Origin of the sequence: Streptomyces sp. NPDC057099 (genome assembly GCF_042671245.1) — a bacterium.
Classification (GTDB): domain Bacteria; phylum Actinomycetota; class Actinomycetes; order Streptomycetales; family Streptomycetaceae; genus Streptomyces; species Streptomyces purpurascens.
In genome coordinates this window covers 1-42,620 of sequence record NZ_JBHUTX010000013.1, presented here as the reverse complement: position 1 = coordinate 42,620, position 42,620 = coordinate 1, and the positions used below count along the sequence as shown (strand labels likewise).

Below are 42,620 nucleotides of genomic sequence, written 5' to 3'. Positions count from 1 at the left end.
AGGGCTTTCTTTGGTATTTTTGTGTGGGTGGTATTTTGGGGCCCTGGCAAATGGATTGGGGTGCATCGGGGGGTTTGGGCCCTTGGTTTACGGGGCGGGGCGGGGGCGGCGTGGATCGCCACCACCGCCCGAAAAGCACTACGCCAGCCCGGGGCCCCGTACCGGAATGGACGTGAACGTCGGCGCCGGAGCCGGGTCCTGGAAGAAGTCGTTGCCCTTGTCGTCCACGACGATGAACGCCGGGAAGTCCTCGACCTCGATCTTCCAGACGGCCTCCATGCCGAGCTCCTCGTACTCGACGACCTCGACCTTCTTGATGCAGTCCTGGGCGAGGCGGGCGGCCGGGCCGCCGATGGAGCCGAGGTAGAAGCCGCCGTGGCTGTCGCAGGCGTCGGTGACCTGCTTGCTGCGGTTGCCCTTGGCCAGCATCACCTTGGAGCCGCCCGCCGCCTGGAACTGCTCCACGTAGGAGTCCATACGGCCGGCCGTGGTCGGGCCGAAGGAGCCGGACGCGTACCCCTCCGGCGTCTTCGCGGGGCCCGCGTAGTACACCGGGTGGTCCTTCAGGTACTGCGGCATCTCCTCGCCCGCGTCCAGCCGCTCCTTGATCTTGGCGTGCGCGATGTCACGGGCCACGACCAGCGGACCGGTGAGCGAGAGGCGCGTCTTCACCGGGTACTTCGTGAGCTCGGCGAGGATCTCGTCCATCGGCTGGTTCAGGTCGATCTTGACGACGTCGCCCTCCGACTCGAGCTGCTCGTCCGTCGTCTCCGGCAGGAACCGCGCCGGGTCCTTCTCCAACTGCTCCAGAAAGACACCCTCGGCCGTGATCTTCGCGACGGCCTGGCGGTCGGCGGAGCAGGACACCGCGATGGCGACCGGGCAGGACGCCCCGTGCCGCGGGAGGCGCACCACGCGCACGTCGTGGCAGAAGTACTTGCCGCCGAACTGCGCCCCGATCCCGATCTTCTGCGTCAGCTCGAAGACCTTCTGCTCCAGGTCCTCGTCCCGGAAGCCGTGCCCGAGGTCCGAACCCTCCGACGGGATCTCGTCCAGGTAGTGCGCGGAGGCGTACTTCGCCGTCTTCAGCGCGTACTCGGCGGACGTACCGCCGACCACGATCGCCAGGTGGTACGGCGGGCAGGCGGCCGTACCGAGCGAGCGGATCTTCTCCTCCAGGAACTTCATCATGGAGGCCTCGTTCAGAACGGCCTTCGTCTCCTGGTACAGGAACGACTTGTTGGCAGAGCCGCCGCCCTTGGCCATGAAGAGGAACTTGTAGGCGCCGCCGTCGGTCGCGTACAGCTCGATCTGCGCCGGGAGGTTGGAGCCCGTGTTCTTCTCGTCCCACATGGTCAGCGGGGCCATCTGCGAGTACCGCAGGTTCAGGTTCTGGTACGCGTCGTAGATACCGCGCGAGAGGGCCGCCTCGTCGCCGCCCTCCGTGAGCACGTTCTGTCCGCGCTTGCCCATGACGATCGCCGTGCCGGTGTCCTGGCACATGGGGAGGACGCCCGCGGCCGCGATGTTCGCGTTCTTCAGCAGGTCCAGCGCCACGAACTTGTCGTTGCCGGACGCCTCGGGGTCGTCGATGATGCGGCGCAGCTGCGTGAGGTGGGCCGGGCGCAGGTAGTGCTGGATGTCGTGGATGGCCTCCTCGGCGAGCTTGCGCAGCGCCTCCGGCTCCACCTTGAGGAAGGTCCGCCCGTCCGGTCCCTCGACCGTGGAGACACCCTCGGAGGTCACCAGCCGGTACGGCGTGGTGTCCTCTCCCTGGGGGAGCAGATCGGTGTACGCGAACTCAGGCATCTCGCCCATTCCTCACTCGACAGACGCGACCCGCCTCCTTTGGCGAGCGTCCACCAGCGTAGGACCTGCCTCTGACGGCGAGCTTGTGAGGTAAGGCTCAGTTCGCCACAGACGGGTCATCGCGCGGGGGTGTCGCGATCTATCGTGTTTGGGTACGCTGCTGTCGTGGACCTTCAGAAGCAGGACCTTCAGACGCAGGGGGCGCCCGCCGGCTCCGAGTTCCGCGCCTCCGACGCCGAGCGTGACCGCATCGCCGAGATCCTGCACGACGCCCTCGCCGAGGGCCGTCTCACCGCGGACGAGCATGCCGAGCGGGTCGACGGGGTGCTGCGCGCCAAGACGGTCGGCGAGCTGGACGTGTTCATACGGGACCTGCCCGCCGCCCACCGCCAGGGCCGGGCGCCGTCCCCCGCCCCGTACCGCCCGACCGCCGGCGCCATTCCGATGGACCCGGACGACAACGTGGTCGCGGTCTTCAGCGGAGCCGTCCGCAAGGGGCGTTGGCGCGCGGGCCGCCGTATCCACGCGTACGCGATCTTCGGCAGTGTCGAGATAGACCTCAGCGAGGCCCTCTTCGACCATCAGCAGGTCGTGATCAAGTCGTTCGCGGTCTTCGGCAGCGTCGACATCCGCGTCCCGGAGAACGTGTCGCTGCGCGGCATGGGCGGTGGCGTGCTCGGCAGCTTCGAGGTGGACACCCTCGACTCGGACGACCCGGAGGCCCCCGTCGTCTACGTGGACGGCTGGGCCGTCCTGGGCAGCGTCGAGGCGAGGCCCCGGCGCGGCAAGTTCGTCGCGGACATCCTGGACCGGGTGCAGCGCAAGGTCGACAAGAGTTTGCGCAAGCACCTGGATCATTGACAGTCGCGAATCCGCCCCGGGTTCGGAGCAAAACGGTGCACCGGTGACGCGGCCCCACGGACCTTGCGAACGGGGCGAATCCAGCGCTTCGGAACTCAGTGCATAGGCGCGCGTACAGCGGGTAGGCCTTGCTGCATCGTCTCTCGCTCGCGAAGCCGTCGTCAGGAGTAGACCGTGCTGCAACCGCCGCATTCGTCCCTGCAGGTAGCTGCCGTTCCGGCCCCGCGGGTGCCAGCGCGAGACAGGGATCAAGACGCCCCGTGGCACACCGAGGCGGTGTGCCGGCGGGATGAAGCGGGCCTGTTCTTCGCACCCTCCAAGGAGCCCACCGCGGCCCGGCTCTCCCGTGAGGAGGCGGCGAAGCGGGTCTGCGCCCGCTGTCCGGTGATGGTCGAATGCCGCGAACACGCCCTGCTCCAGCCCGAACCGTACGGCGTCTGGGGCGGCCTGACCGCCGCGGAACGCCGCGTGGTCCTGGCCCGGCGTCGCCGCCGTGACCTGGAGCTGAAGAAGGCGGCCCGTTCGTCGGACCGCATAGCCGCGGCAGGCTGAGCGACAGAGGAAGAGGGCGCCCCCACCGCACCGGGGGCGCCCTCTTCTTCGGCGTTTCCTCGACCCTCGACTTCCGGGCCTGGGGCTACTTCCCCTTGTCGAAGTCGATCGCGCTGTACGCCCGCAGCTTGCTCAGGCGGTGCTCAGAATCGATTCTGCGGACCGTGCCCGACCGCGACCGCATCACGATCGAGTCGGTCGTGGCGGTCTCGGCGCGGTAGCGAACCCCCCGCAGCAGCTCCCCGTCCGTGATCCCGGTCGCCACGAAGAACACGTTCTCGCCGGTGACCAGGTCCTCCGTGGTCAGCACCCGGTCGAGGTCGTGCCCGGCGTCGAGCGCCCGCTGCCGCTCCTCGTCGTCCTTGGGCCACAGCTTGCCCTGGATGGTGCCGCCCAGGCACTTCACGGCACAGGCCGAGATGATGCCCTCCGGCGTACCGCCGATGCCGAGCAGCAGGTCGACGCCCGTGCCCTCGCGCAGCGCCAGGATCGAGCCGGCCACGTCACCGTCGGAGATCAGCCTGATCCGCGCACCGGCCTCACGGATCTCCTTGATGATGCCCTCGTGCCGCGGCCGGTCCAGGATCACCACCGTCACGTCCTCGGGCGCGGACCGCTTGGCCTTGGCGACCCGGCGGATGTTCACCGCCACCGGCGCGTTGATGTCGACGAAGTCGGCCGCCTCGGGCCCGGTGACGAGCTTGTCCATGTAGAAGACCGCCGACGGGTCGAACATGGAGCCGCGCTCGGCCGCGGCCAGCACCGCGATCGCGTTCGTCATGCCCTTCGCGGTCAGCGTGGTGCCGTCGATCGGGTCCACGGCGATGTCGCACTCGGGCCCGGTCCCGTCCCCGACGCGTTCCCCGTTGAACAGCATGGGGGCCTCGTCCTTCTCCCCCTCGCCGATGACGACGACGCCGTTCATCGAGACGGTGGAGACGAGGGTCCGCATGGCGCGCACCGCGGCGCCGTCGGCGCCGTTCTTGTCACCGCGTCCCACCCAACGGCCCGCGGCCATGGCCGCTGCCTCGGTCACCCGGACCAGTTCCAGGGCGAGGTTGCGGTCGGGGGCCTCGGAGGGCACATCCAGTTCGGACGGCAAGTGATGATGCTCGGTCATCGGAGCGCACCTTTCTGTACGACGACGGCCGGATGAGGGCTTTGTCGCCCGACTCTATCGCCGAGGCGGCAAAATGAGCAGGGGCCCCCACGGATGAGCGCTCCGGAGACCTGCGACGATAGGGGGCGTGGCAGGCACGAACGGCAAGCAGAAGACGGCGCGGGACATGATCCTCTCCATGGGTGTCATCGTCCTCGTGGCGGGCTTCGTGTATCTCTTCATCCCGCACGACGACAGTCCGCCCGAAACCAAGGTGGTCGACTACCGGGTCGAACTGCTGACGGCACGCCGCGCCGCCCCGTACCCCGTGGCCGCGCCCGAGGGCCTGACCGACTCATGGAAGGCCACCTCCGTCCGCTATCAGGGCGACGAGTTCGACACCTGGCACCTCGGCTTCCACGATCCCGAGGGGGAGTACGTGGCGGTCGAGCAGTCCACTCAGCGGCGTCCCGTCTTCCTCGACGAGGCGACCCAGGGTGCGCAGGAGACCGGGAAGACCGAGAAGATCGCCGGCCGGACGTGGACCCGCTACGAGGGCGGCCGCTACGACGCGCTGGTCCTCGAGGACACCAAGGGCTCGACGACGGTCGTGACGGGCACCGCGTCGTTCGCGCGGCTGTCGAAGATGGCGGAGTCGCTGAAGACGGAGTGAGCCGCGCACTCGCGCAGGCATGACGAAGGCCCCCGGCGTGCTGCCGGGGGCCTTGTCCGTGTCCGGGATCTGTGTCCGGGAGGGGCTCAGACCGTGGTGACGACCTGGTCGAACTCCAGACGCGGGGAGCGCGGGTGCCAGGCGTCCGGGCCCGGGCGGCCGATGTTGACGATCATCAGCGGGGTGTGGTCGTCGTCCAGGAACTCCTTGCGCACGCCCTCGAAGTCGAAGCCGGTCATCGGGCCGGCGGCGAGACCGGCGGCGCGGACGCCGACGATGAAGTACGCGGCCTGCAGCGCGGCGTTCAGGCCGGCGGCGTTCTCACGGACCGGGCGCTCGGTGAAGAAGACGTCCTTGATCTGCGGCGCGGCCGGGAACAGGTGCGGCAGCTCCTCGTGGAACTCGTTGTCCGCGGAGAGGATCGCGACCAGCGGGGCGCTCGCCGTCTTGGCGCGGTTGCCCTCGGCCAGGTGCGGCACGAGGCGCTCGCGGGCCTCGGGGGAGCGGACCAGGGTGATGCGCAGCGGGGTCTGATTGAAGGCCGTCGGACCGTACTTGACCAGGTCGTAGATCGCCTGCACCTGCTCATCGGTCACCGGCTCGTCGGTGAAGGCGTTGGCGGTGCGGGCCTCACGGAACAGCAGGTCCTGGGCGGTGGGGTCAAGAACGAGGGACATGGATGCACTTTCTCGCGACGGTCGGTCCGGAAGATCGGCTGACATCCTCGACCGTACGCGAGTGAAGTTCAACGTTCAACTAACCTGAGGGTGTCGTGTGTCACGCCACACCGACCGGCCCGGTCCCGGTCGGTCTACTCGGTGTCCTCGTCCGCCGCGGCCTCCTCGGCCAGCGCCGCGTCCAGCCGCGCCCGCGCCCCGTCCAGCCAGCGCCGGCACACCTTGGCCAGCTCCTCGCCGCGCTCCCAGAGCGCCAGGGACTCCTCCAGCGTCGTGCCGCCCGCCTCCAGGCGCCGGACGACCTCGATCAGTTCGTCCCGCGCCTGCTCGTACCCGAGCGCCTCGGACGTGCCCGGCGTCTCATCAACCTCGCTGGTCATCCACCCACCCTATGTGTCCACTCGTACGGAGAACTCACCCTCGGAGACCCGGGCGCGCAGCGCCTCGCCGGCCTCCACCTCGCCGGGATCGCGGACGGCGTGCCCGTCCGTCTTCTGCAGCACGGCGTACCCGCGCTTCAGGGTCGCGGCGGGGGAGAGGGCCACCACGCGTGCGTGCGTGTGCGTCAGCTCCGAGTCGGCCCGGTCCAGCTGGTGCCGCAGACAGCGCCTGCCCCGGTCGAGCAGGTTCGCCACGTGGTCGGCGCGCTCGTCGATCATCCGGTGCGGGTCCTCTATCGACGGCCGCGCGAGGGCATGGGCGAGCCCGCGCTCCTCCCGCTCGACCAGCGCCGCCACGCACCGCCGCGCCCGGTCCCGCAGCAGCCGCACGCGCTCGTACTCCTCGCCGACGTCCGGTACGACCTTCTTGGCGGCGTCGGTCGGGGTGGAGGCGCGCAGGTCGGCGACGTGGTCGAGGAGCGGGTTGTCGGGCTCGTGCCCGATCGCGGACACCACGGGCGTACGGCACTGGGAGACCGTCCGGATCAGCTGCTCGTCGGAGAACGGCAGCAGGTCCTCCACACTGCCGCCGCCCCGCGCGACGATGATCACGTCGACGTCCTCGGCCGCGTCGAGCTCCTTCACGGCCTGCACGACCTGCGGCACGGCGTGCACGCCCTGCACGGCGACGTTGCGCACCTCGAAGCGGACGGCGGGCCAGCGGTGCCGGGCGTTCTCCAGGACGTCGCGCTCGGCGGCCGAGGCCCGTCCGCAGACCAGCCCCACGAGCTGCGGCAGGAACGGCAGCGGCTTCTTCCGCTCCGGCGCGAACAGCCCCTCCCGCGCGAGGGCCTTCTTCAGCTGCTCCAGCCGCGCGAGCAGCTCACCGACGCCGACGGGCCTTATCTCGGCGGCCCGCAGCGACAGCTGCCCCCGCGGGGCGTACCACTCCGGCTTCGCTAGGACGACGACCCGGGCGCCCTCGCTCACCACGTCCGCGACGGCGTCGAACACCTGCCGGTAGCAGGTGACGCCGACGGAGATGTCGTGCGACGGGTCGCGCAACGTCAGGAACACCACACCGGCGCCCGGCCGCCGCGACAACTGAGTGATCTGCCCCTCGACCCACACCGCCCCGAGCCGGTCGATCCATCCCCCGATGAGCCGCGACACCTCACCGACGGGCAGCGGGGATTCCGCGGACGTGTTCACAGCCATGCCGCGAGGGTAGTGGGCACCGGTGACAACAAGGCCCAGCCGCTCGGTGAGGTGTCCTCATGCTCCCGGAAGCCGAGACCGCGCCGCAGAGTGTGTTCCTCGCGTCCCGTCAGTCTTCCCGGGGACTCCACACCGACGCGATCTTCGACCCGCCGAACGCGGCCTTACGATGGGACGCATGTCTGCTTCGCCTGGCCGCCGTGTCCTGCTCGCCGCCCCCCGTGGCTACTGCGCGGGTGTGGACCGCGCCGTCATCGCCGTCGAGAAAGCGCTGGAGCAGTACGGGGCTCCGGTCTACGTCCGGCATGAGATCGTCCACAACAAGTACGTCGTGCAGACCCTGGAGAAGAAGGGCGCGATCTTCGTCGAGCAGACGGAGGAAGTGCCCCCGGGGAACATCGTCATGTTCTCCGCACACGGCGTTGCCCCTGTCGTCCACGAGGAGGCCGAGCGCGGCCGCCTCGCCACCATCGACGCCACCTGCCCCCTCGTCACCAAGGTCCACAAGGAAGCCGTCCGGTTCGCCAAGGATGACTACGACATCCTCCTGATCGGCCACGAGGGCCACGAGGAGGTCATCGGCACCTCCGGCGAGGCCCCCGAGCACATCCAGCTGGTCGACGGGCCGGGCGATGTCGCGAAGGTCGAGGTCCGCGACCCGTCCAAGGTCGTCTGGCTCTCCCAGACCACGCTGTCCGTCGACGAGACCATGGAGACCGTCGACGCGCTGCAGGAGAAGTTCCCGCAGCTCATCTCCCCGCCCAGCGACGACATCTGCTACGCCACGCAGAACCGTCAGCTCGCGGTGAAGCAGATGGGCGCCGAGTCGGAGCTGGTGATCGTGGTCGGCTCCCGCAACTCCTCCAACTCCGTGCGGCTCGTGGAGGTCGCCAAGAACGCGGGTGCGCGTGAGGCGTACCTCGTGGACTTCGCCGACGAGATCGACGAGGCCTGGCTGGAGGGCGTCTCCACGGTCGGCGTCACCTCGGGTGCCTCCGTCCCGGAGGTCCTGGTCGAGCAGGTCCTGGAGTGGCTCTCGCAGCGCGGCTTCGAAGACGTGGAGCTGGTCAAGGCGGCCGAGGAGTCCATCACGTTCTCCCTGCCCAAGGAGCTGCGCCGCGACCTGCGCGAGGAGGCGGCGACGCTGGCCGCCGAGCGCGGTGGGGCCGGCACCGGGACCGCCACCGGTGAAAATTCCGGGGAGTGATCGCGGAGCGGCTGGGGAGCGCTCGGGGAGTGCTCGGGGAGTCGCTGCGTGAGGAACGCCATCCGGCCGGTGACTGTCAGTCCTACGTCGTAACGTAGGGCCATGCAGATCTTCGGTGTGGACATCGGCGGTTCCGGGATCAAGGGCGCCCCGGTGGACCTGGACAAGGGTGACCTGGGGCAGGAGCGCCACAAGGTCCTCACCCCGCACCCGGCCACGCCCGACGGGGTGGCCGACGGCGTCAAGGAGGTCGTCGACCACTTCGGCTGGACGGGCCCGATCGGGGTCACCTTCCCGGGCGTGGTCACCGACGGAGCCGTGATCCGTACGGCGGCCAACGTCGACGACAGCTGGATCGACACCGACGCCCGCGCGCTGCTCGGCGAGCGGCTGGGCGGCCTGCCGGTGACAGTGGTGAACGACGCGGACGCGGCGGGCGTCGCCGAGATGCACTTCGGCGCCGGCCGCGGCCGCCAGGGCACGGTGATCGTGCTCACGCTCGGCACGGGTATCGGCAGCGCGGTCTTCGTCGACGGCGTCCTCGTCCCCAACACCGAGCTGGGCCATCTGGAGCTGGACGGGCACGACGCGGAGAAGCGGGCTTCCAGCAAGGCCCGGGAGGACCACGACATGACGTGGGAGCACTGGGCGGCGCACCGTGTGCGCAAGTACCTCGCCCACGTCGAGATGCTGTTCTCGCCGGAGCTGTTCATCATCGGCGGCGGCGTCAGCCGCAAGTCCCACAAGTTCCTGCCCCACATCGAGGGCATCAAGGCGGAGATCGTCCCGGCGCAGCTGCAGAACAACGCGGGGATCGTGGGGGCCGCGATGCGGGCGGCCGGGCACTAGGGCCTCCGGCGGGTGTCGGAGCCGGAGGGGCAGACGTCTTCCGGCGGCCGCGCGTCCTGGGGGCGGGTTTCCCGCCGCCGGGTGGCACATGGACGGTTGTCCGGCCGACCCGTGCCACACCGGCGGGCGCCGCACGGGTGGGCGCCAGTCCTACAGGTGTCCGCCGTCGGGTGCCTCGGTCCTCGGTAGTCGCCATCTCGGCACATGTCCGACCGTCGGGCGTCGTCCTGGCAGGTGTCCCGTCGGCAGTCGCCACCCTGGCGGGTGTCCCACCGGCGGGCGCCCCACGGACACGCACCACCCGGCAGGCGTCACACCGGCGGACGGGCCCCGGCTGCTGCTGCCGCCCGGCGCCTGTGCACCAGCCGGATTCGCCGGACGAGGACGATGAGCCCGGCGACGAGCGTCCCCCCGTACAGCCACCCGGCCTGCGTGGCGAGCGCCGTCACCAGCCCCATGAGCCTGCCGCCGGTCCCGCCGTCGCCGTCGGCCATCGGCAGCAGCCCCACGGCGAACGCGATCGGCACGACGACGGGCGCGATCATCAGATCCCCCCGCCGCACCCACAGGGCGGTCAGGACACACACCGGCAGGAACAGCACGCCGTAGGCCGTCAGAGACGCCCCGAACAGCACGGCACACAGCCCGCCGAGCAGGAACATCACCGCTCCGGAGAACAGTCCGCTGCCCAGCCCGGTCAGCCGGGGATTCGGCAGCCGTCCCGCAATGGGTGCGGACGCTGCCGACGCGGGCCCGGGCCGCCGTACCGCCGCCTCACTCCGCGCACCTCCCGCTCCACGTTTCGCCTGGGGTGGCAGTGACGATCCCGGCCGGTCACGTCGCGGTCCGTACCGGGCAGGTCGCGTCCTGTATTGCTCCACTGCACCAACGTAGGTCGTTTAATGTGCCGAATCGCCCCTCAGACACGCCGTGGGCCGGTGCCTGGCCAAGCGTTCGACGGGTCGCCGGGCCGCTTGCGGGTACGCCGTAGACTGGTGGATCGGCCGGTCCCCTGGCCCCCTGGCCCTCTCCACTCACGGGAAGTCGCAACGTGTCGCTCACGATCGGAATCGTCGGTCTGCCGAATGTCGGCAAGTCGACCCTGTTCAACGCCCTGACCAAGAACGACGTGCTGGCGGCCAACTACCCGTTCGCCACCATCGAGCCGAACGTGGGCGTCGTCGGCGTCCCCGACCCGCGGCTCGGCAAGCTCGCCGAGATCTTCAAGTCGGAGAAGGTCCTCCCGGCCACGGTCGACTTCGTCGACATCGCGGGCATCGTGCGCGGCGCGTCCGAGGGTGAGGGCCTGGGCAACAAGTTCCTGGCGAACATCCGTGAGTCGGACGCGATCTGCCAGGTCATCCGTGCCTTCGCTGACGAGAACGTCGTGCACGTGGACGGCAAGGTCTCGCCCAAGGACGACATCGAGACGATCAACACCGAGCTGATCCTGGCGGACCTCCAGACCATCGAGAAGGTCCTCCCGCGCCTCCAGAAGGAGTCGCGCATCAAGAAGGACATCGCCCCGAAGGTCAAGGCCGTCGAGGAGGCCAAGGAGATCCTGGAGAAGGGCGACACCCTCTTCGCGCACGGGATCGTCCAGGGCAGCGAGCGCAACGAGCTCCTGCACGACCTGCACCTGCTCACCACCAAGCCGTTCCTCTACGTCTTCAACGTCGACGAGGACGAACTGGTCGACGAGGACTTCAAGAACGAGCAGCGTGCCCTGGTCGCCCCCGCCGAGGCGATCTTCCTCAACGCCAAGCTGGAGGCGGACCTCGCCGAGCTCGACGAGGACGAGGCCCTCGAACTCCTCCAGTCCGTCGGCCAGGAAGAGCCCGGCCTCGCCACCCTCGCCCACGTCGGCTTCAACACCCTCGGCCTCCAGACCTACCTCACGGCCGGCCCCAAGGAATCCCGCGCCTGGACCATCAAGAAGGGCGCCACGGCCCCCGAGGCGGCCGGCGTCATCCACACCGACTTCCAGAAGGGCTTCATCAAGGCGGAGGTCATCTCCTTCGACGACCTGGTGGAGACGGGCTCGGTCGCGGAGGCCCGCGCGAAGGGCAAGGCGCGCATGGAGGGCAAGGAGTATGTGATGCAGGACGGGGATGTGGTGGAGTTCCGCTTCAACGTGTGAGCGGATGAAAGCAACACCACGTTGCTGACCGGGCAAACATGCAGGTCAAATGGGGTCCGTCTCCTCGGAGTCGGGCCCCTTGGTCGTTACCGGCCCGGAGCGCACCGGCTTTGTCGCGACGCTCGCGCAGCCGGTGCCGCCGGTCAGTGAACCGGTGCATGTCGCTCGTACACCGTCACCCTTCGGCCGCGGACCTGCTCTTCGGCCACCGGCGTGAAGTACTTCTTCAGCACGGCGGTCTTGGTCTTGTCCCGCTCGGCCGTCACCGGTCTCGCCACCTGGGCCATGTCCGTCACCAGCAGTATCCGTCGCTGGGTCAGCATTACCGCACGTATGCGACCTGGGCTCGCCTCCATGCCTTTCAGCGTCCCTGACGCCTCCGGGCTCACCTCGAGAGCGATGTCTCGCAGACCGGCGAAGGCGCTCGGAGAGACGGACTTGGTGTCGCGACGTGCCGAGGGGACGAAGAGCACCGCGCTCCCGGTGTTTTTCAGCCGCCGTACGTCCGACGCTATGGCCAGGACGTCGTCCACCCTGCTTGCGGGAGATCGCTTGGTGAGTGACTGCGGCAGCAGCGCCACCATCGCCGCGGTGACCACCGCGGGGAGAATCCACTTGGACGCTGTGGGGCGTCGGAGCCGTACCGCCTCTATGGCTGCGCCGACGACCGAGCCGATCAGGAGCGCCAGGCCCAGCAGGCTGTAGAGGATGTACCGGTCCAGGAACAGCGGCTGGATCATGGACAGAGCGACGAGCCCGATGTGCGGGACCGCCAGCAGAGGTAACCCGACGGCCGCCACCGACAGTTGGCCCGCTCGCGGCCGGTCCAGCAGGGCACCGAGGCCGCCGATAGCCATCAGGATCGCAGGACCGATCATCATGTGCCAGGACAGCGGCGGGATCCAGGACACCTGTGCGGACTGACCTCGGCTGAAGACGATCAACGGCAGCACACACGCTGTGGCGGCCACGGAGGCTGTCGTCCAGCGTGTCCGGATCTCGCTCCCGGCGCGGGTCCAGAGCAGGGTTGCCAGGTGTGCCGCGAGGATCATGAGCGAGAGCCAGTTCAGTAGCCCCATCAGCAGGATGGTGCTGCCGTAGACGGCCCAGTACAGCGTGCGGACACGTCTCTGGAGCAAGTTCACAAGCAGCAGTGTGGAGATCCCGCAACCGGCTGCCACCAGTGCGTACGACCGGCCTTCCTGCAGGTAGAACTGCACAGCCGGAAGCAGCCCGAGCGCCATCCCGCCCGCCAGGCCCACCCACACGCCGGCCAGTCGGTGTCCGATCACGGCCACGCATGCCGCCGCGATTCCCGTGGCCAGCACCGAGGGCAGTCGCAGGGTTGTGATGCTGGGCCCGAAGCATTCGAACAGCGCGTGCATGAGCAGGTAGTAGGACCCGTGCACGACGTCGACGTTCCCCAGCATCCGACAGATCTCAGCGGTGGAACGTTCGGCTACCTGCCAGGTCGCAGCCTCGTCCCGCCACACACTGTCCTGCCGTGACAGGCCCCACAGGCCGAGGGCGAAGGTCCACAGCATCGGGACCAGCCAGACGAGAACATCGCGACGTAGAGGGTCGGTTCCAGGTGCCGTGTCTGTTGTGAGGGCTTCTGGGTGGCGAGGCGATAAGCGTGACTTGCGGTCTATCGACATCAAGGAGGGCTTTCGGGGCGGGAGTTGAGCAGGGCGGGGTGGCAGCAGTCACCCGATGATCACGAATCGAACGCACTGTAGTGCCCCTGTGTGTGTCGTGGATGTTGAACCGGCCGCCCCGGCTGCCCGCCATGACCCGCTCTGGGGCAGGTGTCGCGTTCACGCCATAGTCTCAATTTCATTCCACATCTTTCACGCCACCTTCACCGTCGAAGTCGTTGTTTTCAGTCAACTCACCGGCGCCTAACGATCATCTCCTTGCGTCGGGGCCCTTCGCGCTTCAGAGTCTTGACTCGTTCACAACAAATCCATGTCGAGAGGTGATTCAGATGAACAAGAAAAACGTGGTCAAGGCTGCTGTTGCGTCCGCTGCCCTGCTTTTCGCGGCGGCCACTCCGGCGCTTGCTACGACCGTCGATGTCGCCGGCGGTAAGTGGAGTTACGACCAGGGCGCCAACACGGCGTGGTCGAACTTCAAGCACCCGTCGAACGATCACGCTTCCTCGGTGAAGATTGGCCGCCAGCTCTTCGGCAGTGGCTGCACCGACGCGGGGAGCTGGTCCCTGGCCTCGGGGACGAAGAACGGTGGCGGCATCTCGTACTACTACGACCCGAGCTGCTGATTCACCAGGTCGGCAGTCGAGTCCTGTATGCGGGGGCGGAACCGCTCTCGGGTATCTAGATCGACGCAGCTGTGGGGGCGAGTGTTGCTTGCCCCCACAGCTCCATTTCTTACGGATTGCTTCTTCCCGGACGTGCTCCAGAGCGCCCTCAACCTAGGTATCAGATGCTGCATCGAGGCATAAGATTCGTCCACGCCGCCACCTTGGCCTTCTCCGCAGTGCTGGCTTTCCTGTTCGTGCGCGGGCTGGACGAGACCGGAGTGCTGGGAAACTCGGCTCTGGTCGACGTCATCGACACCGACGGTTCGACGAGCGGAGCTCAAGTCGTCCGAGCTGTCGAGTCGTTCTCGAAAGAGCATGGAGTCGGGGTGGCTCGTGAGGTGACCGATCTGAGGAACCCGGACGGAATCCGGCATCTGTATCTGGCTCCGGGTGGATCCAGCGTCATGACAAAATCCTGGCTGGACGAAGGGTATCCGGCGTTCAGCAGGAACTATGAAACACGTGTACATCCGATTTCCGAGGTCGGGCAACTGGATCCCCGAGGCACCTACTACGTGTTCGGGTCATCAGCCGCTGCCGATTCCTTGCAGGCCTTCTTCGCTGACCTCGGCCTGACGGTGAGTGTCACGCATCCCTTGTCGTATGCCGAGCTGAGCGAACGATACTCGGACGATCCCCTGTTTCAGGCACTTGGTGTGGTTGCACTTGCCGCGCTGACGATGACAGGCGCGAGCGTGCTGCTCAATGCCAAAGCGTACGGAGTTCTCCGGATGCAGGGAATGTCCTTCATCGGCATCCTCCTCCGGGATCTGCGACAACTGGTGGTCTTCTGGCTCGCAGCCGTCGGCACCGTCGCTGCGGTGGCCCTCGCCTTCCTCGGCTTCTACAACGGCCTCGCCTGGCTGGGGCTGTTCGCTTCGGTGGCCGCGGCGGTGGCCGCCCTGCTGCTGGTCCTGGTGCTCTCGGTCCACGCGGCCATGCTGGCCCTGACGTTCAAGACCGACGTCCTGCCTGCTCTCAGGGGCGAGCTGCCTTCGCGCGCGGCCTCCATCAGCGTCTATCTCGTACGCATCCCCGCACTGCTGCTCGCTCTCAGTATCGCCACGAGCGTGACTCTTGCCGGCCGGGATGTACTGATGCGCCTGGAGAACCGGGACGCCTACGGCGCGGTGGGCGATGCGGTCTCGGTACGTCTCAGTGGTGCCTTCGCCATGCGCATGGATCAACTGAACGACCACGTGGGCCCGTGGCTGCGGCAGGCCGATGAGCGCGGTGAGGTTGTCCTCGCCGGGCGCAGAGATCTCCAGGTTTCCGCACCGGGCAGAGGTCTTCCGTCCGGTGAAATCCTCATCGTCAACGACACCTATCTCGAGAAGCAACCGATTATTGACCCCGCGGGACGGCGTCACGCCTCTGAAGCCCGCAGCGGCAGGGTTCCGGACTCGCGCGCGGTGCGGGTCATCATTCCCGAATCCCTTGCCTCTCATGCATCGACCATCACGAAGGCGGCATCCGGGATCATCGATCCGGGCCTCGACCGGAACGTTGCGCTTGAGACGCTCAGCAGCAGGGCGGGGCAGAGTGTTTTCGGGTACAACACCGGCGCCTATTCCTACAACTCGGCACACAGTCCTGATGAGGACAGGTCCATGGTGCGGGATCCGGTTCTCGTTGTCGTCCCCAACGGTTCACGCATCCTCAGGGACGATGCCTATACCGCATTCGCCACTCAGGCGGGAGTGGTGTTCCCCGACCCGGACGACGTGCTCAAGGGTGTCAAGGCGAACAGGCTGGACAACTACGTCAATTCCGTGAGCCCCGTCGGACAGAAAACAGCTCTGGACCTCAGGAACGCGGTCAACGAACTTCGATTGCAGATATTCAACCTGATCATTGCCGTGGCAGTCCTTCTTATTGCCGGTGTCGGCGTCTGCATCATCTACTCCCGCAAGAACGCGCAGAACATATTCGTGCGACACATCAGCGGTTGGAGATATGTTGCCACGCGCCGGTTCATTCTCGCCGTTGAGGCGGCCATCGCGGTCATCTTTGCCACGAGGATTCCGTTCGAGGCCTGGCAGCAGAAACAGGAACTGAAAGAGTTCGCTGCCGCGGGTGTGCCCGCCCCCTTCCAGCCCACTCACCTGACCACCCTGGATCTCGGTGTCATCACCGGACTCGTTGTTTTCGAGTTCGGGGCTGTCCTCCTCGCTCTGGCGTTCTTCCATCGCCGGATCGTGAAAGAAGGGGCGACCGCCACGTGAGCCTCTCGAGCGTCGGAACCCCTTCATCCAGCCGGAGTGCGTTGTGATCGATATAGAGAACCTTTCCAAGACCTTCGGTGCCCGTGTCTTGTGGCAGGACGTCAACTTCACTGTCGGCTCAGGCGAAATGCTCGCCCTCGTCGGCCCGAGCGGATCTGGTAAGTCGACCCTCCTCAATTGTCTCGGGTTGCTGGACAAGCCGACCGCCGGGGCGATCCGATACCAGGGGAAGGATCTGACTGGTTTCGGAAAGAGCGAGATCCGTCGGTTCCGGCGCGACACCCTCGGCTACCTGTTCCAGCACTACGCCCTGATCGAGAACGCGACCGTCGACGAGAATTTGGAGGTGGCCGTCAAGCCTCGGCGCTCAGCGCAGGGCAACGGCGGCTCGGCCCTCGCTGAGGCCCTCGACCGCGTGGGGCTGGCGGGGCGGGGAAAGGAGAAGGTTCTCCACCTCAGTGGTGGAGAGCAGCAGCGCGTGGCCTTGGCCCGCCTCATGGTGCAGCGGCCGGCCGTGGTGCTGGCGGACGAGCCCACCGGCGCCCTCGACGACGCCAACTCCACCGCCGTCATCGACATCCTCCGCGACATGAGCGAGGGCGGATGTGCCGTGGTCCTCGCCACCCACGACGCCGCCGTCCGGGACCGATGTGACGCCGTGTTTGCTGTCCATGAGTCCTCGCTCGTCGAAGCCTCACCACGCGAGTCGATCAGTCCTCTGATCCGCTCATGAGCGGCCGGAGCCACCGCCCTCGACGGTGCTGAGAGCCGCGTCGTACTGCTCCTCCGTCACCGGCTCCAGCCAGTTCGTGCCGTCGCCGTTCGTGTCGCCGGTGACGATGGCGATGTGGGCCAGGAGGTTGGTGTCGGTGGCGCCGTGCCAGTGTTCCTCGTTCGGGGGGCACTTGACGGTTTCGCCGGCGCTGACGCGGATGATGTGGCCGTCTCGGGTGCCGACGAGGCCGATGCCGTCGGTGATGTGCAGGACCTGGCCGAGGGCGTGGGAGTGCCAGTGGGTGCGGGCGCCGGGGGTGAAGCGGACCAGGGCGGCGGCGAGGCGGGCCGGTTCGGTGGGGGTCTCGATCATGTTGAGGTAGACGTCGCCGGTGAAGCGCTCGGCCGGGGCCTTGAGGGTGGGGGTGTGGGTGATGTGTTCCATGGTTCGCTCCTGTCGTCAGGCGTTTCGTCAGGCGTTTCGTCAGAGGGCTCGTCAGGCGTCTCGCGCGTCGGTGATCTGCTTGAGACGGGTGATCGCGGTCATGGCGTTGGGCCAGCCCGCGTAGAAGGCCAGGTGGGTGATCGCCTCGGACAGCTCCTCGGCACTCAGGCCGTTGTCCAGGGCCACGCCGAGGTGGTAGCCGAGCTGCTCGCCGCGGTACAGGGCGGCCAGCACGCTCACGGTCACCAGGCTGCGGTCGCGCGGGGACAGCCCGGGGCGTTCCCAGACGTCGGCGAACAGGACCTCGTCGGTGATCTCGACGAGCTTGGGCGCGATCCCGGCCAGCTCCTGGGGTGCGGACTGCTTCGGCATGGAAGTTCTCTCCTCGATTGCGACAGACTTGTGCGGGTTCGACCGCTGTCGCTATCGAGGAAAACGCGGCCCGGTGTGATGGGGAAGGGACTGCCGTTACAGGTACTGACAGGGCCCCCCACCCGCGGGACGCCCGGCCTAGCCTGGAAGGCGTGAGTACCGAGAGCGACGCCCGCGAGTTCCTGGCCTCCCGCCGCGCCAAGATCACGCCGCAGCAGGCGGGGCTGCCCGCCTACGGGGGTAATCGGCGGGTGCCGGGCCTGCGTCGCGAAGAGGTCGCGCTGCTCGCCGGCGTCAGCATCGACTACTACGTCCGCCTCGAACGCGGTCACCTCGCGGGCGCCTCCGAGGAGGTCCTCGATGCCGTGGCGAACGCTCTCCAGCTCGACGACGCCGAGCGCGCCCATCTGTTCGACCTGGCCCGTGCCGTCGCCAAGCGCCCGGCCCGTCGGTCCAGGCGCGTCCGTGGGCCCCTGCCGGACAGTGTCCTGCGCGTCCTGGCGTCGATGACCGACTCCCCGGCCTTCATCCGCAACGGTCGGCTGGACATCCTCGCGACCAACCACCTCGGCCGGGCCCTGTACTCCCCGCTGTTCCCCGACCGCACCGCACGGACGGTCAACATCGCCCGGTTCCAGTTCCTCGACGCCCGTGGCCGCGACTTCTTTCCCGACTGGGAGGAGTCCATGAACACCACGGTGTCCCTGCTGCGGACCGAGGCCGGACGCGCCCCTCACGACACAGCGCTGACCGGCCTGATCGGCGAGCTCGTCACCCGTAGCGAGGAGTTCCGCACCGCCTGGGCCAGGCACAACGTGCGCCTGCACCACACCGGCCGCAAGTCCTTCCGCCACCCCGAGGTCGGTGTCCTGACCCTCGACTTCGACGCCATGGAGCTGCCCGCCCAGCCCGGCCTCACCCTCACCGCCTACAGCGCCGCAGCCGGTTCCGCCGACCACGACGCCCTCCAGCTGCTCGCCGCGTGGGCCGCCACCGAGGAGGCGCCGGTCACCGGTGATCCCGCCGCCGCCCCCGATCAGGGGCGGCAGGGCTGAGCATGCCGGACCGCGCGCGGCGCCGGCCGGTCAGCGCGGCTTGGTCGCTCGGACGATCGCCGAGTGCATGCCGTCGGCCACCGCGTGGGTCGGGGTGATCTCCACGTCGGTGAAACCGGCGGCCTCCAGGCCCTGCCGGTACTCGGCGAAGGACAGCGCGCCGGCGATACAGCCGGCGTAGTCACCGCGCTCGGCACGCTGGGCGGGGGCGAGGGCGTCGTCGGCGACGACATCGGAGACGCCGATCCGGCCGCCGGGCCTCAGCACCCGGAACGTCTCGGCGAACACGGCCTGCTTGTCGGTGGACAGGTTGATCACGCAGTTGGAGATGACCACGTCGATCGTGTGCGCGGGCAGCGGGACGGCCTCGATGGTGCCCTTGAGGAACTCGACGTTCGTCGCGCCCGCCTTCTCGGCGTTGGCCAGGGCGAGTTCGAGCATCTCGTCGGTCATGTCCAGTCCGTACGCCTTGCCGGTCGGGCCGACGCGGCGGGCCGAGAGCAGGACGTCGATGCCGCCGCCGGAGCCGAGGTCGAGCACGCGTTCGCCGGTGCGGAGTTCGGCGACGGCGGTGGGGTTGCCGCAGCCGAGGGAGGCGGCGACCGCCGCGGCGGGCAGGGCGTCGCGCTCGGCGGTGGCGTAGAGGGTGGAGCCGAAGTTCTCGTCGACCTCGATGGGCTCGGGGCCGCAGCAGGCGGTGCCGCCCGTGGTGACCGACACGGCTGCCTCGGCGTATCGGCGGCGGACGATTTCGCGCAGGTCGGTGGAGTGCTCGCTCATGACAGTTGCCTCCGAACGGGCTGTATTGACGTTCATTGATGCAAGCTTGCGCCTTGAATCGAAAAACGTCAACATAGAGGCATGTCGAAACAAGAGCTCGAGGTGATCGGGCAGGACGCCGCCTGCTGCGAGGGCCTGGCCACCGCGCCCCTGGACGAGGAACGTGCCCGGGTACTGGCCAAGGTGTTCAAGGCGCTGGGCGACCCGGTGCGGCTGCGGCTGCTGTCGATGATCGCCTCGCGCGGGGAGGGCGGCGAGGTCTGCGTCTGCGAGCTGACCCCGGCCTTCGACCTGTCCCAGCCGACGATCTCCCACCACCTCAAGCTGCTCCGCCAGGCCGGTCTCATCGACTGCGAGCGGCGCGGAACGTGGGTGTACTACTGGGTGCTGCCCGGCGTCCTGGACCGGATCGCCGCGTTTCTGAGCGCGCCGGAGTCCGCTGGAGCTGTCGCGTGAGCATGTCGCGGACCGCCGGAACCGCTGCCGCACCCCCGCCCCTCCTCCGCCGCCTCGCCGCCGAAGCGCTCGGGACCGGGCTCCTGGTCGCCGTCGTCGTCGGGTCGGGGATCCAGGCCGCCCAGTTGTCGCACGACGCCGGCGTGCAGCTGCTCGCCAACTCCCTCGCCACCGTCCTCGGCCTGGCCGTGCTGATCACGCTGCTCGGGCCCGTCTCCGGCGCGCACTTCAACCCCGCCGTCACCCTCGCCGTCACTCTCGCCGACAGGTTCACCGGCCGCCGCGACGGCACCGGCCCGACCTGGCGGGAAGCCGCCGCGTACGTGCCCGCGCAGGTCGCCGGGGCGATCGGCGGCGCGGTCCTGGCCGACGCCATGTTCGGGAAGCCGCTGGTGAGGTTCTCCGCCCAGGACCGCTTCGCCGGGCATCTGTGGCTGGGCGAGGCCGTCGCCACGGCCGGGCTGATCCTGCTCGTTCTCGGCCTGGGGCGCATCGGCCGCACAGCCCTGGCCCCGGCCGCCGTGGCCTCGTACATCGGGGCCGCCTACTGGTTCACGTCCTCCACGGGCTTCGCCAACCCCGCGGTGACCGTCGGCCGTGCCTTCACCGACACCTTCGCCGGTATCGCCCCCGCCTCCGTCGCCCCGTTCATCGCTGCCCAGTTGCTCGGTGCCGCGCTCGGGCTGGGCGTCGTCGCGGTCGTCTACGGACGTTCCTCTGCCGCGACGCACGTGGTCGTCGTCCCGCACGGTGAGCCCGAAGTCGCCCCCACCTGACCGACCTTCCCCGTCTGCAAGGACACCGCCTGAAAGGACACCGCATGAGCGCTGCCGCCCCGCGCCCCTCCGTACTGTTCGTCTGCGTCCACAACGCCGGCCGCTCCCAGATGGCCGCCGCCTTCCTCGCCCGACTCGCCGGGGACCGGGTCGAGGTGCGTTCGGCGGGATCGGCGCCCGCCGCGACGGTGAACCCGGCCGTGGTGGAGGCGATGCGCGAGGCCGGTATCGACCTCTCCGCGGAGACCCCGAAGGTCCTCACCCCCGAGGCGGTCCAGGCGTCCGACGTGGTCGTCACCATGGGCTGCGGGGACACCTGCCCCGTCTTCCCCGGCAAGCGGTACCTGGACTGGCGGCTCGACGACCCGGCGGGCCAGGGCGTCGACGCCGTCCGGCCGATCCGGGACGCCATCGAGCAGCGCGTGCGCGGTCTGCTCGCCGAACTCGGCGTCCCGGACGGGTCAAGGAACTGACGGACCTTTACGCACGGGGCTCAGAACTGGAGCGCCCAGGCGTCGATCCGCCCGGTGTCCAGGCGGGCGTTGTCGCTCACCCGGAGGGTCCACGTGCCGTTGGCGGTCTCGGCCGAGGCGTTCACGGAGTACGTGGTGTCGATGTTGTCCGCACTGCCGCCGGTGCCGTACGACTTCAGGGTGTACGCCGTGCCGTCGGGGGCGATCAGCTGGACCTGGAGGTCACCGATGTAGGTGTGGACGATGTGGACCTCGACGGCCAGGGCCGAGGGTGCGTTGCCGGTGACGCCGGAGACGGTCACCGGGGACTCGGCGGTGGCGTTGTCGGCGATGGCCTGGTCGGCGGTGTTCTCGAAGCGCGGGCCGGGCGGGGTGGTCGTGCCGCCGCCCACGTAGAGGAGCCGGTTGGGGGAACCGCTGCCGGGGCTGGTGACGACGCCGGTGGTGGCGGCGGCCGTCAGCGCGGCGGAGACCTGCGCGGGAGTGGCCGTGGGGTTGGCGGCCAGGTGGAGGGCGGCGGCTCCGGCGACGTGCGGGCTCGCCATCGACGTACCGGAGATGGTGTTGGTCGCCGAGTCGCCGGAGTTCCACGACGAGGTGATGGACGAGCCGGGCGCGAACAGGTCCAGCACCGTCCCGTAGTTGGAGTAGCTCGCCTTCGCGTCGCTCGACGTCGTGGCGCCGACCGTGACGGCCTCGGTGACACGCGCCGGAGACCGGGTGGAGGCGTTGGTGGACTCGTTGCCCGCCGCGACCACGAAGGTGACGCCGGAGGTGATGGCATTGCGTACGGCGGTGTCGATGGCCGTGTCGGCGGGGCCGCCGAGGGACATGTTCGCGACGGCCGGCTTGACCGCGTTCCGCGCGACCCAGTCGATGCCCGCGACGACCTGGGCGGTGGTGCCCTGGCCCGAGTTGTTCAGCACGCGGACCCCGACGACCTTGGCCTGCTTGGCGACGCCGTAGGCGCTCCCGGCGACCGTGCCGGCGACGTGCGTACCGTGACCGTGGCCGTCCTGGGCGGTGTTGTCGTTGTCGACGGCGTCGTAGCCGTAGGAGGCGCGCCCGCCGAAGTCGCTGTGGGTGATGCGGACGCCGGTGTCGATGACGTACGCCGTGACGCCCTGGCCCGCCGAATCCGGGTAGGTGTAGGAGCTGTTCAGCGGCAGGTTCTTCTGGTCGATGCGGTCCAGGCCCCAGGAGGGCGGGCTGGGCTGCGTCCCGGTGACGCCGTAGATCCTGTCCTGGACGACGGAGGCGACGGCCGGGTCGGCGGCGAGACGTTTCGCCTCGGACGCGGACGCCTCGACGGCGTAGCCGTTCAGGGCCTTGGTGTACGTCCGCTCGATGTCGGCGCCGTACTTGTGCGCCAGGGCGCGGCCTTCGGCGGAACCGGCCTTCGCGGTCCTCAGGGTGACGATGTAGCTGTCGGCGACGGCGTTCGCGGCGCCCTCGTACTGGACGCGTCCCCCGTCTGCGACCGGGGCCGCGCCGGCGGGGAGGGCGGAGACGAGGCTCGCGACGAGCGCCGCGGTGGCCGTCGCGCCGAGCGCGGCCAGTCTTCGCCGGGTGGATCCGTGCGGGGTGCGGGGAGTACGCATCACTGCCATCTGAGGGATCCTCCTCATCGGTGGTGCGCTGTGGGGTGTCGTGCACGCCCGTCGGAGCCACCCGGAAGCCTGGAGTCATGGTCATGTCAGACAAAGGGTGACTCCTGTGCGTCAGCCGAAAGATTGAGGCCTCCACAGGAATTGCACAAGGGCCCTGCACGCACGCACGTACAGGGCCCCGGCCCCCGCCCCTCGGGCCCCCGGCCCGTCAGCCCGCCGGGCGGGCCTGCTTCAGCACCTCGGCCGGCAGGGCATCGCCGGCTCCGATGACCTCGATGCCGAGCAGCCGTCCCGACGCGTCCACGTCGAGGAACACCTCGGCGTCCGCCCCGATCCCGGCGACGGGGATCTGCCGGGCGGCGGCGCCGTCGGCGATGTGCGCGACGAGTGACACATAGGCGGTGTCGTTCTCGCGGTCGTACTCGATGTGCATGGTTCGCCTCTCGGGAACGGGCTCAGTTGCGGCCGACGGACACGACGTTCCCGGCCTTGTTGACGACGACCCAGACCTTGCCGGTGGTGTACTTCCACGTGCCGGGCGACTTGCCCTTGGTCTTCTTGCCGGTCTTCACCGTACGCGCGACCATCTCCTGGCTGATGCCGCGCTGGGCCATGCGCTGGGCCGCGTGCCGGGAGATGCTCTTGACGCCCTGGGTGAGCAGCAGCCGCCCGGCGACGATCGCGATCGGGATGAACCACGCCGGGTCCGCCACCACCGGGAAGGCCGTGCCGGGGCCGGGCCGCACGGTCTGGATCAGGGCGCCGCCCTCGACGCGGTACTCGGTGGGCACGGCCTCGCCGCGCGCGTCCTTCGCCCAGGGCGCGTCGAACGTACCGAGGTACTCCTCGCCGCGGCTGACCAGGATGGAGCCGTCCTCGAGGACCTCGGTGACCGCGTCCGCGGGCAGGCCGAGCGGGAAGCGGAACTCGGTCGGGGCGTCCGCGTCCTTGAGCGTGACGAGGGTGCGCACACCGTCGTGGTTGGGCTGCACGGCCAGGTCGATGTCCTCGCCCGCGCCCGGGTAGACGACGGTGCCGTTGGCGCCCGTGGCGGCCTGGGAGTCGGCGCTGCCGGGCAGGGTGAGACGCAGTACGTCGGTGCCGTAGGCGAACTCCACGGCCCCGTCGGCGGTGGCGGGCGCGGTGATCCGGGCCGCGGACGTCTCCGTGGTCACCTCCGCGCGGGTCGCGCCGCCGCCGAGCGGCGTTCCGGGAACGAGGTCGGAGGTCCCCGTGACGCGCTCGACCGTCTCGGCCGCCTGTACGGCCAGGGACGACCGGGCCTCGGCGCCACCGGTCTCCGCGTGCGCGCCCGCGGCGGTCAGCAGCACCGCGCCGGCGGTGCAGCCCGCCACCAGGATGCGGGCGTGGAGGCGTCGGCGTCGGGCGGGGCGGTCCTGGGTGTGGTGCATGTGCGTCCTTGCTCAAGGCCCGTTCCACGGGCGGGTGCTGATCGGCGACCTGACGGATCGTGACAGCGGTACACCCGCCGGGGACATCCGCCCGAGGGCGGGAACCGACCCCGCCGACCGGCGGGGGCCGGGCCCGTGGCCGTGTGCCGTCGTGCCGTCGTGTGTCAGGTGGCACACGACGGCGGTGCAACGTCTCGCGGGGGAGGACCGTCGTAACGAGCGTTGAGAGCGACGGGTGGGGGAAGCGGACGTGATACGGGTCGCGGTGGTGGACGACGAGCCTCTGGTGCGTGCCGGGCTGCGGGTGATCCTCGGTTCGACGGAGGACATCACCGTGGTCGCCGACTGCGGGGGAGCGGGCGCCGTGGAGGCCGTGCGGACCGGGCGGGTGGACGTCCTGCTGCTCGACATCCGGATGCCGGTCCTCGATGGGCCGTCCGTGCTGCGCCAGGTCGTCGGCCTGCCGAAGGCCCCGGCGGTGGCGATGCTGACCACCTTCGACGCCCGTGAGCACGTGGACGAGGTGCTGCGGCTGGGGGCGGCAGGGTTCCTGATGAAGAACACCGCTCCGGAGCAACTGATCGAGGCGGTGAGGGCGTTGGCCGCCGGTCGCCGGGTGCTGGCGCCCGAGGCGGTGGGGCAGGTGATCGACGGGTACCTGCTGTCCGGCCGTGACGAGGAGGCCGTATGGCAGGTGCGCGCCCTCACCGGCCGGGAACGCGAGGTGCTCGCGCTGGTGGGAGCGGGGCTCAGCAACCGTGCCATCGCGGGCCGGCTGCACCTGGCGCACGGCACGGTCAAGGACCATGTGAGCGCCGTACTGGCGAAACTGGGAGGTCTCAACCGGGTTCAGGCGGCCGTGGTCGCCGACCGGGCGGACCTGGTCGAGGCCGGGGCGGAGCGGGGGTGAGGGGGCCGGGGCCGTCCGGGGCGCTGTCGAGCCGCGCTCCGACGGCACGGACAGGCACAGGGGACAGCGGTTCGCCGGCCACCCGCCCTGGTGCCGGTGCCGTACGACGCCTCGCGTCCCGCGCCCTCCCCGTGCTGGTCGCCCTCGTCGACGGGCTGGTGGTCAACGGCCTGACCGCCGGTCACGGGACGTGGCTGGCCCTCGTCGCCGCCGGTGCGTTGCTGCTGCGGCGACGGGCCCCCGAGGTGGCCGTGCTCGCCGGACTGCCGGGGCTGTACCTCGGGCACATCGCCTTCGCCCCGGTGATCGCGCTGTACTGCGTCGCCGTCCGGCGCGGCCCTCTCCTCGTCCCCGTGACGGGCGCGGCGGCGGTCGCGGTGGCATGGTTGGTGCCCCACCCGGCGGCCGGCGTCTCCTCCCTCGTGCTCGACCGGGAGACCGCGCTGCTGGCCCTGGACTGCTGCGGACTGGCGGCCGGCATCGTCGTACTCGGCCGGTCGGTACGGTCACGGCAGGAGCACCTGCGGGAGGCGACGGCCCGGCGGGCCTGGGAGAACCAGGTCCTGACCGAGCGGGTGCTGGCCACCGAACGCAACCGGCTGGCCCGGGAGATGCACGACGTGGTCGCTCACAAGGTGAGCCTGATCAGTCTGCAGGCCGGCGCGCTGCAGGTGGGCCGGCCCGGGGACGCGGACGTGCGGACCACGGCCCGGTCGATCCACGAACTGTCCGCGCAGACCCTCACCGAACTGCGGCATCTGGTGGGGGTGTTGCGCACGGCGGGAGGCACGGAAGCACAGGCCGTCCCCGGGGCCGGACCGGCCGACATCACGGGCCTGGTCCGCGACAGCGGCCTCCCGGCGGACCTCGACGTGCCGACACCTCCGCCCGCGGTGCCCGAAGCGGTCGAACGCGCCGCGTACCGCACGGTCCAGGAGGCCCTGACCAACATCCGCAAGCACGCTCCGGGCGCCCGTGCGCGCATCCGCGTCCACTACGCGGCCGGACTGCACGTCGAGGTGCACAACACGCCCCCTGCCCGGGCCACTTCCCACCCGGCCCTCCCCGGAGGCGGCCACGGCCTGGTCGGCCTGCGGGAACGCGCGCACCTCCTGTCCGGAGAGTTCCACGCGGGCCCGACCCCGGACGGCGGCTTCACCGTACGGGCGATGTTCCCCGTGGGGTGGGCGACGTCCGACGGTCCCGAGAAGCCCAGGCCACTGACAGGATCGGCGCAGGCCGAACCGACGACCTGAACTGACCAGTCGTCAGTCTCCCTGCCGCACCCGCCTACGATGCGCCCAGCCGTACGTCAGACCCCCGCGCACCACCCCGCCTCAGCCAGGAGCACCGTCCCCGTGTCGATACCCCCGCCCCCCGGGACCCCGCAGCCCCAGGACCCGTACGGCCGGCCACCTGCCGACCGGCCCCAGGCGCAGCGTCCGTACGGCACCCCGGTCTCCGTCAACGCGCTCGCCGTGGCCGCTCTCGTGCTCGGCGTGCTCTGCTTCCTGCCCGTCGCGGGGCTCGTCCTGGGGCTGGTCGCGCTGTGGCAGATCCGGCGGTCCGGGCAGAGCGGACGGGGCATGGCGATCGCCGGGGTGGTGCTGTCGTCCGTCGGAGCCGTGCTGTGGGGGGTGGTGCTGGCCACGGGCGTCGCGTCCGAGGTCTGGGCGAGGTTCCAGGACGGTGCGCGGGGCAACGAGAGCCTGTCGCTGCGCACCGGCGACTGCTTCGACGCGCCCGACGGTCTGGAGGGCGACACCTACGACGTCGACCGGGTCCCCTGCCAAGACGGCCACGACGGTGAGGTGTTCGGGGTCGTCACACTGCCGGGCGGCGCCTTCCCGGGCGACGGCAAGGTCACCGACATCGCCGACGAGAGGTGCTACGCGCTCCAGGACCGGTACGCCATGGACTCCTGGGCGATGCCGGCCGACGTCGACGTGTACTACCTCATGCCGTCCCGGGAGACCTGGCGCTACGGCGACCGCGCGATCATCTGCGTCTTCGGCGGCACCGACGCGAAGGCCGAACTGACCGGCTCCCTGCGCGGCGACCCCACCACGCTCGACACCGACCAGGTCGTCTACCTGTCCGCGGCCAACGCCGTCGACGCGGCGCTGTACGAGGAGCCGGAAGAGCCCCCGGAGGACGACCTCGCCGGATCCCGGGCCTGGGCCGGGCAGGTGCACGACGTGCTCGGCGAACAGATCGAGGCCCTGCGCGGCCATTCCTGGCCCTCGGCCGCCCAACGGCCCGTCGCCGACCTGGTCGAGGACATGGAGGAATCCCGCGAGCAGTGGTCGAAGGCGAGCGAGGCCGGTGACGTGGACACCTACTTCACGCACTACCAGAAGGCGCACGCGTACGTCGACGGCCCGGCGACCGTCACGGCGCGCAAGGCTCTCGGGCTGGCCACCACCCCGCCCTCGTTCGACGACAGCGAGAGTGGGAACTCCGAACTCGAGGTGTGACGGCGGCTATAGCGGGGAGAAAGTGCCTGCGTAAAGCCCTCAGGGCCACTATGTCATCACATCGAGTGATTCTCTGGCCTTTGCTTGCACCGCACAACCTACGGTTGCCACGCTGTTGCTGTCTGTACAACCTGATGGGAGCGGCCAGTGACATTCGGTGAGCAGCCGGCGTATCTGCGCGTCGCGGGTGATCTCCGCCAGAAGATCGTCGACGGTCAGCTGCCACCGCACACCCGGCTCCCCTCCCAGGCCAGAATCCGCCAGGAGTACGGAGTCTCGGACACCGTGGCCCTGGAGGCCCGCAAGGTGCTCATGGCGGAAGGCCTGGTCGAGGGCCGCTCCGGCTCGGGGACGTATGTGCGCGAGCGGCCCGTCCCCCGGCGTGTCTCCCGCTCCGGATACCGCCCGCCCGGCGGGGCCACGCCGTTCCGCCAGGAGCAGGCCGACGGGGAGGGGCGCGGCACCTGGGAGTCGAGCAGCGAGCAGTCCGAGGCGAGTGTCGCGGTCGCCGAGCGGCTGGACATCGAGCCGGGCGACCGGGTGATGTGCACGAAGTACCTCTTCCGCGAGGGCGGCGAGGCGATGATGCTCTCCACGTCCTGGGAGCCGCTCGCCGTGACGGGCCGTACGCCCGTGATGCTGCCGGAGGAGGGGCCGCTCGGCGGCATGGGCGTCGTCGAGCGCATGCGCGCGATCGAGGTGATCGTGGACAACGTCACCGAGGAGGTCGGCGCCCGTCCCGGGCTCGCCGAGGAACTGCTCGTCCTGGGTGGCGTCCCCGGCCATGTGGTCGTCGTCGTCCAGCGCACGTTCTACGCCTCCGGCCGCCCGGTCGAGACGGCCGACGTGGTGATTCCGGCCGATCGGTACCGGGTCGCCTACCACCTTCCGGTCAAGTAGCGAACGCTCCCATCCGTCCCGGGGCGCGCTCCCTGCGCGCCCCGCTCACACGATCACCGAGGCGGCCGTCGTCGAACGGGACGGTCCGCATTCCCGTGCCGGTCGTCGTCTTCGCAGGTCGACAATGGTGTCTGCGGTATGCCTCCGGCCGGATGCGTCGAGGCACTCTGACGGCGCGTTCACCGGCGCGCGCCCCCTGCGTTCTGGCTGGTTGCGTACCTCTTTGTGAAAACCCGTATTCGCTGCGTGAAGGTTAGGCGTACGCTCGGGCATATGCGCATTGCGGTTTCCTTAGCGGGTGGGGCGCGGCACAGGCCGCGGGTGGGAAGTGGAGGGGCGCGATGAACGACAGCACGATCACTCTTCCCTGGCTCGTGATACGAGAAGACGACAACGGCAACCGCTACCGGGTGGGCCGGTACGCGACCAGGTCCGAGGCCCAGAAGATCGCGGACAGCCTCGACGGCCGCGGTCACAAACAGCTCTACTGGGTCGAGCGGCTGGGGCAGAACGGGGCGGGCGCGTGACGCGCGACTGACCTCATCCCCCGGAGTGTCTGCGCCCGGAGTCGGTGTCCGGATCGGCGTCCGGCCATGCTCCCGTAGGCTCCCCGCATGAGTGAGCGGATCGTCGTCGTAGGTGCCGCGCTGGTCGACGAGGGGCGGTTGTTGGCGGCCCGGCGCAGTGCGCCCGTCGAGCTGGCCGGGCGCTGGGAGTTGCCCGGCGGCAAGGTCGAGCCGGGGGAGACGGCCGACGCCGCGCTCGTACGGGAACTGCGCGAGGAACTCGGCGTCGACGCCGAGGCCGGCGGGCGCGTCCCGGGGGAGTGGCCCCTGAAGTCGCCCTACGTCCTGCACGTGTGGACCGCACGGCTGCGCCCCGGCTCCGCCGCCCCCGAGCCTCTCGAGGACCACGACGAACTGCGCTGGCTCGGCCCCGGCGAGATCTGGGACGTGCACTGGCTCGACCAGGACGTCCCGGCCGTACGGCAGACCCTCGCGCACCTCGGAGCCGCGGAAGGCCTCACCTCTTCCGGTCCCGGCGCGGAGGAAGTGCCCGGCGCCTGAGGCCGTCCGGGGGCGTACGGTGTCGGGCAATTGCTGTACGGGCGCCCCCTGTGCCTTTCGTGCCACTGTGCGCTGCCCGCGCGGTACTCCGCCCCGGATATCGGGTATGTGCTCATTAACCCCATGAAACCGGACATGGGTGGGCTTCCTGTCAGGGGAGTGATCGGCGTGATCGACGCCGAAGGTGACTGCGCCGAGTGGACCTTTCCCGCCGAACCGGGCGCCGTACGCACCGCCCGCCAGGTCGTCCGCGGCCAACTCCGCGCGTGGAACCTCGACAGCCTGGCCGACCTCGCGGCGTTGCTGGTCAGCGAGTTGGTCACCAACGCCCTGCGCCATGCCACGGGTCCCATCGGGCTTCGCCTGGTCCGCCCGTCCGACCTGGACGGCGTCCTGCGGGTCGAGGTCTCCGACCCCCTCCCGGACCCACCCCGCGAGCGCGCCGCCCGGCCCGAGGACGAGAGCGGCCGCGGGCTGCAACTGGTCGCCTCCTCCTGCCGCCGATGGGGCACCCGGCCCGGCGCCGCGGGCAAGACGGTGTGGTTCGAACTCGCTGTGCCGGGGTGAAAAATCGGTGTACGTACGCCCTGTCACTGTCGAGCGATTGGTTCAGGCCAGTGGCGGTTGTCGAAAGACGTGATTCGACGACGTGTCCCCTGGTTAGAAGACTGGAAGTGTTGTCACGGTCCGGACCGAAAACCATCGGGACCGTGCTGTGATCGTGAACACCGTGTTGTGCGGCACCGTAGTGCTGGATACTGCGGGCAGCCGCCCCCGGTGACCGGTGCCGGACGCGGTGAGCTGGAGGGGACGGTTCGCGTGAGCGAGATACCAGCGAAGGCCACGGGGTCCGAGGACCCGTCGGACGGCGCGAGGGCCAGGGCCGTGGACGGCCTGGCTTCCGCGGTGGGAGGTGCGCTCGCGGCCGACAGGGTGCAGCCCGGGGACGCCATGTGGCAGAGCAGTCCCCCGGGATCCATCTACGACTACATCAAGGTCGCGTCCTTCTCGATCGGCCCCGACGGGCTGGTCGACCAGTGGAGCCTGCGCGCCGAGCACCTTTTCGGCATCCCGGCCGCGACCGCCGTCGGCATGGATCCGATCGAGGCCTTCATCGACCCGCGTCATCACGAGCGGGGCATGCGCAAGATGGCCGAGATCCTCGACGGCCGCGAGTGGACCGGCGTGGTGCCCTTCCGGATGCCCGAGGGCGCCGAGGGCGAATGCGGTCATGAGGGACTCGCCGAGGTGTACGTCATGCCGACGCGCACCGAGGACGGCGAGAAGGCCGCCGTCTGCATCGTCGTCGACGTCCGCACGCTGCGCACCATCGAGACCGACCTTGCCGCATCGCAGGCCATTTTCAGTCAATCCCCTTTCGGTTTCCTCCTGATCGACTCCGATCTGCGGGTCCGCCGCGTCAACCAGCGGTTCGCCTCCATCTTCGGCGGCGCGCCCGACGAGCACCGCGGCAAGGGCGTCCACGACTACCTCCAGCGCGGGGAGGCCGAGCGGGTCGCCGCAACGCTGAGCAGGGTGCTGGAGACCGGCAGCTCCATCACGGACATGCATGTCACGGGTTTCGTGCCGGGCTCCGACGAGCGCCGCCACTGGTCCGTCAACCTCTACCGTGTGCACAGCGGTTCGGGCCGCCCCATCGGGGTCGCCTGGCTCGGGATCGACATCACCGCCCGCCGCGAGGCCGCCCGCGAGGCCGCCGCCGCCCGGCGCAACCTGGCTCTGCTGAACGAGGCCGGCGCCCGCATCGGCAACTCCCTCGACCTGGAGACCACGGCCAGGCAACTCCTCGACGTGGTCGTGCCCGGCTTCTGCGATCTGGCCACCGTCGACCTGTACCAGGGTCTGCTGGTGGGCGACGAGACCCCGCCCGGGCTCGCCGACGGCAGCGCCGAGCTGCGCCGGGTGGCGTTCGCCAGTGCCGTCTCCGACGAGCCCTTCGCCGGTACCGGTGTGCCCGTCTCGGTCGGCGCCGTCCACCACTACCCGTTCAACTCGCCCTGCGCGGACGCCCTGCGCACGGCCCGGCCCCAGTCCGTCCCCGGCGAGGACGGGGGGCTCGTGCAGTCCACGCTCGCCGTGCCGATGGTCGCCCACGACACCGTCGTCGGGCTCGTGCAGTTCGCCCGCACGAAGGGCAGCGAGCCGTTCGGCGACCGGGACCGGGACCTCGCGGTGGAGCTGGCGGCGCGCGCGGCGGTCTGCATCGACAACGCCCGCCTCTACCGGCGCGAGCACGAGCGGGCGTTGATACTGCAACGGTCCCTGCTCCCGCCCGGCGACCCGGAGGCCTCCGGCCTCGACATCGCCTGCCGCTACCTGCCCGGCAACGCCAACACCGGCCGGCCCAGCGAGGTCGGCGGCGACTGGTTCGACGTCATCGAACTCCCCGGGCACCGCACGGCGCTCGTCGTCGGCGACGTCATGGGACGCGGCCTGCGCGCCGCCGTCGCCATGGGCGAACTCCGTACGGCGGTCAGGACCCTGGCGCAGCTCGACCTGGAACCGGCCGAGGTGCTCTCCCAGTTGGACGAGATCGCCCGCGGCCTCGGCGCCCCCGGGGGCGTCCAGCAGGCGACCAGGGCGGCCCGCCGCCCCCGTGAGGCGGACCTCTCGGAGGTGTACCTCGCCACCTGCGTCTACGCCGTCTACGACTCCGTCACCCGGCGCTGCACCTTCGCCAACGCGGGCCATCTGCCGCCCGTCCTGGTCGAACCGGGCGAGTCGGCCCTGATGCTCGACGTGCCGCCGGGCATGCCGCTCGGTGTCGGCGGCGAGCCCTTCGAGGAGGTCGAGGTCGAACTCCCCGAGGGCGCGCTGCTCGCGCTCTACACGGATGGACTGGTCGAAAGCCGCGACCATCCCCTGGACGAGGGCCTCCAGGCCTTCGTCAGCGCCCTGTCCGACCCTGCCCAGCCGCTGGAGGACGTCTGCGACCACGTCCTCAACACCCTCGACACCCACCACGGCGAGGACGACATCGCGTTGCTGATGGCACGTGTACAGGGCCTGCCGAACGAGTCCGTCGGCGACTGGACCCTGCCGCGCGAGCCGCGCAGTGTGGGCCGGGCCCGTGAGTACGCGCGTGCCCAGCTGATCAGCTGGGACATGGAACCCCTGGTCGACACCACGGAGCTCCTGGTCAGCGAGCTGGTCACCAACGCCCTGCGCTACGGCGAGGGCGAGATCCGCCTCCGGCTGCTGCTCGACCGCACCCTGGTCTGCGAGGTCTGGGACTCCGGCCTGGTCCAGCCGCGCCGCCGCCGGGCCCGCGACACCGACGAGGGCGGCCGCGGCCTGCAGCTCGTCGGCCTGCTCAGCGCCGCGTGGGGCTCCCGGCGCACGCCCCTGGGCAAGACGGTCTGGTTCGAACTCCCCCTGCCCGGCGGCGAAACCCGCCTGACGGATCCGGCGGAGGCGCTGCTGAGCCTGTTCTGAGAACGCCCCGCCGCCACCGTACGCTCACGCCATGCCGATACCCACCACACGGCTCCGAGCGACGGCCACACCGACGGCCCCCGCCCTGCTCCTGCGTCCCTGGACCCCCGAGGACGCCGCGGGGCTGGCCGCCCTGGGCCGCCGGGACGACGCCGCGCTGCGCCGCTGGACGTCCTTCGCCGTCGACGACGAGCCGAGCGCCGCACGGTGGCTGCGTGAGCAGCAGCAGGGCTGGGAACAGGGCCACCGCTACGCGTTCGCCGTCGAGGAAGCCCACCCCTCCGGCACGCCCGGGCCGTTGGCGGGCAACGTCGTCCTCAAGGACGTCGCCCCCGGCACCGCGTCCGCCGAGGTCGGCTACTGGACAGCGGCCCACGCACGCGGCCGCGGCATCGCCTCCCGCGCCCTGCACACCCTGACCGACTGGGCCTTCACCACCTTCGCCCCCACCGGCCTGACCCGCCTGGAACTCCTGCACCAGGTCGACAACACGGCCTCCTGCCGAGTGGCGCAGAGCCACTGCCCCCTCACAGGCATCCGCCCGGCCCTCAGCCTGCTGAAGAGCGTCTCCTGATCTTCGAGCCCAGCCACACCAGCGGGTCGTACTTGCGGTCGACCGCTCGTTCCTTCAGGGGGATCAGCGCGTTGTCCGTGATCTTGATGCCCTCGGGACAGACCTCCGTGCAGCACTTGGTGATGTTGCAGTAGCCCAGGCCGTGTTCGTCCTGGGCGGTGGTCTTGCGGTCCAGGCCGGATTCCGAGGCCGCGTCGAGGGGATGCATGTCGAGTTCCGCCACCCGCATGAGGAAACGGGGGCCCGCGAAGGCCTGTTTGTTCTCCTCGTGGTCGCGGACGACATGGCAGGTGTCCTGGCACAGGAAGCACTCGATGCACTTGCGGAACTCCTGCGAGCGGTCGACGTCCTCCTGCATCATGCGGTACTCGCCGGGCGCGACCCCGGCCGGCGGTACGAAGGCCGGGACCTCCCTGGCCTTGGTATAGTTGAAGCCGACGTCGGTGACCAGGTCGCGGACGACCGGGAACGCCCGCAGCGGCGTCACCGTGATCGTCTCCTCCCGGTCGAAGACCGACATGCGGGTCATGCACATCAGCCGGGGCCGGCCGTTGATCTCCGCCGAGCAGGAACCGCACTTGCCCGCCTTGCAGTTCCAGCGCACGGCGAGATCGGGGGCCTGCGTGGCCTGGAGACGGTGGATGATGTCGAGGACGACCTCGCCCTCGTTCACCTCGACCTCGAAGTCCTCCAGGCCGCCGCCCCCGACATCGCCCCGCCACACCTTGAACCGGGCCTCGTAGCCGCTCACTCGTACAGCTCCTCTTCGGCCAGGTACTTCACCAGCTCCTCCTTGTCGAACAGGGCGAGCAGGTCCGCACGGACGGGTTCGGTGGTCTCGCTGGTGAGGGTGATCTGGCCGCGGACCGGATCCGCCGCCAGCCCGCCCGTCGGGTCGGTGAGCGCGCACAGCAGGTTGATACGGCGCCACTTGCGGTCCATCCCCGGATGGTCCTCACGGGTGTGCCCGCCGCGCGATTCGGTGCGCTCCAGCGCGGCCCGCGCCACGCACTCGCTGACCAGCAGCATGTTCCTGAGGTCCAGGGCGAGGTGCCAGCCCGGGTTGAACTGCCGGTGCCCCTCGACCCCGGCCCGGCGCGCCCGTACCCGCAGCTCGGCCAGCTTCTCCAGGGCCTGCTTCATCTCCGGCTCGCGGCGGATGATGCCGACCAGGTCGTTCATCGTCTGCTGGAGTTCCTGGTGCAGGGTGTACGGGTTCTCCGGCGGGCCGCCCGAGGGCTCCTCGCTCTCCGCCTCGGCCGAGAAGGGCCGTAGAGCCTCGGCTGCGGCGGAGTCGACCTGGACGTCGTCCACGACGGGCCGCGCACCGGCCAGCCCCGCCGTGTACTCGGCCGCGTGCCAGCCCGCCCGGCGGCCGAACACCAGCAGGTCGGAGAGGGAGTTGCCGCCGAGCCGGTTGGAGCCGTGCATGCCGCCGGCCACCTCACCGGCCGCGAACAGCCCCGGCACCCCGCGGGCCGACGCCGTGTCGGACTCGACCGCGACCCCGCCCATGACGTAGTGACAGGTGGGCCCGACCTCCATCGCCTCCGCCGTGATGTCGACGTCCGCCAGCTCCTTGAACTGGTGGTACATCGACGGCAGCCGGCGCTTGATGACCTCGGCGGGCATGCGGGTCGACACATCGAGGAACACGCCCCCGTGGGGCGAGCCGCGCCCCTCCTTCACCTCGGCGTTGATCGCCCGCGCGACCTCGTCGCGGGGGAGCAGCTCGGGGGGACGCCGGTTGTTGTCCGGGTCGTCGTACCAGCGGTCGCCCTCGTCCTCGGACTCGGCGTACTTGTCCTTGAAGACGTCGGGGATGTAGTCGAACATGAACCGCTTGCCGTCGGAGTTGCGCAGCACACCGCCGTCGCCGCGCACCGACTCGGTGACGAGGATGCCCTTCACCGACGGCGGCCAGACCATGCCGGTCGGGTGGAACTGCACGAACTCCATGTTCAGCAGGGGAGCGCCCGCGAGGAGGGCCAGCGCGTGGCCGTCGCCGGTGTACTCCCACGAGTTCGACGTCACCTTGAAGGACTTGCCGATACCGCCGGTAGAGATCACGACGGCGGGTGCCTCGAGGACGAAGAAGCGGCCGGACTCGCGCTCGTAGGCGAAGACCCCCGAGACCCGGCCGTCCTCCTTCAGGACGCGCGTGACCGTGCACTCCTGGAAGACCTTCAGCCGGGACTCGTAGTCGCCGGTCTCCTTGAAGTCCTCCTGCTGGAGCTGGACGATCTTCTGCTGGAGCGTGCGGATCAGCTCCAGGCCCGTGCGGTCGCCGACGTGGGCGAGGCGCGGGTACTCGTGGCCGCCGAAGTTGCGCTGGGAGATCCGGCCGTCCTCGGTGCGGTCGAACAGCGCGCCCCAGGTCTCCAGCTCCCACACCCGCTGCGGCGCCTCCTGCGCGTGCAGCTCGGCCATCCGCCACTGGTTGAGGAACTTGCCGCCGCGCATGGTGTCGCGGAAGTGGACCTGCCAGTTGTCGCCGGTGTTGACGTTGGCCATCGCCGCGGCGATACCGCCCTCGGCCATCACGGTGTGCGCCTTGCCGAACAGCGACTTGCAGATCACGGCCGTACGGGCACCCCGCTCACGGGCCTCGATGGCCGCGCGCAGCCCGGCCCCGCCCGCGCCCACCACGACGACGTCCCACTCCTGCCGGTCGACCACGGACATCAGAACGCCCCCCTCATCAGAAGAACCGCGGATCGTCGAAGGCGCCGGAGGCGACCAGGTAGACGTAGAAGTCGGCGAGCGCCACGCTCACCAGAGAGGCCCAGGCGAGCTGCATGTGCCGGGCGTTGAGCTTCCCGGCCCACTGCCACATCCGGTAGCGCACGGGATGCTTCGAGAAGTGCTTGAGCTTGCCGCCGACGATGTGCCGGCACGAGTGGCAGGAGATCGTGTACGCCCAGATCAGCACGATGTTGACCAGGAACACCAGGGTGCCGAGGCCCATGTGGCCCCACGCGTAGTTCTCGTCGCGGAAGGCGAGCACGGTGTCGTACGTGAGGATCCCGGCGACGGCGAGCGCGGCGTAGAAGAAGTACCGGTGGATGTTCTGCAGCACCAGCGGGAAGCGGGTCTCACCGGTGTACTTCTTGTGCGGCTCGGCCACCGCGCAGGCCGGCGGGGACGCCCAGAAGCCCCGGTAGTAGGCCTTGCGGTAGTAGTAGCAGGTCAGCCGGAAGCCGAGCGGGAAGATCAGGATGATGATGGCGGGCGAGATGCCCCACCAGCTGCCGAAGATCTCCCAGTTCGGGCCGGCCTTCATCGGCTCGCAGCGCTCCGCCAGGCACGGCGAGTAGAAGGGCGAGACGTACGGCGCCGCGTAGTAGTGGGCGTCGGCGAAGGCCCGCCAGGTCGAGTAGACGATGAAGGCCAGCAGGCCGGCGGCCGTGCCGGCCGGGGCCAGCCACCAGCGGTCGGTGCGCAGGTGCGGGGCGGAGATAGCGGCGCGCGTACCCGCCCGTACGCCGCCGCTTCTGGGTTGGGGTTCGGTGGCGGGAGGTTCCGTACCAGTGGTCACGTGACGACTCCGGTCGGGGTTCGGGGGAGGTGCCGGTCGTACGACTCCTGACCGGTCAGGGAGCGCGCCGGTCGCGGGCGCCGAGCCCCTCGTCGTCCGAGTCGCGCCACAGGGCGGAGTCGTACGGCGCGTCCGAGATGGTGACGAGCTCGGGGCGCTTCGGTGCGGCCGGCGAGGCGGCGGCGTCGCGCAGCAGGGCGACGCTCTCGCGCAGATGGTTGGCGTCGGCCCGGACGCGGCGCATCTCCAGGCCGCCGGTTCCGAGCTGCTTCTCCAGGCGTCCCACCGACCGGAGCAGGTCGTCGAGGCTGCGCTGGACTGACGTCAGTTCGTCGTGAACGGACATGACTTGCCCTCACTTCCGCGGGTCCTTCGAGGCCCAAGGCGGCAACGTTCATGCGCCTGCGAGTGTTGCGCGTCACACCTTGTGCTGTGAAGGGATGTGCATCGATTGGCCGAGGCGCATGGGTGCGCTTCTGCCGTGTATTGCTCCGCACGGGTGACTCTCCGACCGTGACCGCCGTGTCGCCCTGTGTTGCCGAACCCTTTCCTCTTCAGTGGGCCGCATACATCAGATGAAATCCAAATACCGCCAAAAGTGATCATAACGCCCGCGGCTTTCCGGAGGTAGCACAGATGTCCCAGCACGGCGTCGGCCCGCGTGCGGTCTCACGCTCGGTCGCCTTCCTCCTCACCGCGGGAGTGCTCGCGGTACCCGCGCTCGCCGGATGCGGCTCCGAGGATCCGGCCGGCAAGCCGCTCGCCGGGCAGGACATCCAGCCCGCCCCCCGCGACCGGATCACCGACGGCGGAACCCTGCGCTGGGCCGTCGACTCCGTGCCCGACACCCTGAACATCTTCCAGTCGGACGCCGACGCGACCACCACCCGCGTGGCCCAGGCCGTCCTGCCGTCGATGTTCCGGATGAACGCCGAGGGCCGCCCGGAGGCCAACCCCGCCTATCTGGAGTCCGCCAAGGTCGTCGAGACGGAGCCCAAGCAGGTCGTCCTCTACAAGCTGGACCAGCAGGCCGTCTGGAGCGACGGCCGGGAGATCGGCGCCGCCGACTTCGCCGCCCAGTGGCGCGCCCTGTCCGGCCATGACACCGCCTACTGGACCGCCCGCAACGCCGGCTACGACCGCATCCAGAAGATCGAGCGCGGGGACAACGCCCTGGAGGTCCGGGTCACCTTCAGCCGCCCCTACGCCGACTGGCGCTCCCTGTTCTCGCCGCTGTACCCGAAGGACGTCATGGGCACCCCGGACTCCTTCAACGACGGGGCACGCAAGAAGCTCAAGGTCACCGCGGGCCCCTTCATGGTGAAGAAGCTCAGCCGCAAGGACGAGCAGATCACCCTCACCCGCAACCCGCGCTGGTGGGGCCGGCCGGCCAAGCTCTCCGAGATCGTGCTGCGCACGGTGCCGCGCGAGAAGCGGGCCAAGGAGCTGGCCGCCGGCACCCTCGACCTGGCCGAGATCGCCCCCTCCGAGGCCCGCCGCATCACCGTCGCCGCCCGCCCCCGGGGCTCCAGCAGCCCGGTGATGGGCCCCGAGGCGGACCAGAAGCCGCGCAAGGCGGCCGACAAGCACGCCCGGCAGCAGCAGGCCCTGCGCGGCTTCGAGGTGCGCAAGTCCCTGGAGCCGGCCTTCACCCAGCTCGCCCTGAACGGGGCCGAGGGGCCGCTCGCCGACGAGCGCGTCCGCAGGGCAGTCGCCCGCGCCCTGGACCGCAAGGAACTGGCCAAGGCCGTGCTGAAGCCCCTCGGCCTGCCCGCCGTACCGGTCGGCAGCCACCTCGCCCTGTCCGGGCAGGCCGCCTACGCCGACAACAGCGGCGCCCTCGGCGGCCAGGACACCAAGGAGGCCCAGGCGCTGCTCGCGGACGCCGGGTGGGTGCGGGGCGGCCCGATCAAGGAACAGAAGAAGAAGGGGGAGAAGGCGGCCGGTGCGGAGGGCGAGAAGGCCGGCAAGTCCTCCGAGGGCGAGTCCGGGAAGGACGACGGCGAGTACATCGTCGGCTCGGACGACAAGGACCGGCAGGACGGCAAGGCGCACCGCGACAACGACCCGGCCCACCTCGCCCAGGACGGCAAGCAGTACAAGCAGCCGCACCAGGGCGGTGCCCCCGGCGCGTACGCCCCCATGGGCACCGCCGCGCCGGCGGGACGCGAGGCCGCCCCGCTCGCCAAGAACGGCAAGCCGCTCACCCTCCGCTTCGTGCTCCCCTCCGGGCCCGGCTCCCAGACGCTGCGCACGGTGGCCGACCGCATCGCCCGCATGCTGGAGCGCGTGGGCATCGGCACGGAGATCTCCAAGGTCTCCGACGAGTCCTACTTCAAGGACCACATCGCCTCCGGCCAGTACGACCTCGCCCTCTACTCCTGGCCCGCCTCCGCCTTCCCCGCCACCGACGCCCGTCCCGTCTACGCCAAGCCGGTCCCGGCCGCCGACGGTTCGCTGAACGTCGAGCAGAACTACACCCGCGTCGGCACCGACCAGGTCGACCAGCTCTTCGACCAGGCCGTGGCCACCCTCGACGAGGGCGAGTCCCGCTCCCTCATCCGCAAGGCGGACTCCCGCATCTGGGCGTCGGCCGGCTCGATCCCCCTCTTCCAGCGCCCCCAGCTCATCGCCGCCCGCAAGAACCTGGTCAACACCGGCGCCTTCGGCCTCGGCACCCCGGTCTACGAGGACATGGGCTTCCTGAAGAAGGGCGCGAAGCCGGCGTCCGGCCCGTCGGCGAAGGGCTCCGCGACCGCGACCCCGTAGCTTCCTTGCCACCCGCGCGGGGCGCCCGCATCATGAACACGACAGTGATCATGATGCGGGCGCCCTGGCGTCCGTACGACGGGGGACGGGGGCCGGCGTATGCGCGGCACGGTACGGCTGACCTGCGCGGCTGGGCTGTTCATCGGGGTGCTGATGACGGGGCTGACGGCGTGCACGGGGGACTCGGGCGGCGGCGGGGAGGACAAGGCCGAGGCCTGCGCGGACGGTACGTACGCATGGTCCGGCGTCCGCCGGGAGCAGCGGCTGACCGCGCTCTCCGACCCGATCAGGTTCAAGAAGAAGACCGGCACCTACAGGTCTCGCCTCGAGTCCGTCGGCGACACGGTGTACCGACCCTCGGTGACCGGTACGCCCGAGGGCGCCGACGCGGCCGAAGTGATCAAGGCCCTGGGCAGGCACCTGAAGGTCGATGAGCCGCTCGCGGGTCCGTCCGAAACGGAGCGGCCGGAGCAGGACCACTTCTTCGAGTCGTCGACCGGCGCCCATGAGGGCGCGTACTACGCGTGGGCGGAGATCGACCTGGTCGAGGCCGACTTCACCTACACCTGTGGGGACGGCGAGCCCGCCAAGGGCCATGTACGGACCTGGGAAGGGACCGGCGCCGGATTCCTGCCCTGTTCCGAGCCCTCGGACGAAACGGCCGGCCAGATCGCCGCCGAGCGGACCTGTCCCCCCGGATCCGAGGCCGCGGAGGAGGCCTGACCTGCGCCGACGTATCCCGGCTGAACCCAGCCGCCGAGCACCCGTACCATGGGGTGAGGCCGTGGCATGTTGAGCCCGGCAGGGTCCGCGCACCGCAGACGTCCGCGCAGGGCCTTCCTCACACTCCGGGAGTACGCCTTCTTATGGCCACGCGCCACGACATCCGCAACGTCGCCATCGTCGCCCACGTCGACCACGGCAAGACCACCATCGTCGACGGCATGCTGAAGCAGGCCGGTGCCTTCGCCGCCCACCAGCTCGAGGGCGTCGACGACCGCATGATGGACTCGAACGACCTGGAGCGTGAGAAGGGCATCACGATCCTCGCCAAGAACACGGCGGTGAAGTACCACCCGAAGGACGGGGGGGACGTCATCACCATCAACATCATCGACACCCCCGGTCACGCCGACTTCGGTGGCGAGGTCGAGCGCGGTCTGTCGATGGTCGACGGTGTCGTCCTGCTCGTCGACGCCTCCGAGGGCCCGCTGCCGCAGACCCGCTTCGTGCTGCGCAAGGCGCTGCAGCAGCGCCTGCCCGTCATCCTGTGCATCAACAAGACGGACCGTCCGGACTCCCGGATCGACGAGGTCGTCAACGAGACCTACGACCTCTTCCTCGACCTGGACGCCGACGAGGAGCAGATCGAGTTCCCGATCGTCTACGCCTGCGGCCGCGACGGCATCGCCTCGCTGACCAAGCCGGACAACGGCACGGTCCCCGCCGACTCCACCAGCCTGGAGCCGTTCTTCTCCACGATCCTGGAGCACATCCCGGCGCCGACCTACGACGAGGCCGCCCCGCTCCAGGCCCACGTCACCAACCTGGACGCCGACAACTTCCTCGGCCGTATCGCACTGCTCCGTGTCGAGCAGGGCGAGCTGCGCAAGGGCCAGACGGTCGCGTGGATGAAGCGCGACGGGTCCGTCAGCAACGTCCGCATCACCGAGCTGATGATGACCGAGGCGCTCACCCGCAAGCCGGCCGAGATGGCCGGCCCCGGTGACATCTGCGCGGTCGCCGGTATCCCGGACATCATGATCGGCGAGACCCTGGCCGACCCGGAGAACCCGGTCGCACTGCCGCTGATCACGGTCGACCAGCCCGCGATCTCCATGGTCATCGGCACCAACACCTCCCCGCTGGTCGGCCGTGGCGCCACCGGCAAGGGCGCCGACAACAAGGGCGCCGTCAAGGACCGCAAGGTCACCGCCCGCCAGGTCAAGGACCGCCTCGACCGCGAGCTGATCGGTAACGTCAGCCTCCGCGTGCTGGACACCGAGCGCCCCGACGCCTGGGAGGTCCAGGGCCGTGGCGAGCTGGCCCTCGCGATCCTCGTCGAGACCATGCGCCGGGAAGGCTTCGAGCTGACCATCGGCAAGCCGCAGGTCGTCACCAAGGAGGTCGACGGCAAGACGCACGAGCCCGTCGAGCGCATGACGATCGACGTGCCCGAGGAGCACATGGGCGCGGTCACGCAGCTCATGGGCGTGCGCAAGGGCCGCATGGACAACATGTCCAACCACGGCTCCGGCTGGGTCCGCATGGAGTTCGTCGTCCCCTCCCGCGGTCTGATCGGTTTCCGTACGGAGTTCCTGACCCAGACCCGCGGCACGGGCATCGGCCACTCCATCCACGAGGGCTTCGAGCCCTGGTTCGGCGCGCTCCAGACCCGTAACAACGGCTCCCTGGTCGCCGACCGCTCCGGTGCGGTCACCGCGTTCGCGATGACCAACCTCCAGGAGCGCGGCGTGCTGTTCACCGAGCCGGGCACCGAGGTGTACGAGGGCATGATCGTCGGCGAGAACTCCCGCGCCGACGACATGGACGTCAACATCACCAAGGAGAAGAAGCTCACGAACATGCGGTCCTCCTCGGCCGACTCGTTCGAGGCGATCGTCCCGCCGCGCAAGCTCTCCCTGGAGCAGTCCCTGGAGTTCTGCCGCGACGACGAGTGCGTCGAGGTCACCCCGGAGGCCGTGCGCATCCGCAAGGTGAACCTGGACGCCCGCGAGCGCGCCCGCGCCGCGAGCCGCGCCAAGCACGGCTGACGCCTCCCGCCGCACGACGACGCCGGGCACCCCGCGATGCGGGGTGCCC

The 42,620-nt window shown here is 70.0% G+C and carries 42 protein-coding genes; 25 read left to right on the top strand and 17 right to left on the bottom strand.

All coding sequences use genetic code 11. The annotated features are described in order from the left end of the window. Window positions 1-138 precede the first annotated feature (138 nt). Window positions 139-1,809 carry a fumarate hydratase gene (locus ACFT4A_RS18915; protein WP_382831525.1) on the bottom strand — a complete coding sequence of 557 codons (1,671 nt, stop codon included), beginning with the start codon at window positions 1,807-1,809 and terminating at the stop codon, window positions 139-141. Window positions 1,810-1,974: 165 nt separating this feature from the next. On the opposite strand from ACFT4A_RS18915, the gene ACFT4A_RS18910 reads away from it, so the two are divergent. Continuing rightward, a complete protein-coding gene (locus ACFT4A_RS18910) occupies window positions 1,975-2,670 on the top strand; it encodes a DUF1707 domain-containing protein (RefSeq protein ID WP_382831523.1) in 696 nt (231 codons plus the stop codon). A gap of 174 nt (window positions 2,671-2,844) precedes the next feature. After that, window positions 2,845-3,222: a WhiB family transcriptional regulator gene (locus ACFT4A_RS18905; protein ID WP_184590908.1), complete on the top strand. Its 378-nt coding sequence runs from the start codon at window positions 2,845-2,847 to the stop codon at window positions 3,220-3,222. Between the two features lie 85 nt (window positions 3,223-3,307). On the opposite strand, the gene glpX is transcribed toward ACFT4A_RS18905, so the two are convergent. Continuing rightward, window positions 3,308-4,342 carry a class II fructose-bisphosphatase gene (gene glpX, locus ACFT4A_RS18900; protein ID WP_382831521.1) on the bottom strand — a complete coding sequence of 345 codons (1,035 nt, stop codon included), beginning with the start codon at window positions 4,340-4,342 and terminating at the stop codon, window positions 3,308-3,310. Window positions 4,343-4,469: 127 nt separating this feature from the next. On the opposite strand from glpX, the gene ACFT4A_RS18895 reads away from it, so the two are divergent. Then, entirely contained in the window at window positions 4,470-4,994 is a 525-nt protein-coding gene (locus ACFT4A_RS18895; RefSeq protein ID WP_382831518.1) for a DUF4245 domain-containing protein, read from the top strand. Window positions 4,995-5,080: 86 nt separating this feature from the next. Here the strand turns inward: ACFT4A_RS18895 and ACFT4A_RS18890 are convergent, their stop codons facing one another. The 3 genes from ACFT4A_RS18890 to xseA form a co-directional block, all read right to left on the bottom strand. After that, complete coding sequence (locus ACFT4A_RS18890) at window positions 5,081-5,671, bottom strand: malonic semialdehyde reductase (RefSeq protein WP_382831515.1); 591 nt, start codon at window positions 5,669-5,671, stop codon at window positions 5,081-5,083. 134 nt (window positions 5,672-5,805) lie between these two features. Then, on the bottom strand, window positions 5,806-6,051 hold the full coding sequence (locus ACFT4A_RS18885; RefSeq protein WP_382831513.1) for an exodeoxyribonuclease VII small subunit: 246 nt from the start codon (window positions 6,049-6,051) through the stop codon (window positions 5,806-5,808). A gap of 9 nt (window positions 6,052-6,060) precedes the next feature. Further along, window positions 6,061-7,269: an exodeoxyribonuclease VII large subunit gene (gene xseA / locus ACFT4A_RS18880; RefSeq protein WP_382831510.1), complete on the bottom strand. Its 1,209-nt coding sequence runs from the start codon at window positions 7,267-7,269 to the stop codon at window positions 6,061-6,063. 169 nt (window positions 7,270-7,438) lie between these two features. On the opposite strand from xseA, the gene ACFT4A_RS18875 reads away from it, so the two are divergent. Next, on the top strand, window positions 7,439-8,476 hold the full coding sequence (locus ACFT4A_RS18875; RefSeq protein ID WP_382831508.1) for a 4-hydroxy-3-methylbut-2-enyl diphosphate reductase: 1,038 nt from the start codon (window positions 7,439-7,441) through the stop codon (window positions 8,474-8,476). Window positions 8,477-8,578: 102 nt separating this feature from the next. Continuing rightward, the gene (ppgK, locus tag ACFT4A_RS18870; RefSeq protein ID WP_382831505.1) at window positions 8,579-9,325 is read left to right on the top strand and encodes a polyphosphate--glucose phosphotransferase; all 747 of its coding nucleotides are present in this window, start codon (window positions 8,579-8,581) and stop codon (window positions 9,323-9,325) included. Between the two features lie 311 nt (window positions 9,326-9,636). Here ppgK and ACFT4A_RS18865 read toward each other — a convergent pair whose 3' ends face one another. Then, window positions 9,637-10,206 (bottom strand): DUF6542 domain-containing protein, encoded by a 570-nt coding sequence (locus ACFT4A_RS18865; RefSeq protein WP_382831502.1) that lies wholly within the window; start codon window positions 10,204-10,206, stop codon window positions 9,637-9,639. 170 nt (window positions 10,207-10,376) lie between these two features. On the opposite strand from ACFT4A_RS18865, the gene ychF reads away from it, so the two are divergent. Further along, window positions 10,377-11,465, top strand: a complete 1,089-nt coding sequence (gene ychF, locus ACFT4A_RS18860; RefSeq protein WP_382831499.1) for a redox-regulated ATPase YchF — start codon at window positions 10,377-10,379, stop codon at window positions 11,463-11,465. A gap of 143 nt (window positions 11,466-11,608) precedes the next feature. Here the strand turns inward: ychF and ACFT4A_RS18855 are convergent, their stop codons facing one another. Next, on the bottom strand, window positions 11,609-13,009 hold the full coding sequence (locus ACFT4A_RS18855) for a hypothetical protein (protein WP_382831496.1): 1,401 nt from the start codon (window positions 13,007-13,009) through the stop codon (window positions 11,609-11,611). A gap of 443 nt (window positions 13,010-13,452) precedes the next feature. Between ACFT4A_RS18855 and ACFT4A_RS18850 the strand changes: the two genes are divergently transcribed. The 3 genes from ACFT4A_RS18850 (at window position 13,453) to ACFT4A_RS18840 (ending at window position 16,746) form a co-directional block, all read left to right on the top strand. After that, window positions 13,453-13,746 (top strand): lactococcin 972 family bacteriocin, encoded by a 294-nt coding sequence (locus ACFT4A_RS18850; protein ID WP_382831494.1) that lies wholly within the window; start codon window positions 13,453-13,455, stop codon window positions 13,744-13,746. 164 nt (window positions 13,747-13,910) lie between these two features. After that, window positions 13,911-16,013, top strand: coding sequence for a hypothetical protein (locus tag ACFT4A_RS18845; protein WP_382831491.1), 2,103 nt, complete (start codon window positions 13,911-13,913; stop codon window positions 16,011-16,013). A gap of 43 nt (window positions 16,014-16,056) precedes the next feature. Further along, window positions 16,057-16,746 carry an ABC transporter ATP-binding protein gene (locus ACFT4A_RS18840; RefSeq protein ID WP_382831488.1) on the top strand — a complete coding sequence of 230 codons (690 nt, stop codon included), beginning with the start codon at window positions 16,057-16,059 and terminating at the stop codon, window positions 16,744-16,746. On the opposite strand, the gene ACFT4A_RS18835 is transcribed toward ACFT4A_RS18840, so the two are convergent. Together ACFT4A_RS18835 and ACFT4A_RS18830 are read right to left on the bottom strand one after the other, a co-directional pair. Continuing rightward, window positions 16,741-17,172 (bottom strand): cupin domain-containing protein, encoded by a 432-nt coding sequence (locus ACFT4A_RS18835; RefSeq protein WP_382831485.1) that lies wholly within the window; start codon window positions 17,170-17,172, stop codon window positions 16,741-16,743. The genes ACFT4A_RS18840 and ACFT4A_RS18835 overlap by 6 nt on opposite strands. 51 nt (window positions 17,173-17,223) lie before the next feature. Further along, complete coding sequence (locus ACFT4A_RS18830) at window positions 17,224-17,544, bottom strand: carboxymuconolactone decarboxylase family protein (RefSeq protein ID WP_382831482.1); 321 nt, start codon at window positions 17,542-17,544, stop codon at window positions 17,224-17,226. Between the two features lie 152 nt (window positions 17,545-17,696). Here ACFT4A_RS18830 and ACFT4A_RS18825 point away from each other — a divergent pair, with 152 nt between their 5' ends. After that, entirely contained in the window at window positions 17,697-18,599 is a 903-nt protein-coding gene (locus ACFT4A_RS18825; protein WP_382831480.1) for a helix-turn-helix transcriptional regulator, read from the top strand. 30 nt (window positions 18,600-18,629) lie between these two features. Here ACFT4A_RS18825 and arsM read toward each other — a convergent pair whose 3' ends face one another. Continuing rightward, complete coding sequence (gene arsM, locus ACFT4A_RS18820; RefSeq protein ID WP_382831478.1) at window positions 18,630-19,379, bottom strand: arsenite methyltransferase; 750 nt, start codon at window positions 19,377-19,379, stop codon at window positions 18,630-18,632. Window positions 19,380-19,460: 81 nt separating this feature from the next. Here arsM and ACFT4A_RS18815 point away from each other — a divergent pair, with 81 nt between their 5' ends. Genes ACFT4A_RS18815 through ACFT4A_RS18805 form a run of 3 tightly spaced genes read left to right on the top strand, consistent with a single transcriptional unit; the run spans window position 19,461 to window position 21,084 of the window. Next, a complete protein-coding gene (locus tag ACFT4A_RS18815) occupies window positions 19,461-19,835 on the top strand; it encodes an ArsR/SmtB family transcription factor (protein ID WP_382831476.1) in 375 nt (124 codons plus the stop codon). 2 nt (window positions 19,836-19,837) lie between these two features. Beyond that, the gene (locus ACFT4A_RS18810; RefSeq protein ID WP_382831809.1) at window positions 19,838-20,611 is read left to right on the top strand and encodes an aquaporin; all 774 of its coding nucleotides are present in this window, start codon (window positions 19,838-19,840) and stop codon (window positions 20,609-20,611) included. 44 nt (window positions 20,612-20,655) lie between these two features. Next, window positions 20,656-21,084 (top strand): arsenate reductase ArsC, encoded by a 429-nt coding sequence (locus ACFT4A_RS18805; protein WP_382831473.1) that lies wholly within the window; start codon window positions 20,656-20,658, stop codon window positions 21,082-21,084. A gap of 20 nt (window positions 21,085-21,104) precedes the next feature. Here the strand turns inward: ACFT4A_RS18805 and ACFT4A_RS18800 are convergent, their stop codons facing one another. From ACFT4A_RS18800 to ACFT4A_RS18790, 3 genes are all read right to left on the bottom strand, one after another. Continuing rightward, window positions 21,105-22,694, bottom strand: a complete 1,590-nt coding sequence (locus ACFT4A_RS18800) for a S8 family serine peptidase (protein ID WP_382831471.1) — start codon at window positions 22,692-22,694, stop codon at window positions 21,105-21,107. Between the two features lie 208 nt (window positions 22,695-22,902). After that, window positions 22,903-23,127: a DUF2283 domain-containing protein gene (locus ACFT4A_RS18795; protein WP_382831469.1), complete on the bottom strand. Its 225-nt coding sequence runs from the start codon at window positions 23,125-23,127 to the stop codon at window positions 22,903-22,905. A gap of 22 nt (window positions 23,128-23,149) precedes the next feature. Next, window positions 23,150-24,106 carry a DUF4258 domain-containing protein gene (locus ACFT4A_RS18790; RefSeq protein WP_382831466.1) on the bottom strand — a complete coding sequence of 319 codons (957 nt, stop codon included), beginning with the start codon at window positions 24,104-24,106 and terminating at the stop codon, window positions 23,150-23,152. 250 nt (window positions 24,107-24,356) lie between these two features. Between ACFT4A_RS18790 and ACFT4A_RS18785 the strand changes: the two genes are divergently transcribed. The 9 genes from ACFT4A_RS18785 to ACFT4A_RS18745 all read left to right on the top strand — a co-directional run bounded on the left by ACFT4A_RS18785 (window position 24,357) and on the right by ACFT4A_RS18745 (window position 33,490). Next, a complete protein-coding gene (locus ACFT4A_RS18785; protein WP_382831464.1) occupies window positions 24,357-25,016 on the top strand; it encodes a response regulator in 660 nt (219 codons plus the stop codon). Next, window positions 25,013-26,272 (top strand): sensor histidine kinase, encoded by a 1,260-nt coding sequence (locus ACFT4A_RS18780; protein WP_382831462.1) that lies wholly within the window; start codon window positions 25,013-25,015, stop codon window positions 26,270-26,272. Before ACFT4A_RS18785 ends, ACFT4A_RS18780 begins: the two co-directional genes overlap by 4 nt. A 102-nt stretch (window positions 26,273-26,374) precedes the next feature. After that, window positions 26,375-27,493, top strand: a complete 1,119-nt coding sequence (locus tag ACFT4A_RS18775; RefSeq protein ID WP_382831461.1) for a septum formation family protein — start codon at window positions 26,375-26,377, stop codon at window positions 27,491-27,493. 147 nt (window positions 27,494-27,640) lie between these two features. After that, window positions 27,641-28,393, top strand: coding sequence for a GntR family transcriptional regulator (locus ACFT4A_RS18770; RefSeq protein WP_382831459.1), 753 nt, complete (start codon window positions 27,641-27,643; stop codon window positions 28,391-28,393). Between the two features lie 341 nt (window positions 28,394-28,734). Next, entirely contained in the window at window positions 28,735-28,920 is a 186-nt protein-coding gene (locus tag ACFT4A_RS18765; protein ID WP_184590840.1) for an SPOR domain-containing protein, read from the top strand. A gap of 87 nt (window positions 28,921-29,007) precedes the next feature. Beyond that, window positions 29,008-29,460 (top strand): (deoxy)nucleoside triphosphate pyrophosphohydrolase, encoded by a 453-nt coding sequence (locus ACFT4A_RS18760; protein ID WP_382831457.1) that lies wholly within the window; start codon window positions 29,008-29,010, stop codon window positions 29,458-29,460. A 123-nt stretch (window positions 29,461-29,583) separates the two neighbouring features. Then, a complete protein-coding gene (locus ACFT4A_RS18755; protein WP_382831455.1) occupies window positions 29,584-30,027 on the top strand; it encodes an ATP-binding protein in 444 nt (147 codons plus the stop codon). A gap of 252 nt (window positions 30,028-30,279) precedes the next feature. Next, on the top strand, window positions 30,280-32,916 hold the full coding sequence (locus tag ACFT4A_RS18750) for a SpoIIE family protein phosphatase (RefSeq protein ID WP_382831453.1): 2,637 nt from the start codon (window positions 30,280-30,282) through the stop codon (window positions 32,914-32,916). Between the two features lie 31 nt (window positions 32,917-32,947). After that, a complete protein-coding gene (locus ACFT4A_RS18745) occupies window positions 32,948-33,490 on the top strand; it encodes a GNAT family N-acetyltransferase (RefSeq protein ID WP_382831450.1) in 543 nt (180 codons plus the stop codon). On the opposite strand, the gene ACFT4A_RS18740 is transcribed toward ACFT4A_RS18745, so the two are convergent. The 4 genes from ACFT4A_RS18740 to ACFT4A_RS18725 are packed head-to-tail and all read right to left on the bottom strand — an operon-like array spanning window position 33,465 to window position 37,374. Then, the gene (locus ACFT4A_RS18740) at window positions 33,465-34,241 is read right to left on the bottom strand and encodes a succinate dehydrogenase/fumarate reductase iron-sulfur subunit (RefSeq protein WP_382831447.1); all 777 of its coding nucleotides are present in this window, start codon (window positions 34,239-34,241) and stop codon (window positions 33,465-33,467) included. The genes ACFT4A_RS18745 and ACFT4A_RS18740 overlap by 26 nt on opposite strands. After that, window positions 34,238-36,175: a fumarate reductase/succinate dehydrogenase flavoprotein subunit gene (locus ACFT4A_RS18735; protein ID WP_382831445.1), complete on the bottom strand. Its 1,938-nt coding sequence runs from the start codon at window positions 36,173-36,175 to the stop codon at window positions 34,238-34,240. The genes ACFT4A_RS18740 and ACFT4A_RS18735 overlap by 4 nt, the downstream gene beginning before the upstream one ends. 16 nt (window positions 36,176-36,191) lie before the next feature. Then, window positions 36,192-37,028 (bottom strand): hypothetical protein, encoded by an 837-nt coding sequence (locus ACFT4A_RS18730; protein WP_382831443.1) that lies wholly within the window; start codon window positions 37,026-37,028, stop codon window positions 36,192-36,194. A gap of 55 nt (window positions 37,029-37,083) precedes the next feature. Beyond that, window positions 37,084-37,374 (bottom strand): hypothetical protein, encoded by a 291-nt coding sequence (locus tag ACFT4A_RS18725; RefSeq protein WP_189723040.1) that lies wholly within the window; start codon window positions 37,372-37,374, stop codon window positions 37,084-37,086. A 290-nt stretch (window positions 37,375-37,664) separates the two neighbouring features. Between ACFT4A_RS18725 and ACFT4A_RS18720 the strand changes: the two genes are divergently transcribed. From ACFT4A_RS18720 to typA, 3 genes are all read left to right on the top strand, one after another. Then, window positions 37,665-39,797, top strand: coding sequence for an ABC transporter family substrate-binding protein (locus ACFT4A_RS18720; protein ID WP_382831440.1), 2,133 nt, complete (start codon window positions 37,665-37,667; stop codon window positions 39,795-39,797). A gap of 99 nt (window positions 39,798-39,896) precedes the next feature. Continuing rightward, window positions 39,897-40,520 carry a hypothetical protein gene (locus ACFT4A_RS18715; protein ID WP_382831437.1) on the top strand — a complete coding sequence of 208 codons (624 nt, stop codon included), beginning with the start codon at window positions 39,897-39,899 and terminating at the stop codon, window positions 40,518-40,520. Between the two features lie 143 nt (window positions 40,521-40,663). Then, window positions 40,664-42,571, top strand: coding sequence for a translational GTPase TypA (gene typA / locus ACFT4A_RS18710; protein WP_382831435.1), 1,908 nt, complete (start codon window positions 40,664-40,666; stop codon window positions 42,569-42,571). Window positions 42,572-42,620: the final 49 nt, after the last annotated feature.

Coding starts and splice junctions, on each gene's coding strand:
- ACFT4A_RS18805 (WP_382831473.1), top strand. CDS start 20,656: ATGAGCGCTGCCGCCCCGCGCCCCTCCGTACTGTTCGTCTGCGTCCAC.
- ACFT4A_RS18835 (WP_382831485.1), bottom strand. CDS start 17,172: ATGGAACACATCACCCACACCCCCACCCTCAAGGCCCCGGCCGAGCGC.
- ACFT4A_RS18915 (WP_382831525.1), bottom strand. CDS start 1,809: ATGCCTGAGTTCGCGTACACCGATCTGCTCCCCCAGGGAGAGGACACC.
- ACFT4A_RS18850 (WP_382831494.1), top strand. CDS start 13,453: ATGAACAAGAAAAACGTGGTCAAGGCTGCTGTTGCGTCCGCTGCCCTG.
- ACFT4A_RS18760 (WP_382831457.1), top strand. CDS start 29,008: ATGAGTGAGCGGATCGTCGTCGTAGGTGCCGCGCTGGTCGACGAGGGG.
- ppgK (WP_382831505.1), top strand. CDS start 8,579: ATGCAGATCTTCGGTGTGGACATCGGCGGTTCCGGGATCAAGGGCGCC.
- ACFT4A_RS18795 (WP_382831469.1), bottom strand. CDS start 23,127: ATGCACATCGAGTACGACCGCGAGAACGACACCGCCTATGTGTCACTC.
- xseA (WP_382831510.1), bottom strand. CDS start 7,269: ATGGCTGTGAACACGTCCGCGGAATCCCCGCTGCCCGTCGGTGAGGTG.
- ACFT4A_RS18890 (WP_382831515.1), bottom strand. CDS start 5,671: ATGTCCCTCGTTCTTGACCCCACCGCCCAGGACCTGCTGTTCCGTGAG.
- ACFT4A_RS18755 (WP_382831455.1), top strand. CDS start 29,584: ATGAAACCGGACATGGGTGGGCTTCCTGTCAGGGGAGTGATCGGCGTG.
- ACFT4A_RS18735 (WP_382831445.1), bottom strand. CDS start 36,175: ATGTCCGTGGTCGACCGGCAGGAGTGGGACGTCGTCGTGGTGGGCGCG.
- ACFT4A_RS18745 (WP_382831450.1), top strand. CDS start 32,948: ATGCCGATACCCACCACACGGCTCCGAGCGACGGCCACACCGACGGCC.
- ACFT4A_RS18790 (WP_382831466.1), bottom strand. CDS start 24,106: ATGCACCACACCCAGGACCGCCCCGCCCGACGCCGACGCCTCCACGCC.
- ACFT4A_RS18845 (WP_382831491.1), top strand. CDS start 13,911: ATGCTGCATCGAGGCATAAGATTCGTCCACGCCGCCACCTTGGCCTTC.
- ACFT4A_RS18720 (WP_382831440.1), top strand. CDS start 37,665: ATGTCCCAGCACGGCGTCGGCCCGCGTGCGGTCTCACGCTCGGTCGCC.
- ACFT4A_RS18810 (WP_382831809.1), top strand. CDS start 19,838: ATGTCGCGGACCGCCGGAACCGCTGCCGCACCCCCGCCCCTCCTCCGC.
- arsM (WP_382831478.1), bottom strand. CDS start 19,379: ATGAGCGAGCACTCCACCGACCTGCGCGAAATCGTCCGCCGCCGATAC.
- ACFT4A_RS18815 (WP_382831476.1), top strand. CDS start 19,461: ATGTCGAAACAAGAGCTCGAGGTGATCGGGCAGGACGCCGCCTGCTGC.
- ACFT4A_RS18885 (WP_382831513.1), bottom strand. CDS start 6,051: ATGACCAGCGAGGTTGATGAGACGCCGGGCACGTCCGAGGCGCTCGGG.
- ACFT4A_RS18725 (WP_189723040.1), bottom strand. CDS start 37,374: ATGTCCGTTCACGACGAACTGACGTCAGTCCAGCGCAGCCTCGACGAC.
- ACFT4A_RS18875 (WP_382831508.1), top strand. CDS start 7,439: ATGGGACGCATGTCTGCTTCGCCTGGCCGCCGTGTCCTGCTCGCCGCC.
- glpX (WP_382831521.1), bottom strand. CDS start 4,342: ATGACCGAGCATCATCACTTGCCGTCCGAACTGGATGTGCCCTCCGAG.
- ACFT4A_RS18855 (WP_382831496.1), bottom strand. CDS start 13,009: ATGCTGTGGACCTTCGCCCTCGGCCTGTGGGGCCTGTCACGGCAGGAC.
- ACFT4A_RS18765 (WP_184590840.1), top strand. CDS start 28,735: ATGAACGACAGCACGATCACTCTTCCCTGGCTCGTGATACGAGAAGAC.
- typA (WP_382831435.1), top strand. CDS start 40,664: ATGGCCACGCGCCACGACATCCGCAACGTCGCCATCGTCGCCCACGTC.
- ACFT4A_RS18830 (WP_382831482.1), bottom strand. CDS start 17,544: ATGCCGAAGCAGTCCGCACCCCAGGAGCTGGCCGGGATCGCGCCCAAG.
- ACFT4A_RS18800 (WP_382831471.1), bottom strand. CDS start 22,694: ATGGCAGTGATGCGTACTCCCCGCACCCCGCACGGATCCACCCGGCGA.
- ACFT4A_RS18715 (WP_382831437.1), top strand. CDS start 39,897: ATGCGCGGCACGGTACGGCTGACCTGCGCGGCTGGGCTGTTCATCGGG.